We start from the raw sequence: 57,671 nt of genomic DNA, 5'->3' as shown, positions 1-57,671 counted from the left end.
TATTGCATGCGACAACCAATCCTTTTGCCCCCTCTTCAAACAATTCCGTCGCATGGCGAATCGTAAGCGCCCGTACCTGTTCAGTTGTTTTGGTCCCGTAAGGCGCGTTCACTGAGTCTCCAAAAAAAAGATAGTTTTCCTCCGGCATCACCTTCAACAGTTCTTTTAAAACACTGATTCCACCCACTCCGGAGTCAAAAACCGCAATCGGATTATTTTTTTGTCTTTTTTCCATAGTTTCCTCTTTTCACTTTTCCCTGATTCAGTTATGCTATAGGTAAGGGATTATTTATTTATTATATCACATTGGTTATGCGGGAGGATTTGAAATGCCGGGTACACATGACGAATACAAAGAATGTCAATATTGTCACAGGCCTCTTCCAGCTTCATATGAGGAAGACTTGTGTCCTGCATGCAAAGACAACCTGCTCTTTCAGGAAGTCAAAGACTTCATCCGCCAAAATAATGTCAACGAATATCAGGTTGCAGATCATTTCCAAATTCCGGTCCGCAAAATTAAACATTGGATTAAAGAAGGACGCATCGAGTATCGTATTACCAGCGAAGAGTCTCTTACGGCTGTTCATTGCCAGCGATGTGGTGCCCCTGTGTCTTTTGGCACATTATGTCCAAAATGCTTAAAACTCCTGAACCACAATATCCGGGGATACCAGGTCCAGGAGTTCCAAAAAGACAGCAGTCGTATGCGTTTCAATCGCTCCGATCAAGAGTAGCGCACAACTTTTTGCTGATATTTCTTGCACATTTCTGCCAGCATTCGATCGTCCAGTTCCACTTTCACCAAAGTGAATTTGTTTTCTTTCTTAAAGACGATATCATATGGTTTTGCATCTGCTTCCATTGAATAGCAGTTCACCAGTTTGGTCTGCACATCATTCTCATACTTATATACACAACGGTCTCCCGCAGGTGCAATCTGAATGACTTCATCCATTGTAAAATTCATAATCTTTTTTCTGCGGCTCTTATTCATAATCTTCGCAATTCTGAAATCTCCGTCAAAATAAGAAACTTCATATTCCAAATAGCGTCGTTTCGCCCAGATATACCATAATACTGCAAACAAAATGGTTGGGAAAATTGCAAATACAATGAAATAAATCATTGCAGCAAAAAGGATTGCCAAGATTGCCCAAACCACAGTCATCACTTTCTCGGACTGAAGGCGCTTGCGTTTCGTAAGAGTGAATAATTCCATTTCATCCTCCTGTTGTGTTAAAATTGTTTTTGTGTAGCAAAAAAGCGGGTGATGGGAATCGAACCCACGTATCCAGCTTGGAAGGCTGGTGTTCTACCATTGAACTACACCCGCGTGTTGGCTGCGTTTCGGCAGCCAAATGTTATTATATCATTTTTTTAGAATAAATCAACTCTTCCGGAGAATTTTTCGTTAATTACATAATAAGCCGCAAATTCTTCCGGCTTTACATAGATTGCAACCTTCTTGATTGAAGCTGCTGTATGGCCTTCAGAAATAAATTGTGCCTTAACCTTCTCTTCCACACTGGCAACATTCACTTCATTATTCTGATACTGAACAATGACGCTGGTTGTCTCTTTTGCTGTTACAGCCTTTTTCACCGGTGCTTTCTTAGCCGGTGCTTTCTTGGCCGGTGCCTTCTTTTCCGGTGCTTTCTTTTCCGGTGCCTTCTTGGCAGGTTCTTCTACTACAGCTGCCAGAATCGGCTCTTCCTTCTTGACCGCATTGGTCTTTGCTACAGTTGTCTTCGTTGCCTTTACATCTTTTGCCATTTTTTAACCCTCCCGTTCAAAAAACTAGCTAACCAAAAATGTTTCAAGTGCTACTAAAGCATCCTGCTCATCCGCTCCGTCGGCCCCAATTTCTACCGCCATGTTCTCTGATGGGTTGAATGCCATAACACCCATGATACTTTTAGCGTTAATCTTGCGGTTATCGCTTTCTAATGTAATTTCACTGTCATATCGACATGCGACCTGAACAAGCTCTGCAATTGGATTCTCATGATTTTTAGAAAGATCAGATACATTTACTCTCTTTTTTAACATTATTTACTCCTTATCAATAATGACAATTACTTACTTGATAAAATATAATGCATTTTAATTGCTATTTCAAGGCTTATCAAACATTTCTGTAACTTTTTACTGAAATAACTGACAAGTATGTACTTTTTTATACACAATCACAATTAAAAACCTATTTTAAATAAGTAATAAATATGTTTCCACTATGTGCAAACAGGTCGGATGCCTTCTCCAAATCCATGGATTCGGTCGACTGTTTTGCCATATCATAATAATATACCACTTTGGAAGTATAGCCGGTCAGCAGTACCGCATTGTCCGTTCCCGTCATCGCAAAAACCGGACTGTTTTCGCTGATATAATACAGGGCCTGATCAAGTGTACAACCGGAGACATCCAGGACATGATATTCTTTCAAAGTCGAATGCAAAATATCATAAACCGATGTACCGTTCTTGATCAGATCCGCAACTGCAATTCCGGCTTCCTCACGCATCAGCATTGCGCTGACCGCACATGTAATCGTACCGCTTCCGCGATCGGTATCATATACTTTCATCGCACCAAACGGATTCACATAGGTTTCCTTTGCGCGATTCCATACATAATGCTGTTGCATATCAACCACCACACCGGAATATTTGTATGCACAATCGATTGCCTCTGAAATGCGATCCGTAATCATCAGGACATTGCCTTTCATATAGACCACAAACTGTTTCTCACTCTCCTTCATCTCGATATCCAAAGAGGTATCCGTTTCTGAGACAAGAAGCTGTGAGGTAATCATCTTTGCTTCTGTATTATTGGCATTTGCCAGTTCCAACACGATTTCCGTCTCTTTGACTTTCGTCACACTCGTTCCGACAATGACATTATTTTGCGTATCCGCATCACGGTTCATGATAGAATCCGTGCCGGCGCTGACATATCGTCCATCGGACTTTTTCTCCAAATTGACAGTGATGATATAATCCTCTACCGAGATATCTGAAATATATCCCGATGACGGCCGGTAATCTTTGCGTTCGGACAGATTGCCTTCTGACAGACCGACAATCTTTAATTGCTTCATTGCAAAAGAAATATTGCCTGCCTCATCCGTCAACACATCATTCGCATCTGCGATGCCATAGATGAAGTCCTCATCAATGAATCCGAGCGGTCGCAAATATTTGCCCTTTTCCGCCTTGATTTTCTTTTCGGAAATATCCCGCAAATCCATCATCGTAATGAAATCCGCATGATTGACATCCGAAGGATCGATATAGGCAAAATAGCGGCCGGATTCCGACACACTATAGCTTTCGGAAGAAAGGCCTTTGAGCATGACACGACTGGTCTTGCCGGCCAGATCGACCTCATACAGATTGCCTGACATAATCAAAAACAAGGTCTCCTGTTCATTGACATACAGTAACTTTCCAAGCTCTGCTTTTAATATCTCATAGGACTTGTTTGTTTTGATAAAAATTTCTTCTTCGATGGTATGCGCAAGGCCGTCATAATGGTAAACCGCTACGCCGACTTCGCCTTCATGCGCGCCGCGATTCATGTACCCATATGCAATGAATGTCACACTGCCGGCCTCATCAACGCTGACAATCTTGATATCATGCTCATCCCAGTTTTCACGTGCATCAATTCCCTCGAGCGAACGGAATGAAAAAACGCGTGAAATATGTTTCGCATTGGCATTATAGCACCAGAGCTCGCCTTCCTGTACAAAGGCAATGATATTTCCGCCGTCATTTGTCTTGTAGTCCACATTACGATCACGGATTCCGAGATTCAGATTTCCCTCTGTATTCAGCACACGGTTCTCACCGTTAAAAATCTGCTTCATGGTGCGCTCGAAGTTCAAAACATACATACGGTTCTGTGTATTGCGCAGGCGATAATATTCTTCTATATTGTAATACTCCGTCTCTCCCTTTTCGTTGACGGAATTCATGACATAATGAACCACAATGACATTATAGGTGTCATTGATTTCCTTAAAATCAGCGACTGCTTCACCGACGATATTTCCCTTGAATTCGCCCCATGTAATCTGTTTTAAGGTGCAGGTTAAATCGACATAATTGAGTGTGGTTGCATCTCCGGTCGCCGGATCCATATAACGCGGGATAAAGGATGATGCTTCATCGCTGAAAGTATACTTGTGAAATTCTTCCGCAAAGGCAAGGCACTCCGGAACATTGCGGTTTTTCACGCGCTCGAGGCGTGTATAATAATTTACTTCCTCTCCCGCGATGGTCAGCTTCAGACAATAAACATATTCCTGATTGTCTTCGAGCAAATTCTCCACCAGTGCATCAAAGCTTACACGATTACCGTCACTCGTATATTCAGAGATTTCTCCGTCTGCCAGCAATCGCTCTCCATCCAGACTGCGGATTTCATATTGAATGGCATCCACCGCCGTGCCATAAGTATTGATCTTGACATGCAAAAGGCGGTCATCCTCAATCGGTGTGATGGTATCGCGCATCGCACTCAAATCCATTGCGCCACGATAACCATGCAGTTCATTGATGGTGACATCATTATACAAAAAATGAACCACCGGAAGCGTTGCCGCCTCCAGTGATGCAGTCAGGTCTTTATTCGATTTATTCATAAGCAGTGTGCCCATACATAATGTTGCAATAAATACCAGCACGAGCACAACCGGACGAATCCATCGTTTCATGTTATTCCTCTATCTCTCTTATTGTTGCGTGGTCTCTGTTGATTCCGGCTCAACATCTTTGACATAATCTTTGTAGACAAATCCGATGGTGCCATTGTAATCAACGCGAACGAATCCATTCTCCTCTCCAAGCACAAGCATACGGTCACCTGTATTGACTACAGCAAGCTTTGTGCTTCCCGCATCGGAAGATTCACGCAAATTCACGTTTGCGGTTGCCTCAACATATTTCTTTTCCTCCACCTGTGTTTCCTGTGTCTGAGTCTCAGGATCAACGGTAGCCGGTACATATTGAGATTCTGTCTCTGTCTGTGCCTGTGAATGGTTCTTCTGAGAAATCTGTGTATTGTTCTTATTGCCACCGGCAAACAGCATGCAAAGCAAAACTATCATTCCGGCCAGTACCAATAAAATTGCCGCAAAAATAATGCGGGCAATGATAACATCTTTTCTATGTGATTTCTTCATGGATTCTGTGCCTCCCAAATATGATAAATTTTCGTTGTATCAACAAATAATATAAAAAAGGAAGTTCCGGTTCATCGGAACTTCCTTATTATATCATATTATCGATTCTTTGCAATCGCGCGTAAGAACTACCAGTAATAGAAATATGGACTGATATTGGCATTGCACTTCCATTCGCCGTCCACATAAACCATTCTCATGTATTCTGTATTGCCGTTAGAATCATAATTCTTGGATTCTACAGTCACTTTGCCGGTCCACCAGTCAGTGGTCACATCGCGATATACAGATGTATAATCATATGAAAGATAGAAATCCACATAGAGATTTCCGTCTCCGTTGACACCGCTTCCGTTTACTGTCATCTTCATATTCTTCAGATCAAGTGCTGTAATTCCCTCGGTCTGCGGAATATCGGCGGCCTGTGCCGTCTTGATTCTCTGTGCATAGAAACGGCTATAGTTTCCGCATACATTGCTCCATGCGCTTTCTGCATCCTGCTTTGCCGCATCTGCAAAAAGAGAAGATACGGATTCAAAGTCTGCACCGGTTACCATTGCATTGACAAAGGTAACAAAGGAATCATAACCAACTTTTGAAGCCGCTTCAAGCATATCTCCAGACAATGAAAATTCATAATCGTAATAAGTTGAACCGTCGTAGCTGAAATCTGCAATCTGTGCATCTTCTACTGCATCGCCAAATCCGATTGCAACCTTATGATTGCCGCGGAACAAATGAGGAATGGTATATACAACCATATTCTCATCCTGCTCCTTTGCATAGGTAGAATCAAGCTTCTTTCCGTCAAGATAAACATCAAAGGTCTTATAGGTTGAAATTGTAACATCATTTACAACATAAGTTGACGCAGAAACTTTCCAGCTTGGGAAGAAAAGGAATTTCTTTCCACTCTTTGTCAGCTTTAAGCGCTCCTGCTGTTCTCCATGATACTTGCTCTTGAAGGTAACATCCACTTCTGCTTCGTTCTTATCAAGAGAAGTGTCATACTTGCTGTACGGATTCTCTTTTGCGGTTACCGTATAGGTATCCTTTTTTGCAGAGGTTTCCTGAGAAGCAATAAAGCTCTCTTTGGTCAGGAATTCATCCTCATCCATGTCAATATAGTCATATACCGCATCCCAGTCCTGTGCGAGATATGCTTTATAATAGGTAACTGCTGTATTCTTTGCGCTGTAAACACCGTTTCCAACACTAAAGAATACTACAATCATCACAATCAATAAGATTGCTTCGCATCCGGCAAGAATCGGCCAGATCAGCTGTTTCATATTAATCGGCTGTCTCGGCTGTGCATACTGCGCATAAGCAGCCTGTTGTGGCTGTACTGGCTGTGCTGCCTGTGTATAAGTTGCCTGCTGTGGCTGTACCGGCTGTGTATAAGTTGTCTGCTGTGGCTGTGCATAAGGTGCAACAGGCTCTGCCGGTGCAACCGGTTCTGCTACGGTTTCCTCAGCAACTTCTGCTACAGGAGCTTCCTCTACAGGGGTTTCTGCTACAGGTGTTTCTGCTACAGGTGTAACCGGTACTGCAGGAACTTCTAATTTTGCGCCGCAGCTTTCACAGAACAAAGATGTGTCTTCATTTTTTGCTCCACAATTTGTACAAAACATCTTGTCTCCTCCTTACTGCGGTGCATTGAGATCGTTGCCAGAAGTAGCCTCAGCTCCTTCGCTCTCGCTCTCAGTCTCGCTGGTTGTTTCTGTTTCTGTTTCTGTCTCAGAAGACTCTTCTGTCGCTCCGTTTTCCTTTTTTTTGTCCTTTTTCTGATCGTCTTTTTTCTGATCGTCCTTTGGAGCCTTTTGCTCTTCGACATTAGCCTTTGTTGAGTAATCCTCATATGACCATTCTGTCGTGACTTCTTCTGCAGACTCAGTTGTTTCTGTCACTGTGACATCTTTGGTCTCAACTGTCTTGCCGGATCCCGTACTTCCAACCACTTTTACAACAATGGTCAACGCGATCATAGCAACAATCAAAACCCCAAGTACAATGACAATCGGCTTTAAAACTTTGTTTGCCTTATCCATTTTCCTTACTCCTTCCTACATTTCTTTCTGAAATGTCTATGTCTCAAATTATACCTAATTTAACTGAAACATACAATCATTTTCTAGTGAAAAGAGCCCCCCTGACGGGAGGCTCTTTTCAAGATTAGGAGACGAATTTTAGTTCTCAGCCTTGAGGGCTGCTGTTAGCTGTGGCACAATCTTCTTCCAGTCGCCTACGAGACCGTAGTCAGCTACATCGAAGATTGGAGCATCCTCATCCTTGTTGATTGCGATGATGAGGTCAGACTCTTCCATACCAGCAACGTGCTGGATGGCTCCTGAAATACCGATAGCGAAATAGATGTTTGGACGAACGGTCTTTCCGGTCTGTCCAACCTGATAATCCTGTGCTAACCATCCGTTCTCAACAACGGCACGTGAGCAGGATACCATTCCGCCCTTGAAGCATGAAGCAAGCTCTTTCAACTGCTCGAATCCTTCTTCGGATCCAACACCACGACCACCGGATACAAGAACCTTTGCGTCCATGATGTTCTCAACGTTTCCAACTGCCTTTACAACTTCAAGAATTTCTACATAACGATTGTTTTCAACCAGGCCTGCATCAAAGTTGATGACTTCTGCCTTATGAGAAGGATCCTTTGGAAGCTTCTGCATAACACCAGGACGAACGGTTGCCATCTGAGGACGGTTGTTCGGACAAGCGATGGTTGCGATGGTGTTTCCACCAAATGCCGGACGAGTCATAAGAAGCTGGTTGTGCTTCTGCTGATCTTCCTTACCAGGAATTGGATTGAGTGGGAAATCACCAATCTCAAGAACGGTACAGTCAGCGGTAAGACCGGTTGCAACTCTTGCAGAAACGGTAGGACCGAGGTCACGACCGATTGCGGTTGCACCAACCAACATAATTTCCGGCTTGTAAGTATTGATTACAGCTGTCAAAGCCTGTGCATAAGGCTCTGTGCGGTAAGTCTCCAATAAAGGATTATCTACAACGATAACCTTGTCTGCACCGTATGCACCTAACTCATCGGTAAGGCTTCCAACATTGGAGCCCAAGAGTACAGCGGTCACATCGGTACCTAACTTTTCAGCAAGCTCTTTTCCCTTTCCGATCAATTCGAAAGCAATTGAGCTTAACTCATTGTCTACCTGCTGGGCGAACACATAGACGCCCTTATATTCTTCTAAACCCATGTTTATTCTCCTATTATGATAATATGAAAATTTACGCTTCTAATTGACACATCGATTAGATGATGTGCTTCTCACGGAACTTCTCCATGAGGTAGTTTACAGATTCAGTCGGATCAAGGTTAACCTTTTCTCCGGCACCCTTTGCTACCTTATCGGAAGCCTTTGCGATCTTTGTTGGTGAGCCTGCAAGACCGATGTTTGCATCGTCAAGATCAGTCAAATCTGCTCTGCCCCATACAGTTACTTCCTTCTCATCATAAGCGTCAAAAATTCCGCCAGGAGTCATGTATCTAGGCTCGTTTAATTCTGAAAGAGCAGTAATCAGGCATGGCATCTTAGCCTTTACCATATGATATCTGTCTTCGTACTGTCTCTTTACAACTACGCTGTCGCCTTCAACCTTGATGTCTTCTGCATAGGAAATAACAGGAAGTCCAAGATGTTCTGCAATCTGAGGTCCTACCTGAGCGGTATCTCCGTCGATTGCCTGACGACCGGTAATGATCAAATCATAATCCAATTTCTTAACAGCAGCTGCAACAGTTGAAGAAGTAGCCCAGGTATCAGCACCACCAAGTACGCGGTCTGTTACAAGGATTGCTTCATCAGCACCCATAGCCATAGCTTCACGAAGCATCACATCTGCCTTTGGAAGACCCATGGTAAGAACGGTAACCTTTGCTCCGGTTGCATCTTTGATTCTAAGAGCGGCCTCAAGACCAGCCTTATCATCCGGGTTCATGATTGCAAGCATAGATGCTCTATCAAGTGTTCCGTCCGGGTTGAACTTTACTCCGCCAGCGGTATCCGGAACCTGTTTAATACATACAACGATATTCATGTATTTCTTCCTCCTACTTCAATAATGCACCAGAGATTACCATACGCTGAACTTCTGAAGTTCCTTCGTAGATCTCTGTGATCTTAGCGTCACGCATCATACGCTCAACATCATACTCACGGATATATCCGTATCCACCGAAGAGCTGTACAACCTTTGTGGTAACTTCCATAGCGGTCTCAGCTGCAAAAAGCTTAGCCTTTGCTGCTTCTACAGAGTAAACCTTCTGGGTTTCCTTTGCCTTTGCTGCCTTGTAAACAAGAAGCTGAGCTGCCTCAACCTTTGCTGCAAGATCTGCAAGTACAAACTGGGTGTTCTGCTGTGCTGCGATAGAACGACCGAACTGCTTACGCTCTTTGGTATAAGCAACTGCACGATCCAAAGCACCTTCTGCAATTCCGAGTGCCTGAGCAGCGATACCGATACGACCACCATCAAGAGTGTGCATTGCGATTGGGAATCCCTTTCCTTCCGGTCCAAGGATTGCATCCTTAGGAATTCTGCAATCTTCGAAAATTAATTCATAAGTAGAAGATCCGCGGATACCCATCTTCTTCTCCTTGGTTCCGAATGAGAATCCAGGAGCACCCTTCTCAACGATAAATGCAGAGAAGTTCTTCTTCTTACGTCCACGCTTGTCTTCTGTTACGGAAGTGATTGCGATTACGATATAAACATCAGCAACCTTACCGTTTGTGATGAAGCACTTAGAGCCGTTTAATACCCACTCGTCTCCATCCAGAACAGCCTTTGTCTGAGCGCCCTGAGCGTCAGTACCTGCGCCAGGCTCAGTCAGTGCGAATGCACCAAGCTTTTCTCCGGTAGCAAGTGCGCGAACATATTTCTGCTTCTGCTCTTCGGTTCCGTATGTCAAAATCGGATCGATGCAGAGAGAGGTATGTGCAGAAACGATTACGCCGGTAGTAGCGCAAACCTTTGATAATTCTTCTACACACATTACATAGGTAAGAGGATCACATCCCTGTCCGCCGTACTCCTTCGGAACAGGAATTCCCATAAATCCAAATCTTCCCATTTTATCGACGGTTACCTGAGGAAATACCTCAGTCTCGTCGGTTTCCTGTGCCAATGGCTTAACTTCGGTTTCAGCGAAATCTCTGAATAAGCCGCGGGCCATCTCATGTTTCTGATCTAATGTGAAGTCCATGTTTTCGTCTCCTTCTATATTATTTGATTGATCTTATTGTGCATCTACAGGAGTCTTTGTACGATCTTCGTTGTACTTGTAGAATCCCTTGCCAGACTTAACACCGAGGTTTCCACCACGAACCATCTTGCGGATCAATGGGCATGCGCGATACTTGGAATCGCCGGTCTCGTTGTAAAGTACGTCCATAATTGCAAGGCAGATATCCAAACCGATGAAATCACCAAGCTCCAATGGTCCCATTGGATGATTTGCACCAAGCTTCATAGCAGTGTCGATACCTGCGATATCAGATACACCTTCCATCTTGATGAATGCAGCTTCGTTAATCATTGGGATCAGGATACGGTTTACTACGAATCCTGCTGCTTCATTTACCTGTACAGGAGTCTTTCCGATTTCTTCGGAAATCTTCTTAATGCAATCTACGGTTTCAACCGGAGTATTCACACCTGCGATAACTTCGATTAACTTCATACGGTCTGCAGGATTGAAGAAATGCATACCTACCATTGGGCGGGTCAATCCGTTTCCGATTTCTGTAATTGAAAGAGAAGAAGTGTTGGATGCAAAAATACACTCCGGCTTGCAGATCTTGTCTAATTCTGCGAAAGTTGTCTTCTTAACTTCCATGTTCTCAAATGCAGCTTCTACGATAAGATCGCAATCTGCACACAAATCTTCCTTTAAACCAGGAGTGATCTTTGCAACAATTGCATCAGCCTTCTCCTGAGTCATCTTTTCTTTTGCTACAAGCTTTGCGTAGCCTTTCTCAATCTTAGCCTTTCCGTTCTCAGCCCACTCCTGCTTGATATCGCAAAGTGCAACTTCATAGCCATCAACCTGAGCAAATGCTTTTGCAATTCCCTGGCCCATAGTACCAGCTCCGATAATACCTACCTTCATTTTTTCTCTCCTTGATCTTTTGATATTTTATCTCATGTGAAAGAATTGACAGGAATGTCTATTTTTTCACAAAGGGTCTAAAAAAATATGATTCACCACAGACGAGCAGTGTCTGCCGTGCATCCACTGCTCATCGGTAAAATACATTTTTATTTTTTACTTGTAAGCTTCAACGATGGTTGAGCAACCCATACCACCACCGATGCAAAGAGTAGCAAGACCTCTGTTTGCTCCGCTTCTTGCCATCTCGTGAAGAAGTGTTACAAGGATACGGCATCCTGAAGCTCCAACCGGATGTCCAAGTGCAATTGCACCACCGTTTACATTTACTTTGCTCATGTCAAAGTTCAGGTCACGGGCAACTGCGATAGACTGTGCAGCGAATGCTTCATTTGCTTCTACCAAATCGATGTCGTCGATGGTAAGACCGGTCTTCTCAAATACCTTTCTGGTAGATGCAACAGGTCCAACACCCATGATTTCAGGCTCAACACCGCCAAGTGCTCCGGCAACCCATGTAGCCATTGGCTTAACACCGAGTTCCTTTGCCTTTTCTTCGCTCATAACAACGATTGCAGCTGCACCGTCATTGATGCCGGATGCGTTACCTGCGGTAACAAGTCCACCCTGCTTACCAGAACAGCACTTTAAGTTTGCAAGGCTCTCTGCGGTTGTTCCAGGACGTGGTCCCTCATCCTTAACGAAGTCAACCATTTCCTTCTTAACCTTTACAGGTACAGGAACGATTTCATCATCAAATTTGCCTGCAGCGATTGCAGCTTCACACTTCTGCTGAGAATTAGCAGAGAATGCGTCTAATTCTTCACGGGTAATTCCGTACTTATCGCATACATTTTCTGCAGTAATCATCATGTGGTAGTTGTTGAATGCATCGGTCAATGCATCATTTACCATGGTATCGATGATTGTTGCATTGTTCATTCTATATCCAAAACGAGCTTTTGTCATAGCATATGGAGCCATAGACATGTTCTCCATACCTCCTGCTACTACAATGTCAGACTGTCCTGAAAGAATCTGTGCAGCAGCTTCGTTTACGCACTTAAGTCCAGATCCACAAACGACATTCAATGTTACAGCCGGAACCTCAATCGGAAGTCCTGCCTTGATAGATGCCTGACGAGCCACATTCTGTCCCTGTGCAGCCTGAATTACACATCCCATAAGAACTTCGTCTACCTGATCTGCAGGTACGCCTGCTCTGTTTAATGCTTCCTTAATTACGATTGCTCCAAGATCTGCAGCCGGTGTGTTTGAAAGTGCACCGCCCATTTTGCCGATTGCAGTACGGCATGCGCCTGCTAAAACAACTCTTTTTGCCATGTTAATGTCCTCTCCTTTTCCAAGTTCGTTGTGCCAAGAATTCCCTCCAGTTGTCACTCTCAGCTTCTTGTTAATCTTTTAACAAGCACTATTTTATCACATAATGCCCGTCAACGCAACCTATTTCTGTCAAACCGGGGATCATCAATAGAACACTTCCGTTCCGATGTGCTCACCTTCCCTCTTTCCATCCGGATCATAGCGGAAATACAGCCAGTTTCCCGTGATATTTCCCTTCAAAACAGATTTGACAATTCCCATGCAATGCGCACGGTCGTCGGCAGTCCAATAATGACCGTTCAGGACTGCTGCAAGATAAGTCATATTAAATTTTGAAATCACATGAAAGGTAGGGCTGAATTGCCCGCTCTGGTAAATCACGGATGTCAGTGAATTCGGGAATCCGGAACTTTGGACACGGTTGACCACGACAGATGCCACCGCATACCGCATGGCATCCGGATAACGGCGATCGCCGGCTTCACAAAACAGCAATGCTGCAAACAGTTCAAGTTCCCCTGACTGAACCGGAATGATATATTCCGACTCTGACGGTTCCGGAGCCGGATTCGGATTCTGCGGGTCTTCGTCCTGCGGGTCTTCCTGCTCTTCCTGACGCTTCTTTTCTTCTTCTTCACGCTTGCGACGCAATTCTTCTTCGAGTTCCTTTGCCTTGCGACGCTCCTCCTCGATATTGGCTTTGCGCGCCTCCTCCTCTTTCATCCTGCGCTCTTCTTCGCGGATTTCTTCCAATTGTTGTGCAATCTCATCCGACAGTTGCTCCTGCTCATCCAGATTCGATGAAAGAGAATTGATGGAAGTCAGCAGCGTATCCTGCTTTTTCTTTAATTCTTCTTTTTTTGCAACCAGCACTTTTTGTTTTTCTTCGAGTGCGGTCTTGTATTCTTTAATTTGGGAAAGGGTGTCCGCATATTCCTGAGCCAGTTCACGATCACGTTTTGTCACCTGACTGACATATTCGACGCGGTTTATCAAATCGGACAATGATTTGGCCTGCAGAAAATAAACCCATGAAGACTGCTCCTCATTCTCATACATATATTGAATGCGCAGTTTCATATCTTCATACTGACGGTCTGCGCTTTTTTGCACCTCTTCCAGCTTCTGATTCAGTTTTTTAATTTCTTTTTCGGTCGATTCTATATTGTGCTCGATTTCGACAACATCCGACGAAATATGATCCAGCTCGGAATTGCTGTCACCCAGCTGCTCTTTCAGCTTGCGGATTTCTTCATCCACTTCCTCCTGCTGTGTCTCCAGGTCATCCGAAGTTGTCGCCGCCGTCCGTGACAGCGGTCCATATGAAATTGTGCCAATCACCAGCGATAAAACCAGTACTGCCAATGTCATGCGCTTTTTCATATTTTTCCTCGTTTCTTGTTATTTTTCACAATAAACTCATTGTAACAGTCCACTTTGGCAAACACAATGACCAAATGTACTATTTTCTATATATGCGAAACCAAATCGCCTTTATATTCCTTTGTCCTTTGACCGGATGCTACAGGATATAAAGCCGCACGGAATTTTTTCGTCAATTCAATCAGCCTCTCATCCGGCACAAACTGCTTGATAGTATCGGCATCCATCTTCACGCGATTGTCCATTGTCTTCATGATATCTTTGATCTGTATCAGCCGCTGTACGGCCGGTTTCGTCAAATCATAGATTTCATTATCCGAAAATCTAAGGACCACAGGATGCATAAAATCAACCGGATTTTCGACCAGGACAATCCCCTTTGTACCATCTGCGAAATCCACGCGTGCTGCACCCGGGCAAATATGAATGCATTCACATAATGTTGTCACATATACCGGATGATACTCATACGGATCAGACTCAAGCATCCGAATTGCTGCGATTTCAGAGATCGGAGCATGTCCAATGTTCATTGCCGTAGCGCGGTCAAACTGATCTGCCACACGCAACAGCATCCGCATCTGCAGTAAATCTTCGTCCGGTTTCAATGAGCCCAAATCATCCGAGCCGTGATATACAAACACCTGCATCAAAGCCAGCGCGCGTGGAAAATAATCAAAGTCTCCTCGATAGTTGGACAGAAAATCCAGTCCTCTCGCAAGCGACCGGCGCGTCGCCTCACGATCTGATTCATCAAGATCTTCGCCCTTTTCCAGAATGGCACGCGGTACATATCGGTATCCAACGCCAAACAAAAGAGCTGCTGCAATCATGGTTCGCTGTTTTTGCACCGTATACGACAAACGGCTGGTAATCATCGCCACCAGAATCGCAGTGCTGATTGCATGCTTGTACATAAAATCCTCCGGACTGCGTAGATTCTGATTAAAATTCACGCGATGATCCAGTTTCCCATAATTGCGCAATATATCCTCAATCAGACTGTTTAAAGAATCTATTTTTTGGCGCGAAACTACCTGGTCCATGATTTCGCGCAACTTAAACATACAGATGGTCTGCATCTGTTCAAACGCGATATCCTCTCGTGAAAGCGGCGGAACCGGTTCTGCCGGCTCTAAAATATAGATTCCGATCAATCCGAAATTCTTAATACTGTTGATGGCAGCCACTGTCAGTCGCGAATTAATATCATACAGTAACACACCATTCTTGTTATAGATTGGTTTTGCCAACCGCATCCCTGTTTTCAATTCGTCAGTTGCTACAAATTGCATACCCCTTCTCCTTCTTGATTTACGATAACAACTCCACGATACTAATATATCATTCTTTCCAATATTGCTTCAACCGCAAAACGCACTTTCCACTGAGATTCCGCTGCCATTCATATTCAGCCGCTTCAAGTCTCGCTCGCGAGACTCTGCCCCCTAAAACACGTAAGCCACCAAATATATATAAAGAGCAATAAAAGCAAGTACAACAAGCACGCTCATAAGGCTTGGATTCTCCAAAGTCCCGAGCGGATTTTTCCCTTTTAATTCTGATCTATCCACTAATTCTAATCTATCCAGTTCAGCCAGCAAATTATCCATTTCTTCTTCCGAGTTATAAATATTATGACAAATAAACTCATCCAAATACCGCTCCGGCTCTATGCAGTCTTCATCCTCATAGGGCTTTATCACCGCATTATTTCGAATTCTTTCAAGCAGTATCTTTTTATTTTTCAAAGAAGTATCCTCTTTGATCAATGTTATCGCAGGTCCGGATATATTGTCATATAATGCTACGGCTTGATGCAATTCTTCGATAAATTTCTCATTGCGCATTCGCTTATACAATGCCTCAACATATTTTATTTGCGCTTGCTTTTTCAAATCATACTGCGTTATTTGTTCACGTAAACGGATAAACATTTTCTCCGGTCTGTCAAATAAAAAGTGCGCTTCCCAGTATGCCCCGAACAAATTCGCATAGAAATCGTTTTCCGTTGCATTCGCATCGATCACATCATACGCTTCCCAATAGTCCTCTTCCGATAAATATAACTGAATCAGCGCAAGCCGACATACTTTTTCATCATGATTCATATCCTGATTGGAAAGCACGTTTTCCCGCTGTGCTTCAAGCCACTCGAAATACTTGTCTTTATCGTTTGGATAACGAAACACATAATACATCTGATTCTTAACGCCGTCGCTAGAGGGATGTTTCAAAAGATACGCCTTTGCATCTTCCTCTTTTGATATCAGCTTATATTCATTCAAAAAATCATATCGCTCATCGAAAAACAACGACCCTTCAAAATAATCTCCAATGTCAATTCCGAGAAACTTAAGATCATATTTCTCTTTCAGTTCATCCACTTCTTCTAAATTGTCGGTGACCACCATCAATACGCAATCATCGCAAACAGTTTTTATACCTCGATATAATGCGATGATTTCAGCAAAATTTTTTCTACTGTCTTCCGCCTCATCCGCCAGTTTGTATAATCTCGAAAGGTAGTCTACATATCGCCCGAAATACAAATTTTCCTTTTTTCGCCGTTCTCTAAAGTTACCGGAGGCATGAAAAGTGAACTTCGGAATTTCCAAATCCATCCCCTGATATCCATATTCATTCATGCCATTTACAATACTGATTTCCGTCATATATTTTCCCTTTCTCTCATCATGAGAAGCCCCCACTGAGCGAAACACTTCCACAAATTTCAGAACAAAAAAATTATACAAAAATCACTATTCTCCGTCAATTGACTCTATCCCCTAACAAAAAGAAGAACCGCTTACGCAGTTCTTCTTCCTAAAATTTTCTTATATATTTTTTACAGTTGCGATATCAACCGGTTCTTTTGTGGCATCTGCTGTTTCAAGCGCATGCGCAAGTGCATTTGCCGTATCCATTGCAGTGATACAATACACACCGGTTTCGATTGCATTTCGACGAATCAGGAATCCGTCTCGTGACTTGTCTCGTCCCTGTGTCGGAGTATCGATGACCAGGTCAATCTTATGTCCAAGGATCAAATCCATTACGTTAGGAGATTCCTGCGAAATCTTGTTGACGCGGAGCGCATTTACGCCATGCTCCTGCAGATATTTTGCAGTACTTCTTGTGGCATAAATCTTGTAGCCCAGTGCTTCGAAACGTTTTGCAACTCCAACTGCTTCCGGCTTGTCCGCATCCTTTACGGTCATAATCATCTGCTTATATTTTGGCAGTTTCACGCCGGCGCCTGCAAAGGCTTTGTAAAGTGCACCGTTGAAGGTCTTATCGATTCCGAGGCATTCTCCTGTGGATTTCATTTCCGGTCCAAGAGAGATTTCCGCACCGCGCAATTTCTCGAAGGAGAATACCGGCATCTTGATTGCAATATAATCTGCTGTCGGAGCAAGTCCCGGAGTATAACCCATACCCTTTAAGGTATGTCCCATAATACATTTTGCAGCCAGATCCACAATTGGAATTCCGGTTACTTTGCTGATATACGGAACGGTTCTTGAAGAACGCGGATTTACTTCGATGACATAAATCTCATCATCCATGTCGATAAACTGGATGTTAATCAATCCGACTACATGCAATGCTCTTGCCAGACGCTTGGTGTATTCCACCAAAGTGTCACGGGCATGGTCGCTGATGGTCGGTGCCGGATAAACAGAGATGGAGTCTCCGGAATGCACACCGGTACGCTCGATATGCTCCATGATACCCGGAATCAGGATATCTTCGCCGTCACATACCGCATCCACTTCGATTTCTTTTCCTTGAAGATATTTATCAACCAAAATCGGATGATCCTGTGCATAGGTATTGATGATTGCCATGAATTCATCAATTTCGTCATCGTTAAATGCAATCTGCATTCCCTGTCCGCCCAGGACATAAGAAGGACGAACAAGTACCGGATAACCGATGCGATTTGCAACTTCCTTTGCTTCCTCTGCAGTAAATACCGTGCCGCCTGATGCTCTAGGAATTCCGGTTTCTTCAAGAATCTTATCAAAGAGTTCACGGTCTTCGGCTGCATCCACATCCTCAGCCTTGGTTCCAAGAATCGGAACACCCATCTTCATTAGGGCTTCGGTCAGCTTAATCGCGGTCTGTCCACCGAACTGTACCACCGCACCGTCCGGCTTTTCGATGTTTACGATGCTTTCCACATCTTCTGCGGTTAATGGCTCAAAATATAATTTATCTGCAATATCGAAGTCGGTAGAAACCGTCTCCGGGTTATTGTTTACGATAATGGTTTCCCAGCCTTCCTTTGCGAAAGCCCAGGTACAATGTACACTACAGAAGTCAAATTCGATACCCTGTCCGATTCGAATCGGACCTGAACCGAGTACCAAAACCTTCTTTTCCGGTTTGGTTTCTGCTGCTTCGTTTTCGCTTCCGTATACAGAATAATAATATGGTGTCTCGGCTGCAAATTCTGCCGCACAGGTATCTACCATCTTATATGCTGCTACAATATTGTTCGCATAACGCTGATCGCGAATTTCTTCTTCGGTCTTTCCAACCAGACGCGCAATGACGCTGTCCGGATATTCGATGCGTTTTGCTTCTGCAAGAAGTTCTGCAGTAAGTTCTCTTGCATGGGTTCCGGTTGCTTTTGCAACTGCCGGATTGCAGAGCATCAATGTCTTTTCCATCTCGACGAGAATTGCAAGCTTATCGATAAACCAATGGTCAATCATGGTAATCTCATGAATCTTGTCATAGCTTACACCACGACGAAGTGCTTCTGCGATAACCCAGATACGACGATCATCCACAACTGCTAACTGCTTTAACAGTTCTTCGTTTGAAAGTTCAGAGAAGTCGTATGACTGTAAGCAATCCACATGCTGCTCCAAAGAACGGATTGCCTTCATCAGCGCACCTTCGAAGTTGTCGCAGATACTCATAACTTCACCGGTTGCCTTCATCTGTGTTGTCAAAGTTCTCTTTGCGGTTAAGAACTTATCGAATGGAAGACGTGGAATCTTTACGACGCAGTAATCAAGCATCGGCTCGAAGCTGGCGTAGGTCTTCTGTGTAATTGCATTCTTGATTTCATCAAGGGTATATCCCAAAGCAATCTTTGCAGTTACCTTTGCGATTGGATATCCGGTCGCCTTGGATGCAAGCGCAGAAGAACGGGATACACGAGGGTTTACCTCGATTACACAATATTCAAAAGATTCCGGATGGAGTGCATACTGCACATTACATCCACCTGTGATTTCAAGCTCATTGATGATATTTAAAGCAGAGCTACGAAGCATCTGATATTCTTTATCACCTAAGGTTTGGGAAGGAGCCACAACGATGGAATCACCGGTATGCACACCAACCGGATCAATGTTTTCCATGTTGCAGACAGTAATGCAGTTGCCGTTTGCATCGCGCATTACTTCGTATTCGATTTCTTTCCAACCTGCGATACAACGTTCTACCAATACTTCTCCCACGCGGGACAAGCGCAATCCGTTGCTCAAAATCTCGATTAATTCCTGCTCATTATGAGCAATACCGCCGCCGGATCCACCTAAGGTAAATGCAGGGCGGAGCACTACAGGATAACCGATGGTATTGGTGAATTTGATACCATCTTCGATATTGTTTACAACCTGGGAAGCGGCGATTGGCTCGCCAATCTTTTCCATGGTGTCCTTAAATGCCTGGCGGTCCTCAGCTTTAAAAATAGTCTCGGCCGTGGTTCCGATTAATTTCACACCGGCTTCTTCCAAGAATCCGCTTTCGGCCAGTTCCATACCAAGGTTCAGTCCCGCCTGACCACCAAGTGTCGGCAAGATAGAATCCGGTTTTTCTTTTAAAATAATTTCTTTTAATACATCTAATGTCAATGGCTCGATATAAACCTGATCTGCAATCTGCTTATCGGTCATAATCGTTGCCGGGTTGGAATTCACCAGGCAAACCTCTACGCCTTCTTCTTTTAAAGAACGGCATGCCTGGGTTCCTGCGTAATCAAACTCTGCAGCCTGTCCGATTACAATAGGACCGGAGCCGATTACCAATACTTTCTTAATGTCATGATTTCTAGGCATTTGTGGCTCCTTTCTACTTGCTCATCATATCAATAAATCGGTCAAAGAGGTATGCGCTGTCCTGTGGTCCAGGGCATGCCTCCGGGTGAAACTGTACGGTAAAGATGTTCTTGCCGACATAGGCAAGACCTTCGTTTGTGCCATCGTTGACATTCACGAAAGCCGGTGTTGCAACAGCCGGATCCAACTTATCCGTGTCAACCACATATCCGTGGTTCTGTGAAGAAATATATACTTTTCCTGTCGCGAGGTCCTTTACCGGATGGTTACCGCCGCGATGTCCGTATTTCATCTTATGGGTGTCTGCACCGGTTGCGAGTGCCATAAGCTGATGTCCGAGACAGATTGCAAAAATCGGCACATCGGAATCATATAACTTTTTCACCTCATCGATGATGCTGCCGCAATCCTTCGGATCTCCAGGGCCGTTTGACAACATGATGCCGTCCGGATTTGCAGCAAGAATTTCTTCTGCCTTTGTGCGTGCCGGATAAATGGTCACTTCACAGCCTCTGTCATTCAAACTCTTTGCAATATTATTTTTGGCACCGAAGTCAAGCAAAGCAACTTTTTTGCCGGTCCCCTTCAGGACATGCACTTCATCACAGGTCACTTTGTCAACCACATTGCCGGTTGTATAAGCATGAAGCTTTGGTAAAATCTCATCCAGATTGTAATTCTCATTGCGGGTAATCATGCCATTCATGGTTCCCTTCTCACGAAGAATCTTGGTGAGGGCACGCGTGTCAATACCGCAAATTCCCGGAATGTCATGTTCAAGCAAGAAATCCTGAATCGAACCGGTTGCTCTGAAATTGGAATAGTTGCGGGATAATTCGCGAACAATGTATCCATCCGGCCATGGTTTTTGAGATTCCATATCCGGTGTAATACCATAATTGCCGATGAGTGGATAGGTCATGACGACCGCCTGACCTGCGTACGAAGGATCTGTCAGCACTTCAAGGTATCCGGTCATGGAAGTGTTGAACACGATCTCACTAATGACTTCTCTGTCAGAACCAATGCCCTTTCCGGTGAACACGGTTCCATCTTCTAAGATGAGATATGCTTTCATATATTCTGCCTTTCTGTTGATATGTGGGCAAAAAAAAAGAGACGAATGCCCTTTTTCTCGCATTTAGAAAATTCTATCACAGCGACCTGGTTTTTTCAATGAAAAATGTGCGAAAAAAGCAAACAAAAAAGACGGCAAAAAAATACAATTTTGCCATCTTTTTTAACAAGAATATGCATTTTTATTTATTGAGCCCTGCAATTTTATCCGCAAGCCCGGTATAGCGCTTTTGCTCATGATTGTTTGCAACCATCTCATAGAAGGTTTGTTCATCACCCACAATGGTCACACAATTCTTTGCTCTGGTAACCGCCGTATAAATCAGATTGCGATTCATCAGCATGCGCGGTCCGCTCATCAACGGAATTACCACAGCCGGATATTCCGACCCCTGCGATTTGTGAATTGTAATCGCATAGGCATGTTCCAATTCATCCAACTGTTTGAACGAATATTCTACCTTGTGATTTTCATCGAAGCAGATGGTCATCTGCTCTGCAAACCGGTTGATTTCTTCGATGATGCCCATGTCGCCGTTGAAGACACCCATTCCCTTTTCAATGGCTAGCCCGTATTTGCTACGCACTTCCCATTCAAGTTGATAGTCGTTGCGAATCTGCATCACCTTATCACCTTCACGGAAGATGCGTCCGGCATGCTCATATTCCTTTTTGCCGTCCTCCGGCGGATTGATATAATACTGCAAAATTTTGTTCAGCCGCTCCACACCGAGATTGCCTTTGCGCGTCGGTGTCAGAACCTGGATATCAAACGGAGTTGCATGGACATAATTCGGCAATTTCTGAACAATCAGCTGCAGTGTGACATTGATAATTTTATCTGCATCATAGCGCTTCAGGAAAAAGAAATCTTTGCTCTTGTTGTCCAATACCACTTCCTCGCCATGATTGATTTTGTGTGCATTGACGATGATGTCACTCTCCGACGCCTGACGGAACACCTTGGTCAGACATACGGTATGAAATGCTTTGGATGCAATCATATCTTTGAGCACACAGCCCGGTCCCACGGACGGCAACTGGTTGGTATCGCCGACGAGAATCAGTCTCGTACCATGCGGGATTGCACGGAGAAGTGCATACATCAGCGTGATATCCACCATCGACATCTCATCGATGATAATGACATCCGTCTCCAATGGATTCTGCTCATTCCGTTCAAATCCCCCATTGCCTTCCGGTCCTCCGGAGACTTCGAGCATACGATGAATTGTGCGTGCCTCATACCCGGTGGTCTCACTCATGCGCTTGGCCGCGCGGCCGGTCGGCGCTGCCAGGAAGATATCCAGTCCTTCTTCTTCAAAATAACGGATGATGCAATTGATTGTCGTAGTCTTTCCGGTACCCGGTCCACCGGTCACAATCAACAGGCCGTTGCGCGCCGCTTCCACCACGGCATCCGCCTGATGTGCTTCAAGCTCGATGCCGGTCTTTTTTTGAATTTGTGCGATCTGTGCGCGCACGACCGATTCGGAAATATCATATTGCGTATCCAGCGCTTTCAACATTGCTGCGGAATTTTCTTCCATTCGATGAAACATCATCGAAGCAATGCAGACCTCGTCTCCACGATTTTGCATGACAATTTTGCGGTCCATCGCCAGATTCATAAAATGCGATTCGATCAGTTCCGGCGTCACTTCCAAAAGACGCGCGGCACGCCCCGACAGTTCCTCTTCCGGCAGATAAGTATGTCCTTCATTGGATGCCTGCATCAGCGTATACAGGATTCCGGAACACACACGAAAGTCTGAATCAGTGTGAATGCCGACGCGCATGGCAATCTCATCAGCAGTCCGAAAGCCGACGCCTTCGATGTCTTCTGCCATGCGATATGGGTTCTCGCGGATCATTTGATACACATCCGCACCATACCGCTGATAGATTTTCACTGCGAGATTCATCGTAATGCCATACTGCTGCAAAAACAGCATCGCCTCACGCAGGTCTTTTCGCTCATTGACCTGATCGGCAATCTCCATCGCTTTGCGCGCAGAAATCCCCTTGATTTCCGACAAACGCTCCGGTTCTTCCTCCATGATGCGAAAAGTGTCAGCCTTAAATCTGCGAACGATACGTGCCGCCAGCGCGACACCGATGCCTTTGATAGCGCCGCTTGCGAGATATCGCTCGATGGCTTCTTCGTCCTCCGGCGCCTTTTGTTCATAGCTGGCCACCTTGAACTGATTGCCATATGTCGGATGAACCGTATAATCCCCCTGTGCTTCGATATTTTCGCCTTCTGCAATATCAGGAAAATTGCCGACGCAGGTCAGTTCTTCACCGTCTACGATTAAATTTAAAATGGTATATCCATTGTCCGGATTCCGCCAGACAATATGATCAACATATCCATTGATTGTTTCCATTGATTCCTATGCTCTTTCCTTTTCTTTCTAATTATTATAATGGATTCCCGCCCAATCGCAATAAAAAAGCAGATTGAAAATTCAATCTGCTCATTTTTATGATTCTTCTGTTTCAGGAACCTGTGGAATGTTATAATTGCGTTTCATCTGCTCAAACAACTGCTTCGTCACGGTCTCCCCGACTTCGTCAAGCATCTGATCCGCCAGTTTCTCATACACCGAATCCATATACATGTCCGTAATCTGTGTCATCGTTGAATCCTCTTCTTCATCATCCCCGAAGGAGGAGAAGGTTTCCTTGACATCTTTCAGAATTTTTTCCATGAAATAGGATTCGAATTCCTTGATGGCACCGAGCATCTCTTCTTCGGAAGAATTCTGTGAGAGATTTCCAACTTTGGTATTGAGTGCGTCGCTTCCCGCCTTTTCGACGGAATTCGTGCCATTTGTATAGATTGAATTTTGTAGGCTTTTTACATCCATATGCGACTCCTGCTACTATTAGCGTCTCAGATTGTTTGCGGTATCCAGCATCGAATCAGCGGTCTGAATCGCCTTTGAATTTAATTCGTAGGCACGCTGTGCGATAATCATATTTACCATTTCGTCTGCAACCGATACATTCGAAGCCTCGAGATATTTCGGATGTACCTTACTTTGTACCAGTCCCTGTGTCGTGGTCTCCGCCATCGGTGCACCGGATGCTGCGGTTGCTTCCAAAAGAGAATCTCCGCGCTTTTCAAGGCCGTTCGGGTTTGTAAACTGATACAGACCGAACTGCTGATTCAACATGGTAACATTGCCTTCGACATCTTTGTATCCCACTTCACCGAGATGTGAGAAATACATACGCTCTGCATTGACATTTTCCGGTACATAAATCGGATTGCCCTGCGTATCCAGCACTGCATATCCATCCTGTGTTGCCAGGAAAGTTCTACCCTGTGCATCGAGCGACCATGTGAAGTTACCGTTTCTGGTGTAATAAGTATTGCCATCCAGACCCCGCACAGAGAAGAAGCCCTGTCCTTCAATTGCAAAGTCGGTTGCACTTTCACTCGCAGTCAGAGAACCCTGGGTGTACATAGAAGTATTCGCCACCACGCGGGTACCGAGACCAACCTGTGCAGATACCGGCTTTTCTTCACCGTTTGCGGAAGTGGTCCTCGTCTGAATCGTCTGGTATAAGAGCGATTTGAATTCGGTACGCTCTGTTTTGTATCCTACTGTATTAACATTTGCAAGGTTGTTGGAAATGGTATCCACATTAACCTGCTCTGATTTCATTCCGGTCGCTGCCGTATAGAGTGCTCGCATCATAAGCTATTCCCTCACTTTACACTTTGCCGATTTGGTTCACTGCAACTTCGAGTGTCTCATCGATGGATGTGATTACCTTTTGATTTGCTTCATACGCACGCTGAATGGTAATCATATTTACCATCTCATCCACTACCTGTACATTGGATGTCTCGAGACATCCCTGACGAATCGAACCATCTGCCACCACAATCTGTCCGCCATCGACAAGATTGTAGAGATTCTCTCCGTATTTTTCAATATAATCATAATTTGCAAAATCAACCAGGCCCATTGTGCCAACCACCTGATCGTTCTGATAAATATATCCGAGTTCATCCACTTCGAAATCTCGTGTCGGATCAACCCGCACCCAGTTGGCCGGTCCCGCATCGCGGTTAACCGCTCCTGTCATATTCAGGACATGGTCTCCGTCTTTGGTAACCAGATAACCTTCTGCATTGACAACAAAGGCCCCGTCACGTGTGAATTTCACACTCGCCTGTCCCTGCTTGTCTTCAAATGCGATTGCAAAGAATCCGTTTCCGGCAACAGCAAAATCAGATTTGTTATCTGTCACTTCAAAACTGCCGCTCGAATAATCGGTATAGGTTTCTCCAAGATGCACACCATATACAATTGATCCGATGTTGCGATCAAGTCCGTAATTGGATGTGTCGCGAACCGTATATGCCAGCTTCTCACCAAATGAATGAGAAGTGGTTCCTTCTTTTTTATATCCATAGGTATCTGCATTTGCCAGATTGTTTGTCATTACATCGAGACGCTTCATCTCGTTTACCATTCCGGTATGTGCAGTATAGAGACCTTTTACCATATCTGTACCTCATTGATTGCCAAAGCATAGAGTTTCTAAATTGTATATCGGCAACTTTCAATAATATTTTAGCATATTTGAAAAAGAAAAAACATCAGCGAAACGGAATCCCCTGATGTTTTTATTTTCCCTATTAAGTTATCTAAACTAGCCGTTGCAAAGTTTCATGCGGATATCTTTGGTGATGATATCCTTATAACTGAAAGAAAGCAACTGTGGTGGGTTACGGTCCAATTCGTCGTCCACCAAAATCGTAAACACACTCGGATATGCTTCCTGAATAACACCCTCTTGAATGTCAACTTTGTTACGTCCGCGATCCAACTGGATCTTCACTCTGCTGCCACACTGCTGATGCACGGACGCGCGTACTTTGTTGATTTCTGCCTGTTCCATAACACCCTCCTCATATTTTGCATTTTTGTCGTGTCATGAAACACAACATCTTGTGTTTTTAGTATAGCAAAGCAATAAAACGCGGGCAATGGTCCATAAGTACTATATAATTATATTTATTCGGCAGTTCTGGGTTTTCTATGAATAATATACATTTTCGTATTATATTCACACATTGTTAGATTAAACTTTTTTAGATTTCATTGTACGCCTCGATCAGCATGGCATGTACTACATCTCGTACATAGCTGCCAATCTGTTTTTGCTGTTCCTTGTCCAGCTGCTTCGGATCGATTGGTGTACCATATGTAATGGTTACTACACCCTTCTTAATCCACGGCATATGATTCTCCAGAATATCTCCCGCGCCTGTAATCGCCATCGGGATAATCTTGCATCCGGATTTCAATGCAATCTTGAAAGATCCTTCTTTAAAAGGAAGCATGGCACAGGGATCGGTATCATGGCATCTGGTGCCTTCCGGGAAAATCGCAATGGAAATACCATCTTTCACATAATCAATTGCGGTCAATATCACCTTCAGGCTCTGCTTCATATCATCGCGATGAATGAAGAGGCAGTACAGTCTCTTCATGACCATTCCAAGAATCGGCACTTTGTTGATTCCGTCTTTTGCAATATATCCGGTACGGCCCTTGACCTGCGGATAAGTGCAGATGACATCAAAAAAGCTTCGATGATTTCCGACATACAGCACCGGCTCATCATCCGGAATATTTTCGCGGCCTTTTACTTTTAATTTAACGCCGGAGATAAACATCACGCAGCGGAATGCCCAATTGACAATCGCCAGTTCCGCCAGATCGGCCTTCTTGCGGTTAAATTTCCCGACAATCCAAAGTACAAACATCACCGGTAAATTGAATACCAGGAAAAAGAATACAAATATTACAGCCAGAATTGATCTCATATTGGTTCTCACTTTCTTCCATTCCTTGTCCGGAATGTCTCCTACTATTACACCAAGATTCTGCCGTCCCGTCAAGAAATAAATTGCATAAGATTTTCTCGTGTTTTATACTGAAATCAGAATTACTATTTTTTGTTTGGAGACAAAATATGACAAACTACGGAACTCGAAAAAAATCTGCGATTGCACTCATTCTGATCTGTGCAATGATGCTGACGGGCTGTGATCCAGCCGGCATCATCACGCATCTCGAAAGCAAATATGTGGGAGATGAAGAGGCGCGCGAAAATCCGCTCTTTTGGGACGACGCCACCCCGGTTCCCAAATCTTCCAATCTCTATACATTATCCGGCGACAATTTTCTCGGAAAACCTTATATTGATCTGGCTCGACTCGGCGATCATATCCTGATGGTCGGTCAGGCGGCTTACAGTACGAAGAAGATTGTGGTTCAGGATTTGACCGACGAAGATTACAAACTGTCCTTTGATTTATACAGTCCATGGAGCAACAGCATTCTCGCATCGCTCCCATATGACGAGCTCGACTGCGACGGCTACTGTGTTCTTGGAAGCAGCAAATTACTGCTCTTCTCCAAAACCAATAACCTCATATGGATCTACGATGACAAGCTTGAGCTGGTCGGCACCTTTGAGGTCAACGGCATCAGCACTGATTTTGAGAGCATCTTTTATATGGGTGACAATAACACGATCTATGCAAACTCAGTCGCAGGCGACTATATTTACAGCATTCAATTTCCGGATGAGATTTCATCTCCGGAACAGCCGGTTACTCTCAATGCAAAACCGGTCAAGACCGACTTTTTTCAACACATCCTGTCGCCAAAGCTGGTCGCTCAGTCAAAGGATGAGTCAAAGCTCATCATCACCGGCATAGACAGTAAATCCATGCGGCAGAGCATCTGGAGCTATCGAGCTTCCGATGACAGTGCGCAGCTGCTGGTCGAATCCATTGATACCTACATCGGTTCGGTATATGATGACGACTATATTCTCTGCACCAGTTTTTCGGATGAGTGTTGGAAATATGTCAACAGCGATGAAAACAATTACTTTTTTGAGGCAAGAGATATTACAGATGCCACGATATTTGCAGATCATTCGTATGTGCTCAATCAAAAGATTACTTCCGAAGACAAACCAACCAAATGCAATGGCATTTATTATGAGGAAGACGGCACCGTCAGGAGTTCCTTCTCTTTTTCCAAGAAGGCCTGTGAGCTGACAAGTTGTGCTTTCTTTGAAGCCGACAATCTCGCCTTTTATTTCATCTATCAGGAGAACTCCGATCCGCAGCTTTTGGTCTGGGACCTGAGTGATGCAGGAAAGAAAAAAGATCCGATTACCTGCTATGACAATTTTTATGAACTGGAATATACTTATCGGGCGAAGATGCATGAGAAGGATCCGGAGATGTTTCCGATTTACAGCAATTTTTATGATGACGGATCCTACGACTGGGGCGATCTCACAGAATGCCGTGAACTCGCAAACAAATTGGAAAAGCAATATAATATTGAAATTTATCTTGGAGAAGAAGTTCCGAACCAGATTGATGTATTCAATGTCGCAACCATGACGCACAGCGATACCACCATGAATGCACTCAAGCAATTCCAGAAAATTCTTGCACTCTATCCGGATAATTTCTTTCAGCAGCTGATGTATGGCAATCTCAGCTCGCTGCGCTTTTATTTTGCAGGCACCTTGTCCAGTGACGCCGACGGCATGCTCTCCGAAGCTGGCGCCTTTGTTTCCCAACTTGGCCAATGCAAGCTAATGGTCATTGACTGCAATTTCGTCTGGGACATGAGCTACACGCTCAACCATGAATTCTCCCACATGATTGACAGTCGTCTCGACTATCGCTCCGTATGGAGCACTATGGATGCGCTCTATTCCGAAACCAAATGGGCATCCTACAATCCGGAAGGATTTGAATACAGCTACGATTACAGCGATTACACTTCCTACGAACCGTACTACACTTACGCAGAATATTTCGTCGATGCCTATGGCACCACCTATCCTACCGAAGACCGTGCCGAACTGTTCGGGGAAGCTGCCAATTATGCAGTCAGCGACGACCCTGATTTCATCCTGACCTACTACTTCAATGATGCCCGTCTTAAGAAGCTGAAATATTATTGTTCCTGCATACGGGATGGCTTCGATACCACCGATTGGCCGGCTGTCATGCCATGGGAAAAAATTCTAAAAGCTCATTAATCGCACAAAAAAAGAATCGCTCCTTTGAGCGATTCTTTTTCTATGGGCAGAGGTGGATTCGAACCACCGAAGCAATGTGCAGCAGATTTACAGTCTGTCCCCTTTGGCCACTCGGGAATCTGCCCTGACAATCAAGAATTATATCACACTTGTCACCTCTACACAAGCAAATAATCCTCTTTTATTATTACCATTCACAGCGTGTATTGCCTAACATCCTCAGCCCATAAACCCGGTACCCCCTTCACTTTGCAAGAATATTTTGGTTTTCATATATGCAAAAGCTCGCATCCTGATTACCATATGTCTTTTGAATGCCTGTACAATTTTGAAAAAAGTTTATCGTTGGCGGACACACAAAGCGATCGTATATGTACTTCTCATCTAAAGGATACCCGGGTGAATCGGAGTGAGCTATGCAAACGGAGTCTGAACCCGGGTATCCCTTAGACTGAGGAGTACATAATATCAATAAATTAAGTGTCCGCCACTTCATAAACCTTTTTCAAAATGGTTCATTCATCAAAAGACACATGTGTGATGCTCGCCTTTTGCATATTGAAAACCTTAAATATTCGCAAAAATGTGAAGGGGGTACCGGGTTTATGGGCTGAGGATGTTTATCATAAAACAGGCTGTAAATGGTAATCTTTTATTTGGTTTCCCAGAAGTTGACAGGTTCGTAATCCTGGAGCCCTGCCAGGAATCCGCGATTGCCGAGTTCCTCAAAAATGAGGTCAAGGGTGCTCTCCTGCTCGGCCGATACGGTATGATAGTGATAACCGCTGGTCGCATCGCTCAGAGGACGCGATTCCGAGCCGGCCATCAGTTTCATGAAATCATCCACATCTTTGCGGGATGCAATATGAAGATCACCTCTCACAACGCCGTAGACGCGGTGAAAAATAAAAATGTCTTCGATACGACCGCCGAGATCGACGATGCACTGCATTTCCTCACGTGTCTGCTCTTCGGTATGAAAAACCTTAAAGACACGCTGTGGGCGGGAACTCTTGCTCATCAGCAGATAGCCACGGTTGGTTGCGTAGATTTCGCTTCCGTTCGCGCGCAGCAGAGCAATGTCCTGCACGATTACCTGGCGGCTCACGCCAAATTCTTTTGCCAGTGAGGATGCGCTCAAAGGCTTCTGTGCAATTCTAAGATTGGTAATAATCGAATCTCTGCGTTCTTCTCCGGTCATAAATGAACTCCTCTGGTATATTTGCATGTGTCTTTACACATCCGCTCTACATTGTATCACATTATCCCCGGATTTGAGAAGTCCGTATAAAGTAAAAAAGACAGCTACGATCGCTGTCTTTTTTAGGAGAAGGTATTTTTACTATGGGGTATAGCAAAAACTATATAATGTATTGGGGGGTTTTTACAGGTATTATAATACCACGGGTATACCAATAAGTGTGCACAAACTTCACAAAAAGTTATGGGTCATTATGTACAGATTGTACAGTACTTTGGTACCAGCTTTTTTACACCCCTCAGAATGTTGCACAATTTAGTCAGCAAAAAGGGCTTCAAACTCATCTCTGCCGATTTTTTCCTTCTCAAGCAGAAGCTGTGCACATGCATCGAGAATGCTTCTGTTCTCGTCAATCATGCGACGGGCGGTTGCATATGCGTCATCGATAATCTTCTTGACTTCATCATCGATTTTTGCAGCAACACCTTCACTGTAGCCACGCGCATGTGCAAGGTCACGACCGATGAATACTTCTTCTTCATCCTCTCCGTAGCTGATCAGTCCGATGGAATCTGACATGCCATACTTTGTCACCATCGCTTTTGCCAGCTTGGTCGCCTGTTTGATATCCTGCGATGCGCCGGTTGTGATATCATCAAAAATCAGTTCTTCCGCCACGCGTCCACCGAGGTCAACGATAATCTCCTGAAGCATTTTGCCTTTGGTCATGAACATTTCGTCCTTCTCAGGCAGTGGCATGGTATAGCCGGCTGCTCCAAGACCTGTCGGAATAATGGATACGGAATAAACCGGTCCGACATCCGGAAGCAGATGGAACAAAATTGCATGTCCGGCTTCGTGATATGCGGTAATCTTTTTCTCCTTGTCGGAGATAATCTTGCTGCGCTTTTCGGCGCCGATTCCCACTTTAACGAATGCGCGCTGAATATCCTCTTTTAAAATAAATTTGCGGTCTGCCTTTGCGGCAAAGATAGCAGATTCATTCATCAGATTTTCAAGATCCGCACCGGTGAATCCGGCTGTGGTTTGCGCAATCTGTGCGAGGTCCACATCCTCCGCCAGCGGCTTGTTGTTGGAATGCACTTTTAATATTTCTTCACGGCCACGGACATCCGGACGACCGACTACAATCTTGCGGTCAAAACGACCCGGACGCATAATTGCCGGATCAAGAATATCTACACGGTTGGTTGCTGCCATCACGATGATGCCTTCATTGACACCGAAACCATCCATCTCTACCAGCATCTGGTTCAATGTCTGTTCACGCTCGTCATGTCCGCCGCCCATACCGGTTCCACGGCGTCTTGCTACCGCATCAATCTCATCGATAAATACGATACAAGGGGCATTTTTCTTTGCCTCCTCAAACAGATCGCGCACACGGGATGCTCCAACACCGACAAACATTTCGACGAAATCCGATCCGGAAATGGAAAAGAACGGCACACCGGCCTCGCCTGCAATTGCTTTTGCCAGCAAAGTCTTACCTGTTCCCGGAGGGCCCTCCAGCAAAACGCCTTTCGGAATTCGCGCGCCAAGCATCGTATATTTGGATGGTGCACTGAGGAAATCTACGATTTCTTCAAGTTCTTCTTTTTCTTCCTTGAGGCCGGCAACATTTGCAAACGTAATCTTGTTGTCTTCCTCCGTCGACAACTTTGCACGGCTCTTGCCAAAGTTCATCATGCGGCTTCCGCCACTTTGCGCTGCGGAATTGTTGCTCATGATGATAAATAAAATGAAAAATGCTCCAAAAATCAAAAGATATGGAAGCAGTTTCATAATCCAGCTTTCCTGCGGGATTTCTTCCACATACAGCTTGTCAAAATGATAAGAATTGACAAGTTCCTGCATTTCATTGACATCTGAGGTATACAAGACTTTTGTCGTATGCGCCTCATCATCCATTGTAATTTCGAGACTTCCGGTCGGCACTTCACGATTCTGGATAACCGTAATGGTCTTTACCTGCTCCTGCTCCAACGCTTTCTTCAAATCAGATACGGTATATGAGCTTGTGGCTCTGTGATTTCCCATCCAATACCATACCAATACCACGATGAGGATCAGAATCGCATAAACGAAAAATCCGCCTCCCGTATTTCTGCTTTTTGTATTCAATCTTGCTTCTCCTTTATCTGGTCCAATTAAATATCTTCCACAAATCCGACATAAGGAAGATTGCGGTATCTCTGATCATAATCAAGTCCGTATCCGACTACAAACTTGTCCGGAATGACAAATCCGGTATAATCAACTACCACTTCTTTTGCCACGCGGCGATCCGGCTTGTCCAAAAGTGTACACAGTGTCATGCTCTTCGGATTGCGTTCCTTTAACATCGGAATCAGACGGCTGAGTGTATTGCCCGAATCAATAATATCCTCGACAATGATGACATTCTCGCCCTCAATGGAATGCTCGAGATCCTTTTTGATCTGTACATTTCCGGATGATTCTGTACCGCTGCCATAACTTGAAACGGTCATAAAATCCATTGTCATCGGCAATTCAATGCGTTTTGCAAGGTCGGTTGCAAAGAAAATGGACCCCTTTAAGATAACTACCAGGAATACGCTCTCACCCTTGAATTTTTTGGTGATTGCAGCGCCTATTTCTGCAGTTCTGCGAATAATCTCCTGCTCGGAAAGATGAACAGAAATCTTATGATGTGATAAATCCATGTCACTCAATTCTCCTCTTGTATTTCTTTTATTTCCAGAACATATGTCGTATCTGATGAAACATATGCATCAACTGACACACGCCCCTTATATTCATAATTCGAAAGAATCGCATAAACCTGCGTCTCTCCTGCCACAATCGGGATCAATCCGCGATGATGTTCCGGTATCTTGGCATCAATCCATTCACGGTTTACATTCTTATGCTCACCCTTCGCATTCAGGACAAATGCATCCGATTCCCGACGGCTTCGAATTACAAATCCATTTTTAATCTTATCATAATCCAAACATTTCGTACATGACTTTTTGCGCAAATCCGCACAGTTTGTAGCCTCACGCACGCAAAGTGTCAGCTTTTTCACCACGGTGTTTTCTCTGTTGCAAAGCAAAATCTGCATTGTGGTCTGTTCCTGTTTCAGCATCTTTATCTCCTGCGCCGAAACCGTAACAGGAATCAGTTCCTGAGGCTGCACTTTTTCGCTCATCTGCTCATACAGTTCGCGTGTAGGTACCTTCATAAAAACAATCAGGTCACTGTCCCGATAGACCTTCATCCATCCCGGCAGTTGTATACTCGCACCTTCGACATGATCCAGTAAATGATAGACTTCATCCACATGCACGGCCTCAATGTCCTTTGCACTGTGCAGCAATTCCGCAATGGCCATATGAATCACACGGCGGGCAATCGCCGGATGCATTTGCGAAAGTCTGCGGGTCGACAGGGACAATTCCGCGCAGAGATTTTCAAATTCATATTCTTCTACGACAGCTTTCTCAAATGCGGTTTTGGTCTGCCTTTGCAGATAGTCCTCGACCTCAGCCAGGCGCGAGGCCGTTTCACTGATGTGTACTGCTGCATGATGATTGATTCCCGCAAAAGCCGGAAGCACCTGCGCACGTATATAATTGCGGCTGTAAGCCTCATCTTCATTGGTCGCATCGGTACAATAGCTTTGTCCCTGCTTCTTTAAATAGGCTTCTATCCGGGCACGTGTCACCCCCAGCATCGGCCGGATCAGTCGGATGTGATTCGTCAGCTCACGCACGGGAGGCATGCCGCAGAGGCCGCGCAATCCGGTGCCTCTTGCCAGCTGAAACAGTACGGTTTCCGCCTGATCATCGCTATGATGTGCCAGTGCCACCACAGACGGCTCTGTCAGGTTTTCAAACACGCGATAGCGAAGGATGCGGGCCGCTTCCTCAATGCCGATTCCCTGCATTGCTGCAAATTCCGGTACATCGACATGATGCACGGTCAGCGGAACCTCCAGCATATCACACAGGTCCTGCACAAACTGCGCATCTCTTATGCTCTCGTTGCCGCGAATGCCATGCTCCACATGCACAGCTGTGATCCGGCATTGCAGACACGGCTCAAGTTCTTTGAGTGCGCAGAGCAAAGCAACGGAATCTGCACCGCCCGACACTGCCACGCATACCGTCTCATTCGGTGCAATCATATGATATTTTCGAATGGTTTCGAGTAATTGTTGTTTCATGTCCCACCTTTATCTGCAAAAGAAGCGGCGAATATTATTCGTCGCTTTCTTTGAATATGATTTCATTCTCATATGCAAGTCCCAATTTGCTTTTTGCCATATCTTCCACAAACTGCAGTGTTTGCATGTAGGCTTCACGTTCCTTTAATTCACTGGCCCGTTCTGTCTCATCTGCAAGCTGCTGTTGCAATTTGTCTACCTGCTCCGCATAAGACTTATCTTTTTGTTTCAGACGAAAAACCTGCACATTCATCGCAACCAGCAACAGCAATACAATGATTGCAATGCTGATTTTCTCGCCGCGCCGGTTTTTATGTTTACGCGCTGTCATTCGGCTCCCTCTCAACTTCTCAGGTTTATTCTGCAAGATACTCAAATAATTCCTTTGCTTCTTCCTTTTTGGTGGTATCCGCCAGGGCCAGCACTCTGGCTTTCACGGTGCGCTGTCCAAATGCAATCTCAATAATATCGCCAACCTTAACATTGACAGATGCCTTTGCCACCTTACCGTTGACCATAACTCGTCCGTTATCGCAGGCTTCGTTTGCAACACTGCGTCTCTTAATCAATCTGGATACTTTCAAAAACTTGTCCAGTCTCATCATTTTCCTCCAACATTCAATCTATTTTTCTTATTATATCATATTCTCCCATTCATGCACAAAAAAAGAGACCGGATAAACCGATCTCCTTCCCTTTTCATAATGAACTCTCTATCTAATTAGATTAGTTGATAGAATCCTTTAAAGCCTTACCAGCCTTGAACTTAGGAGCCTTAGAAGCTGGGATGGTGATTTCCTTACCAGTCTGTGGGTTACGTCCGGTACGAGCTGCTCTTTCAGAAACTTCGAAAGTTCCGAATCCAACTAACTGGATCTTCTCACCCTTCTTTAACTCTTCTGATACAACTTCGGTAAAAGCTTTAACAGCTGCCTCAGCATCCTTCTTAGATACTTCAGCCTTCTCAGCGATAGCTGCAACTAATTCTGCTTTGTTCATGTTAAATTCCTCCTCTGGATTAACTAAATTTATTACAAAACTATTTATACTAATTTTCGACCTGTTTGTCAAGGAAAAGTGCCCATTTTTCAAGGGTTTGTAGAGATTTTACAAATTTATTAATCTCTTAAAGAAAGGGTTGACAAATAATCGGAAAGGTATTTATACAAATCCGGGTTCTGCTCAGTCGACGTTTCGCTCGACCCCTGTGAATCCGCTGATTCTGTGGTTTTTGGCGGTTTTGGAGCCTCTACAACCTGCGTGCTCGGAGCAGGTGTTTCCTCGTCGGTAACCTTAATTATTATGGTTGCTTCCGGCGAATTTACATAGAGCGTACGCTCCCAGTCATCATATTCTTCCGTCACAACTGACAAACTGTGTTTTCCGTACTTAAGCGAAATCGGCTGTGAATAGTCGACCGGCTGACCATCAAGATACAAAATTGCGCCCTCCGGATTGATGGAAAACAGTACTTTTCCATACTTCGGGCCCTTACCTTTCATCTTGTCGAGGTCGACTTTTGTAGTCTTGCCGCGTTTGATTTTGATGTCTTTGGTGCCACCCCAGCCATCATTTGCGACCGCCAGACGATATTGTCCCTCCGGTAGATCCAGACTCATATCCGGTGTGATCCGGACAAAAATCTTCTCCCCCACCTGCAGATAGCTGTCATCAAACAATGTCGTATTGGCCAGCTGAAGGGTTCCGTGACCTGTTGTCACCGATACGGAAAGGATTTTTTTGCCGATTCCGACGACCGCAAGCGTGTCATCCTTCGTAATGCTGTCAAATTCCACCTGGGAATCGTTGCTGAAGGTAATTGCATCACTTCCGTACGAATACAGACTATCCGCGATTTTCAGCTGTCCTTCTTCCGGATTGGTTTCAAATCGCGTGATATCTTTATATTCCCATACACGGTCGGAAATCCCGAGTTCTTTTAATTTACCTTCCTCATCCGTGCTGCCGAGCCATACGACACGCCCCGGAGTAAACTGTGCTGCCGAGTCGGTATTGCCGTATTTGTCGAGAAAATCGGTGAAAAGGCCGTAATGATACTGATATTGCATCCCATTGTCATAACAATAGACATGAATCAGCTCATGTACCGTATCATTGGCGACAATCATATAGAGAATGTCTTCCTTTTCGCGCTCCGCCACCTGTGTACCATCCTGTTGTGTGGACGGATAATAATAATGGTAACCACCCTCGCCCAGCTTATCCAGTGATTGTTTGCCACATGCAGACAGGACAAGCGTCAATATGCAGACAGCAATCCACATCAGCCTATTCTTCGAGATTCTTTTCATATCTTTCTGCCATCTCCATCAAATGCTCTTTGGTATTCTCTGCCGGATGGTCCAAAACAATCATCAGCAGATATTTTAATATTGCACCAATTTGTTTTCCCTGCGGAATCCCCAGTGCAAGCAGGTCTTTGCCGTTTACAGCCAGCCCTGCGAGTGACACACACTCATTTCGCGCAAGAATGCCTGCACAGAGACTTTCAAGCTGTGAGAGATATTCCAGCTTTTCCTTGCGCAGATATTCGCTTTGTGCAAGGATATCCGCCCGCTTGATTGCAATCAGATCCGGCAAAAGCTCCACGCCAATCTGATTGAGGAAGTGTCGCAGTGTCCTGTCCGTCAACTCCGGTCTTTCATCATGATATCTCACCAAGGCCGTGGTATGCGCGATGGTATCATTATCGAGTTTCAGACGGCGCAATATTTTTTTCGTCATTTCTGCGCCCATCTCCGGATGTCCGTAATAATGTTCCTGCCCTGTCTCGTCCGTACTTTTGCAAAGCGGCTTGGCCACATCATGAAACAGCATTGCCAGACGCAAATCTTTTTCCGGTTGGATCTGCTGCATTCCGACAAGGGAATGGGTGCCCACATCAAAACAATGATTCCGGTTCATCTGCGGACATTGCATCATCGCATCGAATTCCGGCAACACATAGGCTGTCAGTCCAAGTTTATAAGCCTTTTCCAGATAGTCCGGATGCGCACTCGTAACCGTCTTGATCAATTCGGTTGCGATACGTTCCGCAGAGATTTTTCGGATGCTTCCGGCAAGTTCCCGGATTGCATCGCAGGTTTCCTGTTCTATCTCAAAACCGAGCTGTGCCGAAAAGCGGATTGCGCGAAGCATGCGCAGTGCATCCTCCGAAAAGCGCTCCGTTGCATTCCCGACACAGCGAATCCGGTGTTCTCTCAAATCCTTTTCGCCATCAAACAGGTCCACCAGTCCCGTCGAATGACTGTAGGCCATCGCATTGATGGTAAAATCGCGCCGGCGCAAATCCTCCGCCAGGCTGGATGTAAACGTCACTTCTTTCGGATGGCGTGCATCCTCATATTCACCGTCAATCCGGTAAGTTGTCACTTCGTATCCCACATGGTTTTGCATCACGGTAACCGTACCATGCTGAATTCCCGTGTCAATCGTATGCGAAAAGAGCGCCTTGACTTCCTGCGGTTTTGCCGATGTCGTGATATCCCAGTCTTTTGGAACGCGTCCCAAAAGTGTATCACGCACGCAACCTCCCACGGCATAGCCCTCGAATCCGGCGTTCTCCAATGTCTGTATTATATTTTCCACATCAGCCGGCAATTGCATGTTCATCCTGTTGCGCTGCAAAAGCGGATGTTGTGGTTCAATCACAAAATCCATCTCTTTTCCTGTCACCGGATGTGAAAAAGCAATCCGGTAAGAGCAAAGTGCCAATGCGGTCTTTCCCGCTGCATTCCCGTATTTTTGATCTCCGTACAGCGGATATCCCAGATGTGACAATTGTGCCCTGATCTGGTGATGGCGACCGGTATGAAGCGTGATATCAAACAAAGCCGCAGTCTGTCCATCCAGACTGCGCACATCCATGATTTGATAATCCAGCATTGCCTTTTTTGCACCGGCAGACTTCGCCTGCTGTTCTGTAATAATGCGTGATAAATTTTCTTTCTGTGAAAAAACCAAAAAGTCGGTCAGCGAACCGCTCTGCCCTTTGGTGAGCATCCTGGCGCCTTCGTCACGAATTCCGAGTGCCAGATAGCATTTTCCGATGGTTCGCTTTTGTACCTGTGCCGACAAATCTGCAGCAGCCTGTGGTGTTTTGGCAAACACCATCACGCCCTCCACCGGTTGATCCAGCCTGTGAACGACTCCGATATAGGGCTGTTCATGATTCCTGACGCGATAATTTTTGAGCAGGCTCTCCATATCCTGTTGTCCGAGTCGCTTCGTCTGTGTCGGCACGCCGGCCGGTTTATAACAGACGATAATCGCATCATCTTCATATATGATTTCCAACTGTATATTCTCCCGTCTATAATTTGAAGCGATAGCCTACGCCCCAGATGGTCTCAACATACTGTGGCTTTGCAGTATCGAGCTCGATTTTTTCGCGGATTTTTTTGATATGTACCGTGACGGTTGCGATATCTCCCACTGACTCCATATCCCAGATTTCACGGAACAGTTCTTCCTTGGAATAGACATGGTTCGGATGTTCCGCAAGAAATGTCAGCAGATCGAACTCTTTGGTGGTAAATTGCTTTTCTTCGCCGTTGATCCAGACGCGACGCGCTGTCTTGTCAATCTTGATTCCGCGAATCTCAACAATGTTATTCTCTTCGACATTGGTTCCAATCAAACGCTCATAGCGCGCAAGATGTGCTTTGACTCTTGCCACCAGCTCACTCGGCGAGAACGGCTTGGTAATATAATCATCCGCACCGAGGCCGAGACCGCGGATCTTATCAATGTCATCCTTCTTGGCAGACACCATCAGAATCGGCGTATTCTTACGCTCGCGGATCTCTTTGCAAATTTCAAATCCATCCATCCCCGGCAGCATCAGATCCAAAATGAACATGTCATAATCTTCTGAGAGTGCCCGTGCCAGACCGCGCTGTCCGTCATGCTCCATCTCGACTTCAAACCCGGATAATTCCAGATAATCTTTTTCCAGATTTGCAATATCTACTTCGTCTTCTATAATCAAAACTTTACTCATTTTGTCCTCCTGTCCTCTACGGTTGTATATTCCGCATCGCGATATTCGTCATCTTCGTCATTGACCGCTGTCTCGTTCATAATGGTTTCCTGATATTTGCGAATGACAAATACCATGGTTGTCCCCTGTCCTTCGATGCTGGTCGCCCAGATTTTGCCACCGTGATCTTCGATAATCTTTTTGACAATGGACAAACCGATTCCGCTTCCACCCGTTGCAGAATTGCGCGACGCATCCGCGCGGAAGAACCGGTCGAACACATACGGCAGGTCATGTGCCGCGATGCCACGTCCGTTGTCCTCAATCTCAACCTGAATAAAATCACCGACATCCTTGATGCGGAAATTGATCACACCATTCGCCTTGTCCATGTATTTTACGGAATTGCTGATGATATTGCTGATGACGCGTCGCAACTGCTCCGGATCCGCAATAATCTGCACATCTTCCGTCACATAATTGTAATAGGACAGCGCGATTGAGCGCGATTCCAGATCCATTCCGATTTCTTCAATACAGTCGTTGAAATAATCGGCCACATGGATTTTTGCAAAATTATATGGAATGCGGTTCGTGTCAATCTTTGAATACAATGTCAGCTCATTGATGAGCGTATTCATCTCTGTCGCCTTATTGTAAATGGTTCGTACATATTTGTCCACCTTTTCCGGCGTATTGGCGACACCGTCGAGAATGCCTTCCGCGTATCCTTTCACCGCCGTGATCGGCGTCTTCAGATCATGCGCAATATTGCTGATCAGTGCGCGGCTCTCCTGCTCATCCCGCAGCTTTTCCTCCGCATTGTCTTTCAGCTGTCGGCGCATACTTTCAAAAGCCTCGCCCAGTTCACCGATTTCATCGGCACCGCTGACATCGACGCAAAAGTCCAGATTGCCCTCTTTGATATTGTCTGCCGCATTTCTCAACTTGCGAATCGGCGTAATGATGCTCCTGTATACCCACAGCAGCAACAGTACCGCCGTGAATACCAGAATACATACAATATACAGCACCAGTGTGTTAAACATCTGTCTGGCCTGCAAATTCTCCTTCGCCAGATTCGTCAGTTCCCGGATCTGCTGCGCATAAATCGCCCCCGAGATCAAACTAAACAGAATGACCGGCACCAAAATAATAATACAAAATGAAATTATCAGCTTCGTCTTTATCTTCATAAGGGTATTATATCATAAATCCGTCTGAGCGTGAAAAAAATGACCGGAATGCTTGACATTCCGGTCATCTTGATTCAGACTATTTTGCTTTTTGCTGTAATTCTGCAACCTTGTCGGTCTTCTCCCATGGGAGATTGAGGTCGGTACGACCGAAATGTCCGTAAGCTGCGGTGCCGCGATAGATTGGGCGACGCAGGTCAAGCATCTTGATGATGCCGGCCGGACGAAGATCGAATGTCTCGCGCACGATTTCGACAAGTTTTTCATTGGAGAGCTTTCCGGTTCCGAACGTATCCACCATGATGGAGGTTGGCTGAGCCACACCGATGGCGTAAGAAAGCTGAATCTCGCAGCGATCTGCAAGACCTGCAGCGACAATGTTCTTCGCAACATAGCGGGCAGCATATGCAGCCGAACGGTCAACCTTGGTACAGTCTTTTCCGGAGAATGCACCGCCGCCGTGGCGCGCCATTCCGCCGTAGGTATCTACAATGATTTTACGTCCGGTCAGACCTGCATCTCCGTGAGGTCCGCCGATTACGAAACGGCCGGTCGGATTGATGAAAAATTTGGTCTGTGCATCCACCATTTCCTGCGGAATAACCGGATCAAATACATATTTTTTGATGTCTGCATGAATCTGCTCCTGGGTGACATCTTCGCTGTGCTGGGTACTGAGTACGACAGCTTCAAGACGCTTCGGTTGTCCGTTTTCGTCATATTCTACAGACACCTGGGTCTTGCCGTCCGGACGAAGATATGACAATGTGCCGTCCTTGCGCACCTTGGTCAGCTGCAAAGCAAGCTTGTGGGCAAGAGAGATTGGATATGGCATCAGTTCTGCGGTTTCATTGGTCGCATAACCAAACATCATACCCTGATCACCGGCTCCGGTATCGAGTTCATCGGTCAGACTACCTTCCTTTGCCTCGAGTGCCTTGTCAACACCCATTGCGATATCGGCAGACTGCTGGTCCAATGCAACCATAACCGCACAGGAATTACCATCGAGTCCCTTTGCTCCGTCATCATATCCGATTTCAAGAACAGTCTTGCGGACGATGGATGGCACATCAATCTGTGCCTTTGTCGTAATTTCACCGGTTACCAGAACAAATCCGGTGCAGGCAGCTGTCTCACAAGCCACACGGCTCATCGGATCCTGTTCCAGACACGCATCAAGAATCGCATCCGAAACCGCATCACATACCTTGTCAGGATGTCCTTCGGTAACTGATTCAGATGTAAATAATAGTTTTTCCATAATAGAATGATCTCCTTTTCTGTATAAAAAAAGCCGCCGATAAGGGCGGATTCGTAAATGTGATATCAACAAATCCTCTTATCGTTCGATTAGTTCGCTCAGGTTAGCACCTTCCGGTCTCTTCGGACGGGGTTGCTGTGGCTTCATCGATCCTATGTATCTCCACCACTCTGAATAAGAGAAAATCGTATAATGACAATACTCTAATTTCTTTCAATTGTCAACCCCTTATTTGTTGACTTTACATATGCAAAAAATTATAATTTCAAGTAGTAGTGTTTATTGGAGGTAAAAATGAGGACTTTAACCCCGCACGAGTTACAGCCGGGAATGATCCTGGTAGGCACGGTTAAGACCCAAACAGGACAGATTCTGGGGGAGGCCGGTGGAGAAGTAACACGGCAATTAATCAACCGCATGAAACTCTATCGTGTCGATTTTGCACAGGTAGAGGACGATCCACATCAGGCCGTTGCGGAAGTCGTCGAGCAGACACTTTCTGCAAGCGAACAGCCTGTAGTAGAAGAACCGGTCAAGCCAGAGCCGGTCAAGCCTGAACGGCCGACAATGGAGCATACCTATATCAAGGAATCCAAAACTGCCAAACAGCGTGTTGCGGAGTCTCCGCAATTCATGGGATTTCAGATGGAATATTATCATGCCATCTCTGTATTGAAGGATGCTTTTGCCGCAGCCATTGACAAAGGTACCCCACTGAATCCCGAGGAATTGCTTGAATCCATCAAGCCGCTTTATCAAAAGAGAGATACCATTGTTGAATTGTTTGATATGTTGAACAACCTTCGTGCACTGGATGATACCATCTATGCACATTCCATCAACGTGGCTCTGGTAGCGCGCATGATCGGACGCTGGCTCCGTATCGACAAACAGTCTTTGGATATCATCACGGAAGCCGGACTGATTCATGATATTGGCAAATGCCTGATTCCGGAAGAAGTATTGAACAAACAGGGAAAGCTGACCGATGAAGAATTCGATCTGATTCGCAGCCATCCAAAACTCGGATATAAACTGATCAAAGGAATGGATTTGGATTCCCGCATCAAGAAAGCCACTCTGCAGCACCATGAGCGTTGTGACGGCAGCGGATATCCAACCGGTCTCGACGAGGACAACATCGATGAAGTTGCGATGATCATTGCAATCGCCGATGTCTATGATGCCATGACCGCCGCAAGAAGCTATCGTATTCCGCTTTGTGCGTTCCAGGTAATCGCCAAATTCGAAGAAGAAGGATTCCAAAAGTATCCAATCAAATTTATCATGACCTTCCTTCGACAGATTGCGATGACCTATCAGAGCAACCGCGTTGTACTCAATGACGGTCGTTCTTGCAAAATCATTATGTTAAACAAAAATGACCTTTCAAGACCGATGGTCAAATTTGATGACAATTCGATTATCGATTTGTCTCATACGAGAGATTTGTTTATCAAAGCAATCATTTAAAATCAAAAAAGATTCGGGCACAAACCCGAATCTTTTTCTTTTTATCTTTATGATGTTTTTAATTTGAATTTTTGAATTTCACGCTCATCCTCTGTACGAATAATATCCGCACCAAGTTCGCGAAGTTTCACTTCAAAATTCTCATATCCGCGCTGAATGTAATGAATGCTGTCAACCGTGGTAAAGCCTTCCGCGGTCAGACCTGCGATTACGAGTGCAGCTCCTGCGCGCAAATCCGGTGCACTGACACGGGCACTGGAGAAATGCTCAACGCCGTTAATGATTGCGATATTGCTCTCAACTTTGATATCTGCGCCCATACGGGTCAATTCATCGACATATTTAAAGCGGTTTTCAAAAATGCTTTCCGTGATGGTACTGGTACCTTCCGCCAGTGCGAGTACAACTGCCATCTGTGGCTGCATATCTGTCGGGAATCCCGGATAAGGCAGGGTTGTCACCTGGGTATGCTGTAATTTGCCATCTGCAATTACGCGAACGGCATCATCATATTCGATGACACGGCATCCCACTTCCAATAATTTGGCGCTGGTTGCTTCCAGATGCTTTGGAATGACATTCTTAACCACAACATCTCCGCCGGTTGCAGCTGCCGCAAACATAAATGTACCTGCTTCAATCTGATCAGGAATCACGGAATAATCTGTCGCATGCAAACGCTCCACACCTTTGATTCGGATCACATCCGTACCTGCACCGCGGATATTGGCTCCCATGCTGTTCAGGAAGTTCGCAACATCTACGACATGCGGTTCTTTTGCGGCATTCTCAATTACCGTCTTACCGTCTGCCATGGCAGCCGCCATCATAATATTGATGGTTGCACCTACAGACACTTTGTCCATGTAAATATGCGCTCCGGTCAGATTTTCTGCCTCTGCGCATACAAGTCCGTGTGCGACATCCACCTTCGCGCCCATCGCACGAAATCCCTTCATATGAAGGTCAATCGGCCGGCTTCCGATGTCACATCCACCCGGAAGTGCAACTGCTGCCTTTTTATATTTTCCAAGAAGTGCACCAATCAGATAGTATGATGCACGAATCATTCGAATGAATTCGTTGTCCACATTCACATCTCGAATGAACGAGCCATTAATTTTCACTTTATGATCATTGACACGCTCAACATGTGCACCAATCTCCTCGATTGCCTGCAGAAGCGTATTGGTATCACGCACATTCGGCATGTTGTCAATGGTCACGGTTTCATCAGTCATAATCGCTGCAGCCAAAATTGCCAATGCCGCATTCTTTGCTCCGCCGATTTCGACCTCACCTTGCAGGGGCGTTCCGCCCTTAATCACATATTTCTCAGCCATACAATTTCCCTTTTATTGTGTTGAGGTCTCTGTTCCGACTTCTGTTCCGTTCTCCGTATCTTCTTCTGTTGATGTAGAGAAGAAATCATCAAAAACAACTTTTGACCATACTTTTTCTTTGATTTCCCATCCGTCGTCTTCCTGCCATTTAGAAAGTACTTCATTGTACTTCTTGTCCTGGCGGTCAGAGATGATGCTCTTACGGTTGTTCTCAGTTGCTTCTTTATCTGTCTCCGCAGTGATCTTTACAATATAAAGGTTTGCATCGGTTGTAACCAATGTTGCATCCTCGCCGGCTTTGAGACCGTCGAGCGCTTCCTTTAACTGTGCATCCAATGTGTCATTGTCTGCATCATAGGTTGCAGCTGATGCGGTATATTCATACTCTTTTGCAAGATCTTCATATGTCTTATCATCCGCAGACTTTGCACGTGCCACAAATTCTTTTGCCTTTGCAGTCATCTGCTGCACTTCATCATCGGTATATTCCTTTTGGCTTCCGTCAGCCTCATAATGGGTACCGATTGGAATGGTAATGATGGAATATGCACGCATATTTGCTTCCGCATCAGATACATTGGTATCCACATCCGCAATGATTGCCTCACGCATCATATGCTGAATGGTGTTTAAACGAAGTACCTCTTCCACGATTTCCTGTGTGGCACCAAGCTCGGCCAAAGCCTCTTCGCTGTTTGCCTCCATAAAATCGGTTGCTGCCTTCTTGATCTTTTCTTCCTGCTCATCGGTCAGTGCAACCTTGTATTCATCCATGTGTGCTTTTAATGTATACCATTCATGGACGGTCTCCATAACACTGCTCTTAATTGAGTTTTCGGTGGTGTCACCTGAACTCATGAGATCTTCATGCCATGGATCCTCATACTGATAATATGATGCATAATATGAAATATAGTCGCTAAAACTTGCCTGCTGATATCTGGCATAGAAGTTAGCCACCCCAAGTTTGATTTCCTGATTGCCTAATACTGCTACTGTCGCATCCTTATTTATTCCGCATCCGGTCAATGCAGATGCCGCAAGTACGCCTGCAAGCGCAATTGCTCTCATCGATTTGAACTTCATGATTCCTCCTAAAAATTCGCCTAGTACACGGCATTATCTGAATTATTATAGAACCAAATTCAAAAAGGCGCAAGTCATATTTTCAAGAGTCTCCAAAATATCTTTGGCCGACTCGCGACTGTTAACCCCGATTTGATAGGTAAAATAAGGCTTTTGCTTATCCGGCACAAATTTTAATCCCGAAAATTTTTCTAAGAGTTCCGGAATTTTTGCCACATCAATTTGTGCTTTTTCATACATGGTAATCTTTACGGACTCGCCTCTTTGGGTGATATCTTCAATATAAGCTTTATGGCATTGCGCTTTCAGACATGCAATCCGAAGCAGATTCATGACCGCATTTGGCGGATCTCCGAAGCGGTCAATCAGTTCTTCCGTCATCTCCTCGGATTCTTCCTGCGTCTCAACACCCGCGATTCGCTTGTAGATATCCAATTTCTGATATTCATTTGCAATATATGAGATTGGAATATAAGCATCGGTTTCAATGTCGATGGAAGTCTCAAATCGTTCTTCAGGCACAATTCCCTTCTCGACCTTGACCGCTTCATTTAACATTTTGCAATACAGATCATATCCAACCGCTTCCATGTGTCCGCTTTGCTCAGCACCGAGCAGATTGCCCGCACCGCGAATCTCGAGATCGCGCATTGCAATTTTAAATCCGCTTCCGAGATCGGAATATTCCTTAATCGCAGCCAGACGTTTTTCCGCCACTTCCTTGAGGAATTTGTTGCGACGATACATCAGAAAGGCATATGCGGTCCTGTTGCTGCGGCCGATGCGTCCGCGCAGCTGGTACAGCTGGGACAGGCCCATATTGTCCGCATCATGAATAATCATCGTATTGACATTGGAAATATCCATTCCGGTTTCAATAATGGTCGTGGAGACAAGCACATCGATTTCACCGTTGATAAAGCTGTACATGATGCGTTCAAGCTCCGTCTCCTTCATCTGACCATGGGCATAGGCCACCGATGCGTCCGGTACGAGCGACTGGATTCTGGCCGCGACATCCGCGATATCACGCACGCGGTTGTAGACATAATAAACCTGTCCGTCCCTTGCAAGTTCACGCAGAATCGCTTCGCGCACGAGTTCATCATTATATTCCAACACATATGTCTGAATTGGAAGTCGGTCCATCGGCGGCTCCTCGAGCACACTCATATCGCGAATTCCGATCAGCGACATGTGAAGCGTACGCGGAATCGGTGTTGCTGTCAGTGTCAGGACATCAACGTTGGTCTTCATCTGTTTGATTTTTTCTTTGTGAGCCACGCCGAACCGCTGCTCTTCATCGATGATCAGCAGACCGAGGTCTTTGAACACCACATCTTTTGACAGGAGACGATGTGTTCCGACAATGATATCCACCTGTCCTTTCCGCAAGTCGGCGATGGACTGCTTCTGCTGTGCCGCAGAGCGAAAACGGCATAACAGATCCACACGAACCGGGAATTCTTTCATGCGCTCCGCGAAATTGTTATATACCTGCTGCGCCAGAATGGTGGTCGGTGCCAGATATGCAACCTGCTTGCCTTCCTGAGCTGCTTTGAAGGCCGCACGAATCGCGATTTCGGTCTTGCCGTATCCGACATCTCCGCAAATCAGACGATCCATAATCTTGGTGCTTTCCATATCGCGTTTGGTATCCGCGATTGCCGAAAGCTGATCTTCCGTTTCCTCATATGGAAACAGTTCTTCAAATTCTTTCTGCCATGGAGTGTCCTCTCCGTAGACGAAACCGGTATTGGATTCGCGCAGCGCATACAGGCGTACCAGGTCGGCTGCAATCTCTTTGACCGCACCGCGCACACGCGACTTGGTCCGTTCCCATTCCTGTCCGCCAAGCTTGTTCAGCTTTGGCTTTTTGGCATCTTTACCGGCATATTTTTGAATCAGATCCAGCTGAGTCGCCAGAATATAAAGATTTGAGCTGCCCGCATACTGGATTTTGATATAGTCTTTAATCGTATGATCGACTTCAATTTTTTCGATTCCCTGATAGACACCGAGGCCGTGATTTTCATGTACGACATAATCGCCGACCGACAAATCCGAAAAAGAAGAAATTGCTTCGCCCTCGTAGGCGCGCACGCGCTTTTTCTTTTTCTTTGCATGTTGAGAACCGAAGATATCCGATTCCGTAATGATTGCAAAACGCAAAACCGGATATTCAAATCCGCGCGACAGACTGCCACGGCAGACCATTACCATGCCTTCCGGCAGTTCATGGTCATAATCCTCGGTGTAAAAAGCGGAGATTCCTTCGTTAAGCAAGTCTTCGCAAAGGCGTTTTGCCCTGGTGCGCGAATTCGACATCAATATCATGCGATAATGATTCTTGCTGTACTGGCGGATATCCTTGACCAGCAATTCGAAACTGCTGCTGTAACCGCTGATGCTCTTGACATGCAGATCCAATTCGCCCGTCAGCTTAAAGCCATGCGATTTATTGTCGAGCGCCGCAAGCGAAATACACGCAAATGACATACATCGTGCCAGCGTCTCCTTGCAGGAATACAATTCACGCATCTGTCCCGGCAAAATGTATCCAAGCGCAAGACGCTGCTTCATACTCTCTGCAAACTCTGTCTCTGTAGAATCACCGCGCTCAATACATCTTGCAAGTTCATCAAAAAAGATGGTCGTATCCTTTGCGTCAAACAATTGCAACAGCGACGAAGGTCTCTCACAAAAATAGGACAGATAGGCATCGATTCCGGAATAAACCGACAGTTCTCTCCATTCTTCAATCAGTTCTTCCGAGTGCTGACGCAGACGATGCGCTTCCTCGGTCTTAAATTCCGAACGATACTGCTCATAAATGCGCTCCGTCTCTTCCTGTATTTTTTCGATTCCGGACTCGAGATCCTCCTCCGTTAACACCAGCTCGGAAGCCGGATAAATCATGATATCATCCAGGTTTGTAATGGATTTCTGGCTCTCCGCATCAAAGGTACGGATGCTGTCAATCTCATCTCCCCAAAATTCGATTCGAATCGGATTGTCCTCCGTCAGAGGATATACATCAAGGATTCCTCCTCTCATGGCAAACTGTCCCATGTTTTCAACCTGATATTCTTTTTCATATCCCATTCGTACCAGTGTCTTTTGTATCTCATCAAGCATGACGGACTGGCCGACCGACAGCATCAGAATCGCATTTAAAAAGCCATCAATCGCCATCGTATTCATCAGCGCATCGAATGTCGTCACTACCGTAATCTGCTTTGATTCCTCAATCATTTTGAGCGCCTTGATGCGCTCTGAAGTCAGCATGTTGCCTCGAATATCCGACTGATAGAACAGGACATCCTTTGCCGGATAAAAAACCGTCGATGCGTCATAAAATGACAATTCATCTGCGAGTTCCCTTGCACGCTGTTCATGGAAGGTTACTACCAGTTTATGGGCACGACCATTGCCGGCTGCATAGATCAGATGAGATTTCTGAGAATCGATACAGCCGGTGACCGGAAAGAGCCCTTTTTGACTCAATGCTTTTTTTAATTGTGGGTATTGCCCCATTTGAAGAATTGGTTCAACAAATGCACGCATGTTATGCCTCTTCTTTCTCCCGAACTTTTTTGTTGTATGCATTCATTGCACGATCAATCTCGCCGCGCAGAATCATGGCGATTGCTTCGCAGGTATTCTTTTTTGCAAGATCAAAATATTCGCCTTCATCCTTTGGCAGGCGCCCCATCACATGAGCCACCAGATCTCCTCCGGCCGGTTTCATGCCGACGCCGACTTTGATGCGCATGAAATTCTGTGTTCCGGTCATTGCAATGATATTTTTGATGCCGTTGTGTCCGCCGGCCGATCCTTTTTTGCGAATTCTGATATTTCCCGCATCGAGTGAAATATCATCAAAGATTACAATCAACTCCGTCTCCGGATCCATCTTGTAATAATTCAAAATCTCCGCAACCGCTTCTCCGCTTAAATTCATAAAGGTCTGTGGCTTTGCCAAAATCACCTTGTTCCCCTCAATCATTCCCTGTCCCAAGAGTGCTTTGTGCTTCTTCTCCCGAATGGAAATCCCATATTGATCTGCCAGACAATCAATGGTATCAAATCCCGCATTGTGTCTCGTGTGCTCATATTTGTCTCCGGGATTTCCCAGACCTACTATCAAAAACATGTTATTCCTCCGTCTTTGTTTCTGTAACACCAATAAGGAGTCGGTTAATCCGACTCCTCCAGGTATTTCTGAATAATTAAATTTTGTAACATCTCGCGTGTCTCGGTATTGATCGGATGTGCGATATCCCGATAATTCCCGTCCGTCGCTTTGCGGCTTGGCATTGCGATAAACAATCCTTTTGCGCCTTCCACTATCTTAATTTCATGTATGACAAATACATGATCGATTGTAATGGATGCAACCGCTTTTTTCTTGCCTTCACCTTCAAATTTTCGTATTCTGATATCGGTTATCTCCATATATACCTCCTACAACATGTAACGCTCAAACTGTTCACAGACAACCTGCACTTCTCCTTCCCCACAATAATAACTGTTCGGCCGGAGTGTACTCTTGCTTTCCACAATACAATTTTCGATATGCGAATTGTCTCCTATATATACATCATCGAGAATAATCGAATTCCTGATGACACAATTCTTGCCGACAAAAGCTTTCTTAAACAGCACTGAAGATTCCACGGTTCCGTTGATGATACAGCCACTCGCAACAATCGAATTGGTTACCTTTGAACCTATATTATACTTCGCCGGAGGCAAATCGGCAATCTTAGAATAAGTCTTTGGCTCTTCACGGAAGAAATAATTGCGAATTCCCTGCTTCAAAAATTCCATATTGGTTTTGAAATAATCCTGTGTATCCGCAATATTTGCCCAATATTCTTTGTGTTTATATCCATATACCCGCTTCACATCGCGATAGCGGACGATGATATCCTGCACCAGATCATATCTGTTTTCCTCAGCGGAACGCTCAAGCATCTCTATCAGCTGGCGTCTGCGGAAGACATAGATTCCTGCCGAAATGGTATTCGAATGCGCCTGCAGCGGCTTCTCTTCAAAATCGACAATCCGGAATTCTTCATTCATCCTGATTACTCCAAAACGGGATACATCCGTCTGCGCCGGCATATCTTTGCAAACCACGGTGATATCCGCCTGCTTCTCAATATGATACTCCAGCAATTTGTTGAAATCCATTTTATATACCAGATCGCCGCTTGAGATAATCACATAAGGCTCATGATGTTTTTTCAAAAAATCAATATTCTGATAAATCGAATCTGCCGTGCCGCGGTACCAGTCCTGGTTGTCCGCAGTCACCGTCGGTGTAAACAGATAGAGTCCGCCCTGTTTGCGTCCGAAATCCCACCATTTTGAGGAATTCAGATGCTCGTTCAGACTTCGCGCATTGTATTGGGTCAGTACCGCAACCGTCTGTATATGCGAGTTGCTCATTGCACTCAGTGCAAAATCAATGCAGCGGAAACTGCCGCCGACCGGCATCGCCGGAATCGCTCTCTTTCTCGTCAATTCTTTCATGCGGTGATTGCTGCCACCTGCCAAAATGATTCCTATCGCTTTCATTATTCTTCACCTGCCTTAATGATTACATCCCCGTCTGCGAGTGCGCCGTCCTGATAATCCTCATGCGTCGTAACTCCTGCTATTGCGGTATTCTTACCTATCCGAACCTTTTCCGGAATCACGGATTTTTCTCCAATTACCGCCAGTCCAAAGGAATAGACAGATGCATTTAATTTATTTTCAACCGGTTCTCCGTATCCAATCGTACAATTCTCGCCAATGGTGCAATTCTCTGCGATGATTGTATGATCAATGGTACAATTATCTCCGATTACCGTATCCTGCATTATGATGGAATCGCGAACCACCGTTCCCCTGCCGATTTTGACATTCGGTCCGATCACCGAATTGATGACTGCACCGAAAATCTCGGAAGCTTCGCCGATAATACATTTCTCGCAGTTTGCCTCCGGTCCGAGATACTGCGGTTCAATCGCATTCGTGCGCGTATAAATTTTCCAAAATTCTTCATAGAGGTTGAATTCCGGAATCAGATCGATCAGTTCCATATTGGCTTCCCAGTAAGAACCCAATGTGCCGACATCCTTCCAGTAACCGTTGAATTCGTATGCAAACATACGCTTTTCATTTTTGAAACAATACGGAATGATATGCTTGCCGAAGTCACAATTCTTCTGACATTTCATGCTGACAAGCGCATCCCGCAAAACGCTCCATGTAAAGATATAAATACCCATGGATGCCAGATTGCTTCTTGGCTGCTTCGGCTTTTCCTCAAAGTCCTCGATCCGTTTCTCATCATCAGCAATTACAATTCCAAAGCGGCTTGCCTCCTCAATCGGCACCGGCATCGTTGCAATTGTGACATCCGCATCATTTTGCTTATGAAAATCAAGCATCACCTCATAATCCATCTTATAAATATGATCGCCTGATAAAATCAGCACATATTCCGGGTTATACGAGTCAATATATTTGATATTCTGATAAATCGCATTCGCCGTGCCCGTATACCACTCGCTGTTGCCCGTCTGCTCGTACGGCGGCAGAATGGTCACACCTCCGTTGTTCCGGTCAAGGTCCCACGGTATTCCGATTCCGATATGCGAATTCAGCAGCAGCGGCTGATACTGCGTCAGCACACCGACTGTATCAATTCCCGAATTGATACAATTACTCAGCGGAAAATCAATAATCCTGTACTTTCCGCCAAACGGTACCGCCGGCTTTGCCACATCCTGTGTCAACACGCCGAGTCGGCTACCCTGTCCTCCAGCCAACAACATTGCAATCATTTCTTTTCTCATGTGCTCACCCCTTCTAGTCCCCCGTAAAATCTAGTTATCATCATTTTATCACAGACCCACCACCACTTCAACATTCTGTACAAAGATGCATACTGTTTTTCCGCTTTTTTCGTGATAATAACCATATCCCATGCTCCGCTTCCGGGTGTTTCTTGCAAAGGTGAAGGGCTTACCGGGTCTATGGGCTGTGAATGGTAAGGAAAAAATGGGGGATGGACTTGAAGTGAATCATTTTGGTGCTATAATAGGTAGGAATATGAAAGGCAAAGGAACATATTATGTATCAGATAGATTTTGAAAAACCGGTATCAATTCATTTTATGGGAATTGGTGGAATCAGCATGAGCGGTCTTGCTGAAATTTTGATGGAAGAAGGATTCACCGTCACAGGTTCGGATGCAAAAGAGTCCGAACTGACAAAGCATTTAGAAGCACTTGGCGCCAAAGTCATGATTGGACAGTGCGCCGAAAACATCGATGCAGATAACACGGATGTTGTTGTTTATACCGCAGCAATTTCCGAAACCAATCCGGAATTTATTGCAGCAAAAGAAGCAGGTCTTCCGATGCTGACAAGAGCCCAGCTGCTCGGACAGATCATGGATAATTATCAGAATTCAGTTGCTGTGTCCGGAACGCACGGAAAGACGACAACCACCTCCATGCTCAGCGAAATCTTTTTGCAGGCAAAAAAAGATCCGACCATCACCGTCGGAGGAATTCTTGAATCCATCGGCGGCAATATCCGCGTCGGCAAATCAGAGATTTTTCTCAGTGAAGCCTGTGAATATACAAACAGCTTTTTGAATTTCCGTCCGCGTTACAGTCTGATTCTTAATATAGAAGAAGACCACATGGACTTCTTTAAAGATCTTGCAGATATTCGTCATTCGTTCCGACTGTTTGCGCAAAATACAAAAGCAGACGGTATCACATTAATCAATCATGATATTTGCAATTATGAAGAAATCGTAAAGGATTTGCCACAGCAGATTATCACATACGGGCTGGATGACAAGGCCGACTATTATGCCGAAGATATCCGTTTTGACGAGAAGGCCTGCGGTCAGTTTACGCTCATGCATCAGGGACGGGCCATCGCTGAAATTGCATTATCTGTACCGGGAAAACACAATATTTCAAATGCCGTTGCGGCAGCAGCACTTTGCATCTCGCTTGGCATCGACACCGAATCCATCATAAAAGGATTATTGCAGTTTGGCGGTGCCGATCGCCGTTTCCAGCTTAAAGGCAGTTTTGACGGCGTCACTGTCATCGATGATTATGCACATCACCCAACCGAGATTCGCGCCACTTTGACCGCAGCACAGAATTATCCGCACAACAGACTGATTGTCTGTTTTCAGCCGCATACCTATTCCCGCACAAAGGCCTTTCTCAATGATTTTGCGAAAGCGCTTTCTGTCGCAGATACGGTTGTGCTCGCAGACATTTATGCAGCCCGCGAGAAGAACACTTACAATATCTCTTCGGAGGATATTTTGAAGCGACTTCAGGAATGCGGTACGGAATCGTACTATTTTCCTACATTTGAAGAAATCGAAAAATTTTTGCAAAAAAAATGTATGCACGGCGACCTGTTGATAACTATGGGTGCCGGAAATGTTGTAGAAATTGGCGAGAAGCTCGTCCAAAAATAACATATCCACATTATCCACAGTTTTGGGGTGGAAATCTTCCTCCCAAATCTGTGGATTTTTTTGTGTCCTTTGAAAACGATTTCGAAAATGATTTCCGTGCTTGTTATTACTCATTTTATCGTTAAAATTTAATCAAAATATTGTTTTTCAAAAGATATTTATCCACATTATCCACAGACTTCACAAGGGCTGTAATCCCTTGATTTTACTGCGTTTTTTGGCATTTGTGCTCTTCTCTTTTTTGAATTTAAGTGATATAATTCGTTTCAGTTAAAAGAAAGAGGAAGTGTATGTTATGGCGAGTGTGAAATTGTACAGTGAAGGCGCAATGTCCTTTACCGGAATTTCAAACATTTTTTTAGATCAGTATATGCCGGAGGCCAATGGAGAATTCGTAAAAGTATATTTATATCTTTTGCGCAGTTTAAATGATCCGAGCAAAGAGTGCAGTGTCTCTGCCATCGCTGATTATTTTAACCACACAGAAAATGATGTCACTCGTGCATTGCTTTACTGGAGCCGCGTTGGTGTCATTCGTCTTGACCTGGATGAACGCAGACAATTGACAGGGATTGCGCTTTTACCTTTGACACAGGAAATTTCCCAGGCTGCACCTGCTCAGACAGTGCCTGTATCTGCAGCATCTGTTCCGGCAACACCTGTTCCGACAGTTTCCGTGCCTCAGCCGCGCGAATATTCAGTCACCGAAGTTGAAGAGTTCCGTCGCAATCCGGAAGTCCGTGAATTGTTATTTGTAATTGAAAGCTATTTGAAAAAACCGATTACACAGACGGATGTACAATTCTGCCTGTTCTGGTTCGATCAGTTACAACTGGCACCGGAGCTCATCGAGTATCTGGCCGAGGCCTGCATCAGCAAGGGACATACCTCATTCCGCTATATGAACCGCATTGCAATCAACTGGGCCGAGGAAGGAATTGTCACCATCGAGCAGGCGCGCGAACAATTCCGTGCGAGAAGCAAGCCGGTTTATACCGTGATGAAAGCATTGGGGATTCGCGGTCGTGACCTGGCAAAGACAGAGCTGGCTGACTTAAACCGCTGGACCGACGAATGGAACTTCGAGTTGCCTTTGATCGAAGAGGCATGTCGCAGAACCATTGAAGCAATCCACGAGCCAAGCTTTTCCTATATCAATAAAATTCTGGAAACCTGGTTCAAGAATGATGTTCACACTTTGGCAGATGTACAGAAACTTGATGCAAAGCATTCCGAAGCACAAAAGATTTCCGTAAATGCCAGTGAAAATATCCGACCGACCAAATTCAGTAATTTCGAAGGTCGCAACAATGATTATGATCAATTGGAAAAGATGTTGATTAAATCAACCGCACAATAAGAAGGGGCAAATCTATGGGATTGACAAATTCTCAATATGATGAAATCATGCGCAACTATGACAGCCGTCAGATTGCGAACCGTCACAAAACCGAGGAGCATATTGCCGAAGCATACGAGAAGGATCCACGCCTGAAAGAAATCGATGATTCCATTGCGCGCTATTCCGTCGCTGCAGCCCGTCGACTGTTAAACGGTGATCAGAATGCCGTATCGGATTTGAAGAATATCATTGCAGAAATGCATCAGCAAAGAGAGGACATCCTCTCCACGCTCGGCTATTCCAAAGATTTCTTTGAACCGGTATACAGCTGCCCTGATTGTAAGGACACAGGATATATCAACGGCAAGAAGTGTCACTGTCTTCAGCAGGCGATTCTGAATAAGGTGTATGCACAATCCAATCTCAGTCATATCCTTTCGCGTGAAAATTTCTCGACTCTGCGATATGATTTTTATTCAGATGCACCAAATTCTTTTGAAAATGGCATTTCAGAACTTGACAACATGCGCTCTGCCGTGGCAGAATGTCATAGGTTTGTGGACACATTCCGCAATCAGCCAAACAACCTGTTATTGATGGGTAACACCGGTACAGGAAAGACATTTCTGTCCAATTGCATAGCGAAAGAATTGCTCGATCGCGGACATTCCGTAATTTATTTTTCCGCTGCAATGCTGTTTGAAAACCTCAGCAGGAGTCGTTTCGACCGGGACAGCGATGCCATTGAAGCAAATAAAAATATTTTTGATTGTGATTTATTGATTATTGATGACTTGGGAACGGAAACAACCAACAGTTTTACCGTATCTCAGTTGTTTTTATGTATAAATGAACGCATCCTGCGTCAAAAGTCTACTATTATTTCAACGAATTTAAATCTTGGCAATCTGGCTAATGTATACAGCGAGCGAATCGCATCACGACTCAGCTCCGCATATAACATCATTAAGCTGTCCGCCAATGACATTCGAATTCAGTGCAAATTGCAAAAGGTCTAACCCCAACCCTTTGCCTAAAATAAAGTTTTAATGGAGGACATGATATCATGCCAAATGATGAAAGAATGCTGGAAACCATGCCGCAAGGCCGTCTGGGCTTGATTGCAACAGAAAGCTGCATTGGTCTGGCAGAGAAAGTCGACAGTTATCTGACTGTCTGGAGAGAGAAACGCAACCATCAGCACAAGAGTGAAGCAGGATTTGTAGACTACGCAAAAGACAGCTATATTATTCGCCCATATACCCCTCGCTTTGGTACCGGCGAAGCAAAATGTGTCATTAATCAGTCAGTACGCGGATATGATCTTTATATTATGGTTGATGTAACCAACTATAGCCTTACTTATTCTGTATCTGGTCATGAAAATCATATGTCTCCGGATGATCACTGGGCAGATTTGAAGCGAATCATTGCCGCCATTGGTGGAAAAGCTCGCAGAATCACCGTCATCCTTCCATTCTTATATGAAAGTCGTCAGCATCGACGCACCGCAAGAGAGTCTCTTGATTGCCCATTGGCATTAAAAGAACTTGTATCAATCGGTGTCGATAATATCATTACCTTCGATGCACATGACCCTCGTGTCGTAAATGCAATTCCACTCAATGGATTTGAAAATGTAATGCCTTCTTATCAGTTCATGAAGGGAATTCTGAAAAATGTCAAGGATCTGAAAATCGATTC

General features: G+C 45.0%; 50 protein-coding genes, 2 tRNA genes, 1 pseudogene and 1 riboswitch (2 of these 54 cut by a window edge). Of the genes and pseudogenes, 7 read left to right on the top strand and 46 right to left on the bottom strand.

Features of this window, described 5'->3' with window-relative positions; translation table 11 throughout:
- A protein-coding gene (gene murI / locus CSX02_RS12915; protein WP_031542349.1) for a glutamate racemase crosses the window boundary here: on the bottom strand, window positions 1-235 show its start. It extends 551 nt beyond the left edge of the window; only the first 235 of its 786 coding nucleotides appear in the window; the start codon lies at window positions 233-235; the stop codon falls past the left edge of the window.
- A gap of 94 nt (window positions 236-329) precedes the next feature.
- Here murI and CSX02_RS12910 point away from each other — a divergent pair, with 94 nt between their 5' ends.
- Window positions 330-737, top strand: coding sequence for a hypothetical protein (locus tag CSX02_RS12910; protein ID WP_189281581.1), 408 nt, complete (start codon window positions 330-332; stop codon window positions 735-737).
- On the opposite strand, the gene CSX02_RS12905 is transcribed toward CSX02_RS12910, so the two are convergent.
- The 24 genes from CSX02_RS12905 to CSX02_RS12790 form a co-directional block, all read right to left on the bottom strand.
- On the bottom strand, window positions 728-1,222 hold the full coding sequence (locus CSX02_RS12905; RefSeq protein WP_031542354.1) for a DUF6106 family protein: 495 nt from the start codon (window positions 1,220-1,222) through the stop codon (window positions 728-730). The genes CSX02_RS12910 and CSX02_RS12905 overlap by 10 nt on opposite strands.
- A gap of 43 nt (window positions 1,223-1,265) precedes the next feature.
- A tRNA-Gly gene (locus CSX02_RS12900) sits at window positions 1,266-1,336 on the bottom strand.
- Between the two features lie 44 nt (window positions 1,337-1,380).
- Window positions 1,381-1,776, bottom strand: coding sequence for a DUF6465 family protein (locus tag CSX02_RS13715; protein ID WP_099386970.1), 396 nt, complete (start codon window positions 1,774-1,776; stop codon window positions 1,381-1,383).
- A gap of 24 nt (window positions 1,777-1,800) precedes the next feature.
- Window positions 1,801-2,052, bottom strand: coding sequence for an HPr family phosphocarrier protein (locus CSX02_RS12890; RefSeq protein ID WP_031542359.1), 252 nt, complete (start codon window positions 2,050-2,052; stop codon window positions 1,801-1,803).
- A 151-nt stretch (window positions 2,053-2,203) separates the two neighbouring features.
- Window positions 2,204-4,726 carry a hypothetical protein gene (locus CSX02_RS12885; protein ID WP_099386969.1) on the bottom strand — a complete coding sequence of 841 codons (2,523 nt, stop codon included), beginning with the start codon at window positions 4,724-4,726 and terminating at the stop codon, window positions 2,204-2,206.
- Window positions 4,727-4,744: 18 nt separating this feature from the next.
- The gene (locus CSX02_RS12880) at window positions 4,745-5,194 is read right to left on the bottom strand and encodes an SH3 domain-containing protein (RefSeq protein ID WP_099386968.1); all 450 of its coding nucleotides are present in this window, start codon (window positions 5,192-5,194) and stop codon (window positions 4,745-4,747) included.
- Between the two features lie 128 nt (window positions 5,195-5,322).
- On the bottom strand, window positions 5,323-6,828 hold the full coding sequence (locus tag CSX02_RS12875; protein ID WP_099386967.1) for a zinc-ribbon domain-containing protein: 1,506 nt from the start codon (window positions 6,826-6,828) through the stop codon (window positions 5,323-5,325).
- A gap of 12 nt (window positions 6,829-6,840) precedes the next feature.
- Window positions 6,841-7,245 carry a hypothetical protein gene (locus CSX02_RS12870; protein WP_099386966.1) on the bottom strand — a complete coding sequence of 135 codons (405 nt, stop codon included), beginning with the start codon at window positions 7,243-7,245 and terminating at the stop codon, window positions 6,841-6,843.
- Between the two features lie 138 nt (window positions 7,246-7,383).
- Window positions 7,384-8,427: an electron transfer flavoprotein subunit alpha/FixB family protein gene (locus CSX02_RS12865; RefSeq protein ID WP_031542369.1), complete on the bottom strand. Its 1,044-nt coding sequence runs from the start codon at window positions 8,425-8,427 to the stop codon at window positions 7,384-7,386.
- Window positions 8,428-8,482: 55 nt separating this feature from the next.
- Entirely contained in the window at window positions 8,483-9,268 is a 786-nt protein-coding gene (locus CSX02_RS12860) for an electron transfer flavoprotein subunit beta/FixA family protein (protein ID WP_031542371.1), read from the bottom strand.
- Window positions 9,269-9,281: 13 nt separating this feature from the next.
- Window positions 9,282-10,436, bottom strand: a complete 1,155-nt coding sequence (locus tag CSX02_RS12855) for an acyl-CoA dehydrogenase (RefSeq protein ID WP_031542373.1) — start codon at window positions 10,434-10,436, stop codon at window positions 9,282-9,284.
- 33 nt (window positions 10,437-10,469) lie between these two features.
- Window positions 10,470-11,342 (bottom strand): 3-hydroxyacyl-CoA dehydrogenase family protein, encoded by an 873-nt coding sequence (locus CSX02_RS12850; protein ID WP_031542375.1) that lies wholly within the window; start codon window positions 11,340-11,342, stop codon window positions 10,470-10,472.
- A gap of 156 nt (window positions 11,343-11,498) precedes the next feature.
- On the bottom strand, window positions 11,499-12,686 hold the full coding sequence (locus CSX02_RS12845) for an acetyl-CoA C-acetyltransferase (protein WP_099386965.1): 1,188 nt from the start codon (window positions 12,684-12,686) through the stop codon (window positions 11,499-11,501).
- A gap of 144 nt (window positions 12,687-12,830) precedes the next feature.
- The gene (locus CSX02_RS12840) at window positions 12,831-14,069 is read right to left on the bottom strand and encodes a coiled-coil domain-containing protein (RefSeq protein ID WP_099386964.1); all 1,239 of its coding nucleotides are present in this window, start codon (window positions 14,067-14,069) and stop codon (window positions 12,831-12,833) included.
- An 86-nt stretch (window positions 14,070-14,155) separates the two neighbouring features.
- Window positions 14,156-15,364 carry an HD domain-containing phosphohydrolase gene (locus tag CSX02_RS12835; RefSeq protein ID WP_099386963.1) on the bottom strand — a complete coding sequence of 403 codons (1,209 nt, stop codon included), beginning with the start codon at window positions 15,362-15,364 and terminating at the stop codon, window positions 14,156-14,158.
- Between the two features lie 153 nt (window positions 15,365-15,517).
- Complete coding sequence (locus tag CSX02_RS12830) at window positions 15,518-16,744, bottom strand: hypothetical protein (RefSeq protein WP_189281579.1); 1,227 nt, start codon at window positions 16,742-16,744, stop codon at window positions 15,518-15,520.
- Between the two features lie 162 nt (window positions 16,745-16,906).
- Window positions 16,907-20,149 carry a carbamoyl-phosphate synthase large subunit gene (carB, locus tag CSX02_RS12825; protein WP_099386961.1) on the bottom strand — a complete coding sequence of 1,081 codons (3,243 nt, stop codon included), beginning with the start codon at window positions 20,147-20,149 and terminating at the stop codon, window positions 16,907-16,909.
- Window positions 20,150-20,162: 13 nt separating this feature from the next.
- Window positions 20,163-21,227: a carbamoyl phosphate synthase small subunit gene (locus tag CSX02_RS12820; RefSeq protein ID WP_031542391.1), complete on the bottom strand. Its 1,065-nt coding sequence runs from the start codon at window positions 21,225-21,227 to the stop codon at window positions 20,163-20,165.
- Window positions 21,228-21,408: 181 nt separating this feature from the next.
- A complete protein-coding gene (gene recD2 / locus CSX02_RS12815; RefSeq protein WP_099386960.1) occupies window positions 21,409-23,616 on the bottom strand; it encodes an SF1B family DNA helicase RecD2 in 2,208 nt (735 codons plus the stop codon).
- A 96-nt stretch (window positions 23,617-23,712) separates the two neighbouring features.
- The gene (locus tag CSX02_RS12810) at window positions 23,713-24,099 is read right to left on the bottom strand and encodes a hypothetical protein (protein ID WP_031542397.1); all 387 of its coding nucleotides are present in this window, start codon (window positions 24,097-24,099) and stop codon (window positions 23,713-23,715) included.
- An 18-nt stretch (window positions 24,100-24,117) separates the two neighbouring features.
- Window positions 24,118-24,936, bottom strand: coding sequence for a flagellar hook-basal body protein (locus CSX02_RS12805; protein WP_031542398.1), 819 nt, complete (start codon window positions 24,934-24,936; stop codon window positions 24,118-24,120).
- 16 nt (window positions 24,937-24,952) lie between these two features.
- Window positions 24,953-25,753, bottom strand: a complete 801-nt coding sequence (locus tag CSX02_RS12800; protein WP_099386959.1) for a flagellar hook-basal body protein — start codon at window positions 25,751-25,753, stop codon at window positions 24,953-24,955.
- A 147-nt stretch (window positions 25,754-25,900) separates the two neighbouring features.
- Window positions 25,901-26,149, bottom strand: a complete 249-nt coding sequence (locus CSX02_RS12795) for a Veg family protein (protein WP_031542402.1) — start codon at window positions 26,147-26,149, stop codon at window positions 25,901-25,903.
- A 193-nt stretch (window positions 26,150-26,342) separates the two neighbouring features.
- Window positions 26,343-27,080, bottom strand: a complete 738-nt coding sequence (locus CSX02_RS12790) for a lysophospholipid acyltransferase family protein (protein ID WP_031542404.1) — start codon at window positions 27,078-27,080, stop codon at window positions 26,343-26,345.
- A 149-nt stretch (window positions 27,081-27,229) separates the two neighbouring features.
- Between CSX02_RS12790 and CSX02_RS12785 the strand changes: the two genes are divergently transcribed.
- Window positions 27,230-29,332, top strand: coding sequence for a hypothetical protein (locus tag CSX02_RS12785; protein ID WP_099386958.1), 2,103 nt, complete (start codon window positions 27,230-27,232; stop codon window positions 29,330-29,332).
- Between the two features lie 43 nt (window positions 29,333-29,375).
- Here the strand turns inward: CSX02_RS12785 and CSX02_RS12780 are convergent.
- From CSX02_RS12780 to metK, 14 genes and pseudogenes are all read right to left on the bottom strand, one after another.
- A tRNA-Tyr gene (locus tag CSX02_RS12780) sits at window positions 29,376-29,457 on the bottom strand.
- Window positions 29,458-29,984: 527 nt separating this feature from the next.
- Complete coding sequence (locus CSX02_RS12775) at window positions 29,985-30,533, bottom strand: transcription repressor NadR (RefSeq protein WP_031543696.1); 549 nt, start codon at window positions 30,531-30,533, stop codon at window positions 29,985-29,987.
- A 315-nt stretch (window positions 30,534-30,848) separates the two neighbouring features.
- On the bottom strand, window positions 30,849-32,678 hold the full coding sequence (ftsH, locus tag CSX02_RS12770; RefSeq protein WP_189281577.1) for an ATP-dependent zinc metalloprotease FtsH: 1,830 nt from the start codon (window positions 32,676-32,678) through the stop codon (window positions 30,849-30,851).
- 26 nt (window positions 32,679-32,704) lie between these two features.
- Window positions 32,705-33,241, bottom strand: a complete 537-nt coding sequence (hpt, locus tag CSX02_RS12765) for a hypoxanthine phosphoribosyltransferase (protein ID WP_031543694.1) — start codon at window positions 33,239-33,241, stop codon at window positions 32,705-32,707.
- Between the two features lie 5 nt (window positions 33,242-33,246).
- Window positions 33,247-34,746 carry a tRNA lysidine(34) synthetase TilS gene (gene tilS / locus CSX02_RS12760; RefSeq protein ID WP_099386957.1) on the bottom strand — a complete coding sequence of 500 codons (1,500 nt, stop codon included), beginning with the start codon at window positions 34,744-34,746 and terminating at the stop codon, window positions 33,247-33,249.
- 34 nt (window positions 34,747-34,780) lie between these two features.
- On the bottom strand, window positions 34,781-35,077 hold the full coding sequence (locus tag CSX02_RS12755; RefSeq protein ID WP_031543692.1) for a septum formation initiator family protein: 297 nt from the start codon (window positions 35,075-35,077) through the stop codon (window positions 34,781-34,783).
- Between the two features lie 25 nt (window positions 35,078-35,102).
- Entirely contained in the window at window positions 35,103-35,348 is a 246-nt protein-coding gene (locus CSX02_RS12750; protein WP_031543691.1) for an RNA-binding S4 domain-containing protein, read from the bottom strand.
- Between the two features lie 124 nt (window positions 35,349-35,472).
- Window positions 35,473-35,745 (bottom strand): HU family DNA-binding protein, encoded by a 273-nt coding sequence (locus CSX02_RS12745; protein ID WP_031543690.1) that lies wholly within the window; start codon window positions 35,743-35,745, stop codon window positions 35,473-35,475.
- A 119-nt stretch (window positions 35,746-35,864) separates the two neighbouring features.
- A complete protein-coding gene (locus CSX02_RS12740) occupies window positions 35,865-37,058 on the bottom strand; it encodes a PEGA domain-containing protein (protein ID WP_099386956.1) in 1,194 nt (397 codons plus the stop codon).
- The gene (locus tag CSX02_RS12735) at window positions 37,036-38,379 is read right to left on the bottom strand and encodes a CCA tRNA nucleotidyltransferase (protein WP_242970489.1); all 1,344 of its coding nucleotides are present in this window, start codon (window positions 38,377-38,379) and stop codon (window positions 37,036-37,038) included. The genes CSX02_RS12740 and CSX02_RS12735 overlap by 23 nt, the downstream gene beginning before the upstream one ends.
- A gap of 171 nt (window positions 38,380-38,550) precedes the next feature.
- Window positions 38,551-39,063 (bottom strand): annotated as a pseudogene (locus tag CSX02_RS14145) (pseudouridine synthase); the annotation flags it as partial.
- 16 nt (window positions 39,064-39,079) lie between these two features.
- Window positions 39,080-39,769: a response regulator transcription factor gene (locus CSX02_RS12730; RefSeq protein WP_031543687.1), complete on the bottom strand. Its 690-nt coding sequence runs from the start codon at window positions 39,767-39,769 to the stop codon at window positions 39,080-39,082.
- Window positions 39,766-40,944 carry a sensor histidine kinase gene (locus tag CSX02_RS12725; protein WP_099386954.1) on the bottom strand — a complete coding sequence of 393 codons (1,179 nt, stop codon included), beginning with the start codon at window positions 40,942-40,944 and terminating at the stop codon, window positions 39,766-39,768. Before CSX02_RS12725 ends, CSX02_RS12730 begins: the two co-directional genes overlap by 4 nt.
- 79 nt (window positions 40,945-41,023) lie before the next feature.
- Window positions 41,024-42,208 (bottom strand): methionine adenosyltransferase, encoded by a 1,185-nt coding sequence (gene metK / locus CSX02_RS12720; RefSeq protein ID WP_031543685.1) that lies wholly within the window; start codon window positions 42,206-42,208, stop codon window positions 41,024-41,026.
- 75 nt (window positions 42,209-42,283) lie between these two features.
- A riboswitch (SAM riboswitch) is annotated at window positions 42,284-42,389 on the bottom strand.
- Between the two features lie 113 nt (window positions 42,390-42,502).
- Here metK and CSX02_RS12715 point away from each other — a divergent pair.
- Window positions 42,503-43,681 carry an HD-GYP domain-containing protein gene (locus CSX02_RS12715; RefSeq protein WP_099386953.1) on the top strand — a complete coding sequence of 393 codons (1,179 nt, stop codon included), beginning with the start codon at window positions 42,503-42,505 and terminating at the stop codon, window positions 43,679-43,681.
- 47 nt (window positions 43,682-43,728) lie between these two features.
- On the opposite strand, the gene CSX02_RS12710 is transcribed toward CSX02_RS12715, so the two are convergent.
- Genes CSX02_RS12710 through CSX02_RS12680 form a run of 7 tightly spaced genes read right to left on the bottom strand, consistent with a single transcriptional unit; the run spans window position 43,729 to window position 52,964 of the window.
- Complete coding sequence (locus tag CSX02_RS12710) at window positions 43,729-45,024, bottom strand: UDP-N-acetylglucosamine 1-carboxyvinyltransferase (protein WP_099386952.1); 1,296 nt, start codon at window positions 45,022-45,024, stop codon at window positions 43,729-43,731.
- Window positions 45,025-45,036: 12 nt separating this feature from the next.
- Complete coding sequence (locus CSX02_RS12705; RefSeq protein WP_031543682.1) at window positions 45,037-46,110, bottom strand: peptidyl-prolyl cis-trans isomerase; 1,074 nt, start codon at window positions 46,108-46,110, stop codon at window positions 45,037-45,039.
- A 45-nt stretch (window positions 46,111-46,155) separates the two neighbouring features.
- A complete protein-coding gene (gene mfd / locus CSX02_RS12700) occupies window positions 46,156-49,677 on the bottom strand; it encodes a transcription-repair coupling factor (protein WP_099386951.1) in 3,522 nt (1,173 codons plus the stop codon).
- Window position 49,678: 1 nt separating this feature from the next.
- A complete protein-coding gene (gene pth, locus CSX02_RS12695; protein WP_099386950.1) occupies window positions 49,679-50,266 on the bottom strand; it encodes an aminoacyl-tRNA hydrolase in 588 nt (195 codons plus the stop codon).
- A 44-nt stretch (window positions 50,267-50,310) separates the two neighbouring features.
- Window positions 50,311-50,568: a septation regulator SpoVG gene (gene spoVG / locus CSX02_RS12690; protein WP_031543677.1), complete on the bottom strand. Its 258-nt coding sequence runs from the start codon at window positions 50,566-50,568 to the stop codon at window positions 50,311-50,313.
- A 9-nt stretch (window positions 50,569-50,577) separates the two neighbouring features.
- Window positions 50,578-51,696, bottom strand: coding sequence for a glucose-1-phosphate adenylyltransferase subunit GlgD (glgD, locus tag CSX02_RS12685; protein ID WP_031543676.1), 1,119 nt, complete (start codon window positions 51,694-51,696; stop codon window positions 50,578-50,580).
- Window positions 51,696-52,964, bottom strand: coding sequence for a glucose-1-phosphate adenylyltransferase (locus CSX02_RS12680; RefSeq protein WP_099386949.1), 1,269 nt, complete (start codon window positions 52,962-52,964; stop codon window positions 51,696-51,698). Before CSX02_RS12680 ends, glgD begins: the two co-directional genes overlap by 1 nt.
- Window positions 52,965-53,242: 278 nt before the next feature.
- Here CSX02_RS12680 and murC point away from each other — a divergent pair, with 278 nt between their 5' ends.
- From murC to CSX02_RS12660, 4 genes are all read left to right on the top strand, one after another.
- A complete protein-coding gene (gene murC, locus CSX02_RS12675) occupies window positions 53,243-54,625 on the top strand; it encodes a UDP-N-acetylmuramate--L-alanine ligase (RefSeq protein WP_099386948.1) in 1,383 nt (460 codons plus the stop codon).
- 295 nt (window positions 54,626-54,920) lie between these two features.
- On the top strand, window positions 54,921-55,985 hold the full coding sequence (locus CSX02_RS12670; protein WP_099386947.1) for a DnaD domain protein: 1,065 nt from the start codon (window positions 54,921-54,923) through the stop codon (window positions 55,983-55,985).
- Window positions 55,986-55,999: 14 nt separating this feature from the next.
- A complete protein-coding gene (locus CSX02_RS12665; protein WP_099386946.1) occupies window positions 56,000-56,986 on the top strand; it encodes an ATP-binding protein in 987 nt (328 codons plus the stop codon).
- Between the two features lie 47 nt (window positions 56,987-57,033).
- A protein-coding gene (locus tag CSX02_RS12660; protein ID WP_031543670.1) for a ribose-phosphate pyrophosphokinase crosses the window boundary here: on the top strand, window positions 57,034-57,671 show its 5' portion. Its footprint extends 550 nt past the window's final position; 638 of the gene's 1,188 nt are visible here — the first part of the coding sequence; the start codon lies at window positions 57,034-57,036; the stop codon falls past the right edge of the window.

Source organism: Agathobacter ruminis (assembly GCF_002735305.1).
Taxonomy (GTDB): Bacteria; Bacillota; Clostridia; order Lachnospirales; family Lachnospiraceae; genus Roseburia; species Roseburia ruminis.
Note: the sequence above shows the minus strand (reverse complement) of the source record. Positions and strands in the feature narration are given on the sequence as shown.

What these genes read in the sequence shown, in the direction of transcription:
- CSX02_RS12775 (WP_031543696.1), bottom strand. Translation starts at nt 30,533, where the DNA reads ATGACCGGAGAAGAACGCAGAGATTCGATTATTACCAATCTTAGAATT.
- tilS (WP_099386957.1), bottom strand. Translation starts at nt 34,746, where the DNA reads ATGAAACAACAATTACTCGAAACCATTCGAAAATATCATATGATTGCA.
- CSX02_RS12885 (WP_099386969.1), bottom strand. Translation starts at nt 4,726, where the DNA reads ATGAAACGATGGATTCGTCCGGTTGTGCTCGTGCTGGTATTTATTGCA.
- CSX02_RS12870 (WP_099386966.1), bottom strand. Translation starts at nt 7,245, where the DNA reads ATGGATAAGGCAAACAAAGTTTTAAAGCCGATTGTCATTGTACTTGGG.
- CSX02_RS12755 (WP_031543692.1), bottom strand. Translation starts at nt 35,077, where the DNA reads ATGACAGCGCGTAAACATAAAAACCGGCGCGGCGAGAAAATCAGCATT.
- CSX02_RS12890 (WP_031542359.1), bottom strand. Translation starts at nt 2,052, where the DNA reads ATGTTAAAAAAGAGAGTAAATGTATCTGATCTTTCTAAAAATCATGAG.
- CSX02_RS12705 (WP_031543682.1), bottom strand. Translation starts at nt 46,110, where the DNA reads ATGAAGTTCAAATCGATGAGAGCAATTGCGCTTGCAGGCGTACTTGCG.
- pth (WP_099386950.1), bottom strand. Translation starts at nt 50,266, where the DNA reads ATGTTTTTGATAGTAGGTCTGGGAAATCCCGGAGACAAATATGAGCAC.
- CSX02_RS12830 (WP_189281579.1), bottom strand. Translation starts at nt 16,744, where the DNA reads ATGACGGAAATCAGTATTGTAAATGGCATGAATGAATATGGATATCAG.
- CSX02_RS13715 (WP_099386970.1), bottom strand. Translation starts at nt 1,776, where the DNA reads ATGGCAAAAGATGTAAAGGCAACGAAGACAACTGTAGCAAAGACCAAT.
- CSX02_RS12750 (WP_031543691.1), bottom strand. Translation starts at nt 35,348, where the DNA reads ATGAGACTGGACAAGTTTTTGAAAGTATCCAGATTGATTAAGAGACGC.
- mfd (WP_099386951.1), bottom strand. Translation starts at nt 49,677, where the DNA reads ATGCGTGCATTTGTTGAACCAATTCTTCAAATGGGGCAATACCCACAA.
- CSX02_RS12905 (WP_031542354.1), bottom strand. Translation starts at nt 1,222, where the DNA reads ATGGAATTATTCACTCTTACGAAACGCAAGCGCCTTCAGTCCGAGAAA.
- CSX02_RS12795 (WP_031542402.1), bottom strand. Translation starts at nt 26,149, where the DNA reads ATGGAACAGGCAGAAATCAACAAAGTACGCGCGTCCGTGCATCAGCAG.
- recD2 (WP_099386960.1), bottom strand. Translation starts at nt 23,616, where the DNA reads ATGGAAACAATCAATGGATATGTTGATCATATTGTCTGGCGGAATCCG.
- CSX02_RS12820 (WP_031542391.1), bottom strand. Translation starts at nt 21,227, where the DNA reads ATGAAAGCATATCTCATCTTAGAAGATGGAACCGTGTTCACCGGAAAG.
- CSX02_RS12785 (WP_099386958.1), top strand. Translation starts at nt 27,230, where the DNA reads ATGACAAACTACGGAACTCGAAAAAAATCTGCGATTGCACTCATTCTG.
- CSX02_RS12810 (WP_031542397.1), bottom strand. Translation starts at nt 24,099, where the DNA reads ATGGATGTAAAAAGCCTACAAAATTCAATCTATACAAATGGCACGAAT.
- CSX02_RS12670 (WP_099386947.1), top strand. Translation starts at nt 54,921, where the DNA reads ATGGCGAGTGTGAAATTGTACAGTGAAGGCGCAATGTCCTTTACCGGA.
- CSX02_RS12745 (WP_031543690.1), bottom strand. Translation starts at nt 35,745, where the DNA reads ATGAACAAAGCAGAATTAGTTGCAGCTATCGCTGAGAAGGCTGAAGTA.
- CSX02_RS12725 (WP_099386954.1), bottom strand. Translation starts at nt 40,944, where the DNA reads ATGAAGATAAAGACGAAGCTGATAATTTCATTTTGTATTATTATTTTG.
- metK (WP_031543685.1), bottom strand. Translation starts at nt 42,208, where the DNA reads ATGGAAAAACTATTATTTACATCTGAATCAGTTACCGAAGGACATCCT.
- CSX02_RS12790 (WP_031542404.1), bottom strand. Translation starts at nt 27,080, where the DNA reads ATGAGATCAATTCTGGCTGTAATATTTGTATTCTTTTTCCTGGTATTC.
- CSX02_RS12835 (WP_099386963.1), bottom strand. Translation starts at nt 15,364, where the DNA reads ATGCAATTTGTAGCAACTGACGAATTGAAAACAGGGATGCGGTTGGCA.
- CSX02_RS12805 (WP_031542398.1), bottom strand. Translation starts at nt 24,936, where the DNA reads ATGATGCGAGCACTCTATACGGCAGCGACCGGAATGAAATCAGAGCAG.
- spoVG (WP_031543677.1), bottom strand. Translation starts at nt 50,568, where the DNA reads ATGGAGATAACCGATATCAGAATACGAAAATTTGAAGGTGAAGGCAAG.
- CSX02_RS12710 (WP_099386952.1), bottom strand. Translation starts at nt 45,024, where the DNA reads ATGGCTGAGAAATATGTGATTAAGGGCGGAACGCCCCTGCAAGGTGAG.
- CSX02_RS12730 (WP_031543687.1), bottom strand. Translation starts at nt 39,769, where the DNA reads ATGAGTAAAGTTTTGATTATAGAAGACGAAGTAGATATTGCAAATCTG.
- carB (WP_099386961.1), bottom strand. Translation starts at nt 20,149, where the DNA reads ATGCCTAGAAATCATGACATTAAGAAAGTATTGGTAATCGGCTCCGGT.
- glgD (WP_031543676.1), bottom strand. Translation starts at nt 51,696, where the DNA reads ATGAAAGCGATAGGAATCATTTTGGCAGGTGGCAGCAATCACCGCATG.
- CSX02_RS12880 (WP_099386968.1), bottom strand. Translation starts at nt 5,194, where the DNA reads ATGAAGAAATCACATAGAAAAGATGTTATCATTGCCCGCATTATTTTT.
- CSX02_RS12875 (WP_099386967.1), bottom strand. Translation starts at nt 6,828, where the DNA reads ATGTTTTGTACAAATTGTGGAGCAAAAAATGAAGACACATCTTTGTTC.
- hpt (WP_031543694.1), bottom strand. Translation starts at nt 33,241, where the DNA reads ATGGATTTATCACATCATAAGATTTCTGTTCATCTTTCCGAGCAGGAG.
- CSX02_RS12740 (WP_099386956.1), bottom strand. Translation starts at nt 37,058, where the DNA reads ATGAAAAGAATCTCGAAGAATAGGCTGATGTGGATTGCTGTCTGCATA.
- CSX02_RS12910 (WP_189281581.1), top strand. Translation starts at nt 330, where the DNA reads ATGCCGGGTACACATGACGAATACAAAGAATGTCAATATTGTCACAGG.
- murC (WP_099386948.1), top strand. Translation starts at nt 53,243, where the DNA reads ATGTATCAGATAGATTTTGAAAAACCGGTATCAATTCATTTTATGGGA.
- CSX02_RS12850 (WP_031542375.1), bottom strand. Translation starts at nt 11,342, where the DNA reads ATGAAGGTAGGTATTATCGGAGCTGGTACTATGGGCCAGGGAATTGCA.
- CSX02_RS12860 (WP_031542371.1), bottom strand. Translation starts at nt 9,268, where the DNA reads ATGAATATCGTTGTATGTATTAAACAGGTTCCGGATACCGCTGGCGGA.
- CSX02_RS12800 (WP_099386959.1), bottom strand. Translation starts at nt 25,753, where the DNA reads ATGGTAAAAGGTCTCTATACTGCACATACCGGAATGGTAAACGAGATG.
- CSX02_RS12855 (WP_031542373.1), bottom strand. Translation starts at nt 10,436, where the DNA reads ATGGACTTCACATTAGATCAGAAACATGAGATGGCCCGCGGCTTATTC.
- CSX02_RS12665 (WP_099386946.1), top strand. Translation starts at nt 56,000, where the DNA reads ATGGGATTGACAAATTCTCAATATGATGAAATCATGCGCAACTATGAC.
- CSX02_RS12680 (WP_099386949.1), bottom strand. Translation starts at nt 52,964, where the DNA reads ATGAGAAAAGAAATGATTGCAATGTTGTTGGCTGGAGGACAGGGTAGC.
- CSX02_RS12715 (WP_099386953.1), top strand. Translation starts at nt 42,503, where the DNA reads ATGAGGACTTTAACCCCGCACGAGTTACAGCCGGGAATGATCCTGGTA.
- CSX02_RS12840 (WP_099386964.1), bottom strand. Translation starts at nt 14,069, where the DNA reads ATGAAAAAGCGCATGACATTGGCAGTACTGGTTTTATCGCTGGTGATT.
- CSX02_RS12865 (WP_031542369.1), bottom strand. Translation starts at nt 8,427, where the DNA reads ATGGGTTTAGAAGAATATAAGGGCGTCTATGTGTTCGCCCAGCAGGTA.
- CSX02_RS12735 (WP_242970489.1), bottom strand. Translation starts at nt 38,379, where the DNA reads ATGAACATGCAATTGCCGGCTGATGTGGAAAATATAATACAGACATTG.
- CSX02_RS12845 (WP_099386965.1), bottom strand. Translation starts at nt 12,686, where the DNA reads ATGGCAAAAAGAGTTGTTTTAGCAGGCGCATGCCGTACTGCAATCGGC.